Here is a 57,671-nt window from a genome sequence, read left to right as displayed (position 1 = left end):
GGTGGCGTTGTTGTCCAGAAGGTTCTGGACGAAACCCCGTATGTACCAGCGGTCGTTCGCGCCGTTCAGCTGCAGCTGGGCGTTGATCTGCGCGTAGCCAGACACCTTGTTGACTGGGCCATTGAAGATATTGCCGTAGCTGTCGCCCGTGTAGGTCAGGTCGACGCGGGGGACGAGCGACATGCCGTTGTCGAAGTCCGCCGTATACTGGGCGCCCACCGAGAACTTGTAGTTCGGCGCCTGTGGCAGCTTATTGCCCTTGATGTTGACGGGGATGCCCGCGCTTTCGACCGTGAAGTTGGCGCCCGCATTGGCGGCGAGCACCGAGCAGATGCTGAACGCACCCGTTGCGGAGAGGCCGCTATTGGGACCGAACGACGTTGGGCCGGCAAGACCGAGGCCCGCGTTCACCGCGGAGACGAAGCCGTTAACAGCGGCGACGTTGCCTGCGACATTCGGCACGACCGCGCAGTTCGAACCGTTCGAGATGTCCTTGATGATCACCGCATCGGAGCGTCCGCCCGAAGGATCGCGCGGGTTCGAGAGGAACTTGTCGCTCGAAACCTTGGTGTGCAGGTAGCTGAACCCGATGTTGAACAGCAGGCCCCGCGTCGGGCTCAGGATGGCGTCGCCCTCGATGCCGTAGATGTCGGCATCGACGTTGTCGTTCACCGAGGTCCGCGCCACGATGCGGCTGAGCTGCAGGGCCTTGTACTTGTAGTAGAAGGCCGTGAGGTTCAACTGCAGCGTGCCGTCGAGGAAGCTGTTCTTGGAGCCGATTTCGAACGAGTCGATGAACTCCGGCTCGAAGCTGTCCGAAACCTCGAAGATCGGCGACAGCGGTGGGTTGATGCCGCCCGACTTGTAGCCGCGCGAGTAGGACGCATAGATGAGATTGTCGTCGGTGATCTTGAAATCGAAAACCGCGCGGCCCGTCCACTCGCTGAACGAGACTTTGCGGTTCTGGAAGAGCTGGTTGCCCGCCAGGCCCGGATCGGCATCGAACAAGCCGACGAACGGCGAGTCGTAGGCGTTGTCGAGGCCGTGCGGCACGAGGAAGTTGGCAAGCGTCGTGCGTGCCCGCACGGTCTTCTTGTCGCTGTTGTAGCGCAGGCCCACCGTCAGCTTCGCGCGGTCGCTGAACTCGTAATAGGCCTCACCGAAGATGCCGTAGGATTTCAGACGGAAATAGTCGGTGTTGTTGCGGTACGACGGCGTCGCGAGATAGCTCGGCGGCAAACCGTTCGCATAGGCGTTGAACGCGCCGAGGATGCCGGTCGCGTAGTCGAGGCCGAAGGCGTTCACGTAGTAGCTGTTTTCGGAGAGCTTGAGGTCGGCGTATATGCCGCCGACGAGGAAGTTGAGCGGCCCGTCGAAGTTGCTGGTGAGAATACCTTCGATCGACCAGTCCTTGCTGGTCTGCACGGAGCGGTCGAAGTCCTGTGGGGTCGCCGCGCAGGTCGAATGGCCGCCGTAGCTGCCGGTTCCCGTGGGTTCGGCGTTCGACGTGCAGAGCACGCCGCCCGGACCATCCGGGATGAGCGCGGCGGCAACAGGCGCGAGATAGGCCTGAAGTCCCGGCGGCAGCGGAATCAGGCCGTTCGCACCGGCGTAAAGCGCCGTCAGGCCCGGCGTGAAGCCGGCGCGGTTCTGAACGGACAGGTTGTAGTCCTGCATCGAATCGACCGTGCTCTTGTGATAGAGACCGGTCAGCTGCGCGGTGAACGCGCCGATGTCCTGCGTGATGCGCGCCTGATACTGTTCCTCGTCGGTGAAGTAGGTCGGCGTGAAATCGGTGTTCACCTTGCGCACGTCGGCCGGGTTGGTGAAGCCGGCATAGACGTCGGGGCCATAGATGCTGCCGAGGCCAAAGCTGGACGGGATGCCCTGCACGGTCAGCAGCTCGCGCGAGGTCAGCAGCGAGGCGATCGTCGCGTTGCCATTCAGCGTTTCGAACTTCAGGCTGTCGGGCAGACAGCCGAGCACACCGGTCGGGTCGCGGTGGCACATCTGCTTCTGGATGCGGGCGCGGTTGTCGTCCTCGCGGAAGTAGTACGCCATCAGGTCGATGGTCGTGGAATCGGTCGGCTCCCAGCGCAGCGAGCCGCGGATCGCGTACATGTCGCGGTCGTCGATGTCGCTGCCGTCGTAAAGGTTCTCGGTGTAGCCGTCGCGCTTCAGATAGAAGCCGGCCAGCCGAATGCCGAGCGTGTCGCCGAGCGGCACGTTGACCATGCCCTTCAGCTTGTAGGCGTTGAAATTGCCGTACTCGGCATCGCCCGCCGCACTGAAAGCCGTAAGGTCGGGCTTGGCGGTCACGATGTTGACCACGCCCGAGGTCGCGTTGCGGCCGAAGAGCGTTCCCTGCGGGCCGCGCAGCACTTCGATGCGCTCCATGTCGAAGAATTCGGTCTCGAACAGTCGGGTCTGCAGCAGGGGCGTATCGTTGACGTGGATCGCGGTCGCGGAGTCGCAGGTCACGCCCACGCAGAGGTCCCCGATGCCGCGGATCGTGAAGCTGGATGCGGTGAAGTTGCCCTTGCTGAACGAAACGTTCGGTAGCGTGAGCTGGAGGTCGCTCGAATTCTCGATCTGCTGGCGTTCCATCGCCTGAGAGGAGAAGGCGCTGACCGCGATCGGCACATCCTGCAGCGATTCCGCCTGGCGCTGGGCGGTGACGATGATGGTTTCGATGCCGGAGTCGTCCTGTTCGGTCACCTGCGCGAGCGCGGGCGAGGCGATGAGGACGGCAAGCGCCGAAGCGCTGGAAACGAAGACACTACGGGCGCGGAAACGTGACTGCATGACGAGTACCCTCCCAAGGTTACCGTTGCATCCGCGCGCCTGTTTTTGTTTGGCGCGTCGGACCGCGGAGGGAGGCCCAGCTCATCACAGCGATAGCCTCCCCTATACCGCTCGAACGGCATAGAAACCCGGATTCAAGGGCTTGTCCAGCGATGCCGCGTCACCCCCCGGTTTTGGACAGGTATACTGACACCGCTGACAGTGAAGCGTTGCCCGAATGCAACGCTTGTGGCGTGGCGGACTATCGGTTTTTGCAGGGTGCATTCCGCAAAACGTTGCAGCTTCCGTAGGGCCGCAGTTTCCCTTAAAGCGGGCGCCGCCATGGCGACCCAACCCGAAACCACCGTCCTCGACCTCTTTCGTGATGCTGCCGGACCCGGCGGCTGGTCCGACGATCCCGATCGTCTCGCCCCCAAGCTCACTGATTGGCGCGACCAGAAGACGGGCGTGTCCCCCCTGCTCCTCCTGCCGCGCGACACGCAGACGCTGGCGCGCATCGTGAAGATCGCGAACGAGACCGGCACGCCGCTGGTTCCGCAGGGCGGCAACACCGGTCTCGTCGGCGCGGGCGTTCCAGAGGCGGACGGCCGCGCCGTGCTCGTCTCTATGGAGCGCATGAACCGCATTCGCGCGCTCGATGCGCCGGGCTTCACCGTCGTTGCCGAGGCCGGCGTGATCCTGGAGACGCTGCACAAGGCCGCCGAGGATGCGGACTGCATGTTCCCGCTCTCGCTCGGCGCCAAGGGGTCCGCGACGGTTGGCGGTCTTATCTCCACGAACGCCGGCGGCACGCAGGTGCTGCGCTACGGCAACATGCGCGCGCAGGTCATCGGCCTCGAAGCCGTGCTGCCCGACGGCAGCATCCTCGATCAGCTCACGCCGCTCCGCAAGGACAACACCGGCTACGACATCAAGCAGCTGCTGATCGGGGCCGAAGGTACGCTCGGCTTCGTCACCGCGGCGTCGCTCAGGCTGGTGCCCGCGCCGCGCGAGGTGGCGACCGCCTTCGTCGCACTCGCCGATCCGCACGCGGCGCTCACGCTGCTCGCCCGTCTCAAGGCGGCGACCGGCGACAATGTCGATTCCTTCGAGCTGATTCCCCGCCACGGCCTCGATCTCGTGCTGCAGCATATCCCCGGCGCGCGCGATCCGCTGTCGGACGTCTATCCGTGGTACGTGCTTGTCGAGGCGACCTCGGCGATGGCCGGCGAAACGCAGCGCCAGGCCCTTGAAACCGCGCTTGCCGCTGCGTTCGAGGACGGGCTTCTGCTCGATGCCGCGCTTGCCGAGAATCGCACGCAGGCCTTCGACTTCTGGCGTCTGCGCGAGGAGCTGCCCGAGGCCGAACGACTCGACGGGCCTTCGGTGAAGCACGACGTCTCCGTGCCCGTCTCCGACATGCCGCGTTTCATGGACGAGGCGACACGCATCATCGAGGCCGCTTGGCCCGGCACGCAGGTGATGGCGTTCGGCCACCTCGGCGACGGCAACGTCCACTACAACGTCAAGACGCCCGAACCCGGCCCGCGCACCGAACTCATGGCGCGCCGCTATGAGCTCAGCGAGCAGGTGTACGACATCGTCGCGCGGTACGGCGGCTCGATCAGCGCCGAGCACGGCATCGGCACGTCGAAGGCGAAGACGCTGGCGCGCCTCGGCAACCCCGCGAAGCTCGCCGCGATGCGCGCGGTGAAGGCCGCGCTGGACCCCAACGACATCATGAACCCGGGCAAGATCTTCGTCTGAAGGCTCAGGCAGGAACACCGAACAGGTCGGTCTCGTCGGCATCCTCGATGCGGACGCGTACGATATCGCCCGGCGCCGCATCGGCATCGCGCAGCAGAACCTGACCGTCGATCTCGGGCGCATCCCACTGCGAGCGCCCGGTGGCGCCCCCCTCGTCATCGGCCTCGTCGATGATCACGTCGATCTCGCGGCCCACGCGGCTTTGCAGGCGCGCAGCTGAAATCCGGGCCTGTGCCGCCATGAAGCGGTGCCAGCGTTCCTCCTTCACCTCTTCGGGAACGGCGCCATCGAACGCATTCGCCGCTGCACCTTCGACGGCCTCGTATTTGAAGCAGCCGGCACGATCGATGCCGGCCTCCTCCAGCCACTCCAGAAGATACTGGAAGTCCTCTTCGGTCTCGCCGGGAAAGCCGACGATGAAGGTGGACCGGATGGCAAGGTCGGGCACGATGGCGCGCCATTTGCCGATCCGCTCCAGCACCTTCGCCTCGTTCGCGGGCCGCGCCATGCGCTTCAGCACCGCCGGGCTCGCGTGCTGGAACGGAATGTCGAGATAGGGCAGCACCAGCCCCTCCGCCATCAGCGGCATCAGCTGATCGACGTGCGGGTAGGGATAGATGTAGTGCATCCGCACCCACGCCCCGAGCGAGCCGAGATCACGCGCCAGATCGGTGATGTGCGCGCGGTATTCGCGCCCCTCCCACTTCGACGCCGCGTGCCGGATGTCGACGCCGTAGGCGGACGTGTCCTGGCTGATGACGAGCAGTTCCTTCGTGCCCGCTTCCACCAGTTTTGCGGCTTCCCGTACCACCGCCGCTGCCGGCCGGCTGACGAGATCGCCGCGCAAGCTGGGGATAATGCAGAACTTGCAACGGTGGTTGCAGCCCTCTGAAATCTTCAGATACGAATAGTGGCGCGGCGTCAGCTTCAGCCCCGCTTCGGGCACCAGATCGACGAACGGCGAGGGCACCGGCGGCGCCGCCTCGTGCACGGCTTCGACGACCGCCTCATACTGATGCGCGCCCGTCACAGCGAGCACGCCCGGAAAACGCGCGCGGATAGTGTCGGCTTCGTTCCCCATGCACCCGGTCACGATCACGCGGCCGTTCTCGGCGATCGCCTCGCCGATCGCGGCAAGGCTCTCTTCCTTTGCACTGTCGAGGAACCCGCAGGTGTTCACCAGCACCACGTCCGCGCCCGCATAGTCCGGGCTCATCGCATAACCGTCCGAGCGTAGCTTGGTCAGAATCCGCTCGCTGTCGACCAGCGCCTTCGGGCAGCCGAGCGACACCATGCCGACCTTCGGCGGCGCGGGGAGCGTTTTCACGGTCATGAGACGCGCGCCAGTGAAGGAAGACGCGCCGAAAGGCAAGGGGGCGTTGCTAGCCCACTCCCGGCAGATGCGGCAGCGGGTCGACCGGTTTCTTGCCTTGACGGATCTCGAAGTGGAGTTGAGGCTCATCCACCGAGCCGGTCTTGCCCACGCGGGCGATGGGGTCGCCCTGGCGCACAGTGTCGCCGCGAATGACGAGCAGGTCTTCGGCGTGCGCATACGCCGTCACCCAGCCGCCGTCGTGTTTCAGCAGCACGAGGTTGCCGAAGCCCTCGACGGCGTTTCCGGCATAGACGACGACGCCGTTCGCCGCCGCGCGAATCGGCGCCCCGGCCGGTGCGCGGAGGTTGATGCCGTCGTTGTAGAGCCCGCCGGACTTCACGCCGAAGCGGCTGATGAGCTTGCCTTCCACCGGCACGACAAAACGTCCATTGAACGCCGGGGTCGGCGGCAGCGCGGCGACGGCCTGCGGCGGCGCCGTCTCGCCCGCCGGGTGTGCGGCGGCGGCGGCTTCGGTCGCGGCGGGTTCGCTGCCGGTGATCAGGTCGTCGATGTCGATGGTGAAGGCGGCGGCGCGCTCGGCGAGCGTCATTTCGCGCACCTGCGCCTTCGTCGGCAACCGTAGCCGCTGGCCGACGCGCAGCGTGTAGGGCGCTTTCAGCTCGTTGGTGGCGACAATCTGTTCCCAGTCCGCACCGTAAGCGCGCGCGATGGTGATGCCGGTCTCGCCCGCCTTCACCGTGTGATAGCGGCCGCCGGGGATGGTGAGCACCTGCCCCACCTCGATCGTGTAGGGCGGCGCGATCCTGTTCGCCTGTGCGATCGCCTGCACGGAAGAGCCGGTGCGCGTGCCGATGCCGGAGAGCGTGTCTCCCCGCACGACAGTGACCGTCTGCTGCGGCACATCGACCGCGTCCGCCACCACCTTCACGGGCTTCCAGGGTGCGCGCGTCGCTCTGGGCGCGGGTGTGGCCGTGCTTTCGATCGGCTTCTTCGGCGTCGGTATCGGAAATTGCGGGCGCGACGGGGCCGAACAGGCGGCAAGAAGCAGGATGATCGGAACGGCGAAGCGGAACATGGGGACGTCTCTAACCCGGCACGACGCGGATTTGAATCGCCGATCGTGTCTAGCCGAGGTGCTTCATCGCATCCTTCAGCGAATCCAGTGTCTCGTAGTGCGTGAGGTCGAGATGAAGCGGCGTCACCGAGATCAGCCCCTCGTGCGTGGCCTGCAAATCGGTGAGGTGCCCGGCTTCCGTCGCCTCGCGCCCCAGCCCGAACCAGTAATAGGTGAAGCCGCGCGGATCGACGCGTTCCTCGATGGCGGTGGCGCCGTAGTCGCGGAAGCCCTGTTCGGTCACGCGTACGCCCTTCACCGCGTCCGGCGCGACGGCGGGGAAGTTCACGTTCATCAGCACGCCCTTGGGCCATGTCTTCGCCGCGAGCGCGCGAACGACCGTGGCGCCCCACTTGGCTGCTGTCTCGAACGCCTGCGCCGCGCGCATCTGACCGAGGCACTGGCTGAGCGCGATGGCAGGCACGCCGTACAGCGTCGCCTCCATCGCCGCCGAGACGGTGCCCGAATAGGTGACGTCCTCGGCAAGGTTGGCGCCGCGGTTGACGCCCGAAAGCACGAGATCGGGCGGACTGTCCTTCATCAGGAGGCCAAGCGCCATCATCACGCTGTCGGTCGGCGTGCCGCGCACCGCAAAGCGCCGCTCGCCGTGCTTCTGCAGGCGAATGGGCTGCGTCAGCGTCAGCGAATGACCCGCGCCGGACTGTTCCTCGGCGGGCGCGACCACCCAGATGTCGTCGGTAAGTTCGCGGGCGATCGCCTCGAGCACCGCCATGCCGGGCGCGTGATAGCCGTCGTCGTTGGTGAGCAGGATCCTCACGGCCGCAGCGCCTCCAGCCCGCCCATATAAGGCCGCAGCACCTCGGGGATGGTCACCGACCCGTCCACCTGCTGATAGTTTTCGAGCACCGCGACGAGCGTGCGGCCGACTGCGAGGCCGGAACCGTTCAGCGTGTGGACAAACGCCGTGCCCTTCTCGCCCGCCGCGCGGTGGCGCGCGTTCATGCGCCGCGCCTGGAAGTCGCCGCAGTTGGAAACGCTCGAAATCTCGCGATAACAGCCCTGCCCCGGCAGCCAGACCTCGAGGTCGTGGGTCTTGCGCGAGGCAAAGCCCATGTCTCCAGCGCACAGCAGCATCACCCGGTAAGGAAGGCCGAGAGCCTGCAGAATGCCCTCGGCACATTCGGTCATGCGTGCGTGCTCGGCTTCGGACTGGTCCGCCGCCGCGATCACCACCATCTCCACTTTCTCGAACTGGTGCTGGCGGATCATGCCCTTGGTGTCCCGCCCCGCCGAACCCGCTTCGGCGCGGAAGCAGGGGGAGAGCGCGGTCAGCCGCAGCGGCAGGCTCGCGCTGTCGAGGATCTCGCCCGCCACGAGGTTCGTGAGGCTCACCTCGGCGGTCGGGATCAGCCAGCGGCCGTCGGTCGTCTGGAACAGGTCCTCGGCGAACTTCGGCAGCTGGCCGGTGCCGTACATCGCCTCGTCGCGTACCAGCAGCGGCACGGCGGTCTCGGTGAAGCCGTTCTCCACCTGCCGGTCGAGCATGAACTGTGCAAGCGCACGGTGCAGGCGGGCAACGCCGCCGCTCATCACCGCGAAGCGCGCGCCGGAAAGCTTCGCCGCGCGTTCGAAATCGAGCCCGAGCGGCGCGGCGACGGCATCGTGCTCCTTGGGCTGGAAATCAAAGGCGCGCGGCTCGCCCCACGTTTTCAGCACGACGTTCGCGGTTTCATCCGGCCCTTCCGGCACATCGGCGGCGGGAATGTTCGGGATGCCCGAAAGCCGGGCATTCAGCGCTTCCGAAAGTTCGCGCTCCTTCGCCTCAAGATCGGGGATGCGCGTCTTCAGCTCGGACACTTCGGCCATGAGCGCAGCGGCCGTCGCCTCGTCCTTCTGCGCCTTCGCGGCGCCGATCGCCTTCGACGCCTCGTTGCGCCGCGTCAGCGCGGCCTGCAGCGTCGTCACCGTCTCGCGCAGCGCGGCGTCTTCGCCAAGAATTTCCGCCGACAGGGGTGCAAGCCCCTTTCGAGCTAGACCCAGATCAAATTCGGCGGGGTTTTCCCGGATATAACGGATATCATGCATGGCGAAGGCTCTATGGAACGGGCGCGTTTGGCCCGCAACCGGTTTCGCCGTGCTTCGTTGAAGCTTCATACACAGGCAGAAAAGGGAGACCCCATGATCCTCCAGCACAAGACCGAGATTTGCGTCGCAGACGGGCGCAAGCTGCTTCTGCTCGTCAACGAAGGCGACACGAAGTTCCCCGATCTGCAGGTGATCCGCGAGGAAGAGCAGGACCTCCGCCCCGACCGCGAGCTGTCAAGCGACAAGCCCGGACGCAGCTTCCAGAGCGTTGGCGGCCGGCGCAGCAGCTACGAGGAAACCGATTTCAAGCAGCTCGCCGAGGATCGGTTCGCCGCCGAGGTCGCCGATATCCTGAAAAAGCGCGCGCTCGGCGGCAAGACCGACCGTCTCATCATCATCGCGCCGCCAGCGACGCTCGGCGAGATGCGCAAGCATTATCACAAGGAAGTGTCGGACCGGATCGTCGCCGAGATCGCCAAGGAAGCGACGAATTTGCCGCCTGACGCCATCGCCGCAATGGTGGAGGCCGCGTAAGTCCGCTTGGCGGGCATGGACGTCCGCGCTATGCGAGGCGTCCATGCAGCCCGCCATCGAAATCCGCGACCTCGAAAAAACCTATTCGGACGGCAAGCGCGCCCTGAAAGGCGTCAGCTTCGATGTGCCGCGCGGCCAGATCTTCGGGCTGCTCGGCCCCAATGGCGCGGGCAAGTCGACGCTGATCAACATCCTCGCGGGCCTTGTGAACAAGACCGGCGGCACCGCGCGCATCTGGGGCTTCGATATCGACGAAGACCGGCGGAACGCGAAGCGCGCGATCGGCATCGTGCCGCAGGAAATCCTGTTCGACGCCTTCTTCACCCCGTTCGAGACACTCGAAATCCACGCCGGGCTCTACGCCGTGCCGAAGGCCGAGCGGCGCACGATGGAAATCCTCCGCGCGGTCCGGCTCGAGGACAAGGCGCATGCCTACGCGCGCACGCTTTCGGGCGGCATGAAGCGGCGGCTCCTTATCGGCAAGGCGCTCGTGCACAATCCGCCGATCCTGATTCTCGACGAGCCCACCGCGGGCGTCGACATCGAGCTTCGCCAGCAGCTTTGGTCCTACGTGCGCGAGCTTCATGCGGCGGGCACCACGGTCGTGCTCACCACGCACTATCTCGAAGAGGCCGAGGAACTTTGCGACCGCATCGCCATCATCAACCACGGCGAGGTGGTGGCGAACGACGAGACGCACGCGCTCCTCGCCAGCGCGCAGGAAAAGTGCCTGATCGTCACGGTGGACCGCGATCTCGATAACCCGCCCGCCGGTCTCCCCGCCGAGAAGGTGGAAATGAAGGGCACCCGCCAGCTCATTCTCACCTACAATCGCAGTGTGCTCACCGCGGGCGATCTTCTGCAGGCGATCAGCGCGACCGGCCTCGGCGTCGTCGATGTCTCGACGCGCGAAGCGGATCTCGAGGACGTGTTCCTGCATCTCACCCAGCAAGTCGCCGCCTGATGCAGTTCGATGTCCTCGTCATCGGCTCTGGCGCCGCGGGGCTCACCTGCGCGCTCAACCTCGCGCAGCATTTCCGTGTCGGGGTGCTGTCGAAGGCGGACCTGTCCGCCGGGTCGACGTCATGGGCGCAGGGCGGCATCGCCGCGGTGCTGGAGCCGGGCGACACGTTCGAAAGCCACATCGAGGATACGATGGTGGCGGGCGCGGGGCTCAACCACCGCGACATCGTCGAGTTCGTCGTTGAAAACGCCCCCGCGGCGATCGAGCGGCTCGCCGAGATCGGCGTGCCCTTCAACGCCGGCGGCACGGAGCGCTGGCACCTGACGCGCGAAGGTGGGCACAGCCACCGCCGCATCGTGCACGTCGACGACGCAACCGGCTGGGCGGTGCAGCAGGCGCTCGAAAAGGCCGCCGCCGCCAGCCCCAACATCACGCTGCTGCCGGACAGGGTCGGCATCGATCTCGTCACCAGCCGACACGGCGAGCGCTACTCGGGCGACGGTCACGTCTGGGGTGTCTACGCGCTCGACCGCGCCACCGGCCGCGTCGAGACGCTGACGGCACGTGCCACCGTGCTCGCCACCGGCGGGGCGGGCCGCACCTATCTGTTCTCCACGGCGCCGCGCGGCGCGACCGGAGACGGCATCGCGATGGCGTGGCGCGCCGGCTGCCGCGTCGCCAACATGGAATTCATGCAGTTCCACCCGACCTGCCTCTACAATCTGGAGGTCAAGAACTTCCTCATCACCGAAGCCGTGCGCGGCGAGGGCGGCCACCTCAAATTGCCCCCCGGCGTCCCCGGCGGCGGCGAGCGTTTCATGCCGCGCTTCGATCCGCGCGCCGAGCTTGCCCCCCGCGACATCGTCGCCCGCGCCATCGACCACGAGATCAAGCGCCTCGGCCTCGATTACGTGCACCTCGATATCAGCCACATGGGGCCTGAGTTCGTGAAGCACCACTTCCCGAACATCTACGAGAAGCTGCTTTCGCTCGGCATTGACATGACCAAGGACCCGATCCCGGTCGTCCCCGCGCAGCACTACACGTGCGGCGGCGTCGTCATCGACCGCGACGGCCGCACCGACCTCCCCGGTCTTTACGCGGCGGGCGAGGTCAGCCACTCCGGCCTCCACGGCGCCAACCGCCTTGCCTCAAACTCGCTCCTCGAATGCTTCGTGTTCGGGGAGGCGGCGGCAAAGCATATCGCCGCGAACTGGGACGGGCTGGCGGCGCCGCCGCCGATCCGCGCGTGGGACGAAAGCCGCGTCACCGATTCGGACGAAGAGGTCGTCATCAAGCAGAACTGGACGGAAATCCGGCGTTTCATGTGGAACTATGTCGGCATCGTCCGCACCACGAAGCGGCTGGATCGCGCGCAGCACCGCATCAAACTCCTCACCGGCGAGGTCGAGGATTTCTACGGTCACTTCCGCGTCACGCCCGACCTCATCGAGCTGCGCAATCTTCTCACGGCCGCCGACCTCATCGTCCGCTCCGCCCTCCGCCGCCACGAAAGCCGAGGGCTGCATTACACGCTCGACTATCCGGAGCCGTCTCCGGTCGCGGAAGACACGGTGCTCATCCCTTAGCGGATCAACCGCACCTCCACGCCGGAGGCCTCCGCGATATCTGCCCACGCGCGGTCTGTCGTCACGGCCGGGACACTGAGCGCTTTTGCGAGGGCAAGGCAGCTTCGGTCGCCGAGCGAAAGCCCCGCCGCCCGCGTCGATGCGCGCAGCGCGCCGATGGATATCGCCATCGCCATGTCCACGTCGTGAATCTCAAGCTCGAGATCGGCGAGCGTGGCGACGACCGTATCCTGCGGTACGCCCTTGTCCGCCAGTTTGGTCGCGACTTCGGCGATATTGTTGGCTGAGATCGCTGCAGCGTCGGCAACCGCCGCGACCTTTTCGCCGCCCGGCTCTCCCCAAAGCATGGCCAGCACGGCAGACGAATCGAGGACGATATCAGCCACGCGGGCCGGTTTCGCTTTTGTCCTCGGCGCGGCGTTCGCGGACCAATTCGTCGGATATCCGCTCGCCGGTTTTGACGAAGGGCTTCAGGCGGCCACGCGCGCGTTCCAGCCGCTGGGCGAAGGTCATGATCCGCACGCCTTCGCTATCCTGTTCGAAGAAAACCTTGCCCGCCCCTTCAAGGCCGAGCGCGCGGCGTACGTCGGCGGGCAGGTTCATGCGTCCGTTCGCGCCTACCGGTACGGCGCGTCCAAACCCTTCGGGGTGTCGGGGTGAAGTGTTCATGATGGGAGAGTAATCGATCTAGGGAGAATTCGCAATTCTCATCTCACGCCCGCGCCGCTCGCCAACGCCGCACCCGCTTGCTAAACGCTCGTCCATGACCGACTCCCCCCAGCATCTCTACCTCGTCGACGGGTCGAGCTTCATCTTCCGCGCCTACCACCGCCTGCCGCCGCTTACCGATCCGGAAGGCACGCCCGTCAACGCCGTGTTCGGCTTCACGGCGATGCTCTGGAAGCTGATCGAGGAGCTGAACCGGGGCGAGGGGCCGACGCATCTTGCGGTCATCCTGGATGCCTCGAAGCACAGCTTCCGCATGGATATCTATCCCGAATACAAGGCGAACCGGCCTGAGCCGCCCGAGGACCTGATCCCGCAGTTTCCACTCATCCGCGATGCCGTGCGCGCCTTTTCGGTGCCGTGCATCGAAGAGATCGGCATCGAGGCCGACGACATCATCGCCGCCTATGCCGTGAAGGCGCGCGACGATGGCATGAAGGTCACCATCGTCTCTTCGGACAAGGACCTGATGCAGCTCGTCGGCGGCGGCATCGATATGCTCGATACGATGCGCGACCTCAGGATGGATGTTGCGCACGTCGAGGAAAAGTTCGGCGTGCCGCCCGAGAAGGTCGGCGACGTGCTGGCGCTGATGGGCGACGCGGTCGATAATATCCCAGGCGTGCGCGGCGTCGGGCCCAAGACGGCGACACAGCTCATCCAGCAGTTCGGCGACGTCGAGACGCTGATCGCCCGCGCCGGTGAGATCAAGCGCGACAAGCTCCGCGAGATGATCCAGTCGAGCGTCGATGCCATCCGTATGTCGCGCGTGCTCGTCACGCTGAAGACCGACTGGCCGCTGCCCGAGCCGATTTCCGAATTCGCGCTGAAGGACCCGCCGCACGAGCCGCTCGCCGCCTTCTTCAAGAAGCACGGCTTCCGCACGCTGCTGGCGAAGCTCGGCAAGCACACGGCGGAGGAAATGTCCGCCGGGCGCGGCGGCGCGGCGCTGCCGGCGCCCGACGCCTTCTCGCCGGCGCTGCTGCCCTTCGAGCACGACAAGTATGAAACGGTGACCACGCTCCAAGCGCTCGACATCTGGATCGCGGAAGCCTTCGCGGCGGGCACCGTGGCGATCGACACCGAAACCGACAGCCTCGATGCGATGCGCGCCAATCTCGTCGGCGTCAGCCTCGCCACAGCGCCCAATCGCGCCTGCTATATCCCGCTCGGCCATGTCGCCGTCGAAGGTCTGCTCGGCGAAACACCCGTGCAGCTGGACCGCGCGGAGGCGCTCGCCCGCCTGAAGCCGCTGCTTGAAGACCCGGCGACGCTCAAGGTCGGCCAGAACCTCAAGTACGACATGCTCGTGCTGTCGCGCCTCGGCATCACCATAGCGCCATTCGACGACACGATGCTGATCTCCTACGCGCTCGATTCGGGCAAGGCGCAGGAAAACGGCGGCCCCGCCGGGCACGGCATGGACGCGCTATCGGTGCGCACGCTCGGCCACACGCCGGTCGCCTTCAAGGCCGTCGCGGGCACTGGCAAGGCGCAGGTCACCTTCGACAAGGTACCGCTCGACGCCGCCACCAAATACGCTGCGGAGGATGCCGACTGTACGCTCCGTCTCTGGCAGCACCTGAAGCCGCGCCTGTGGCGGGAAAAGGTCACGCGCGTCTACGAAACCCTCGAACGCCCGCTCGTCCCCGTGCTGATGCGCATGGAAAGCCGGGGCATCAAGGTGGACCGCGCTGCGCTCGCGCGGCTTTCGGCGGATTACGCGCACGGCCTCGAACGGCTGGAGGGCGAGATTCATGCGCTCGCCGGCGGCCCCTTCAACGTCGCCTCGCCGCGTCAGCTCGGCGAGATCCTGTTCGAGCAGATGGGCCTGCAGGGCGGCAAGAAATCCGGCAAGACCGGCGCCTACTCCACCGACGTCGACGTGCTCGACCGCCTTGCCGGCGAAGGTGTTCCGATCGCGCAGAAGGTACTGGACTGGCGCCAGCTCGCCAAGCTGAAGTCCACCTACACCGATACGCTGCAGGAGCAGATCAACCCGCAGACGGGCCGCGTCCACACCAGCTACGCGCTCGCCTCCACCACCACCGGTCGGCTCTCGTCGACCGATCCGAACCTCCAGAACATCCCGATCCGCACCGAGGAGGGCCGCAAGATCCGCGACGCCTTCGTGCCGGAGGACGGCAATGTGCTACTTTCGGCGGACTACAGCCAGATCGAGCTGCGCCTGCTCGCCGAGATGGCCGAAATTCCGGCGCTCCGTCAGGCGTTCGCGGACGGACTCGACATCCATGCGATGACGGCGTCCGAAATGTTCGGCGTGCCCATCGAGGGCATGGACCCGTCGGTACGGCGACAGGCGAAGGCGATCAACTTCGGCATCATCTACGGCATCTCGGCATTCGGCCTTGCGCGCAACCTCGGCATCGATCGCGGCGTCGCCGGCGACTACATCAAGCGCTATTTCGAACGCTTCCCCGGCATCCGCGATTACATGGAGCGCACCAAGATGAGCGCCCGCGACCTCGGCTATGTCGAAACATTGTTCGGTCGCCGCATTCACACGCCGCTTATCAGATCGTCGAACCAGGCTGAGCGCGCTTTCGGCGAGCGCGCGGCGATCAACGCGCCGCTGCAGGGCACCGCCGCCGACATCATCCGGCGCGCAATGATCCGCATCGAGGAGGCGCTGGAGACGGAAGGGCTCACGGACGCGCGCATGCTGCTGCAGGTACACGACGAACTCGTCTTCGAGGTTCCCGTGGACAAGGCGGCAGCGGCAGGCGCGGTCATCAAGCGCGTGATGGAGCATGCCTGTGCGCCCATCGTCGAAATGACCGTCCCGCTCGTCGTCGAGGTCGGCACCGGCAAAAACTGGAACGCCGCCCACTAACGGACCTCCCCCTCCCCGCCGGTGAGAGGGGCAAACAAGAGCAGCTGTCACGTATCCGACATTTGTCTGTCACCAAATCGTCATCGAACACGCCTAGGGGCGGCGTCAGAAACAGGTCGTTCTTCCAGCGGAGACGGAATCCCATGCGCATCACCAGCCTTGCTCTTGCCGGTATCGGTCTCATGGCGCTCGCCGCCTGCGATTCGTCGCCCGCGCCCACACCGCCGCAGGGCGGCGACGCAGCTGCCACGGGCGGCGTCAACGTCTCCGGCCCGGCGCTCCGCATCGTCGGCTCGTCCACCGTCTATCCGTTCACCACCGCGGTCGCTGAAAACTTCCGCCGCAAGTACCCGGCGGCGGCTGCGCCGATCGTCGAATCGACCGGCACCGGCGGCGGCATCAAGCTGTTCTGCGGCGGCGTCGGCACGCAGCACCCGGACATCGCCAACGCCTCGCGCCGCATCAAGAAGAGCGAGGTCGAACTTTGCAACGCGAACGGCGTCAAGCAGATCGTCGAGGTCCAGGTCGGGCTCGATGGTCTGGCGCTGGCCCAGGCGAAGTCGGATGAGGATCTGGCGCTCACCACCCGCCACGTATTCCTGGCGCTTGCCGCGACCAAGCCGGATGGCTCGAAGAACACGGTGAAGACCTGGAACGAGGTCGATCCCAAGCTGCCGAACCGCAAGATCGAAGTGCTCGGCCCCCCGCCGACGTCGGGAACGCGCGATTCGTTCAACGAACTCATCATGGAGGCGGGCTGCAGCACGTTCCCCGAACTCAAGGCGCTCAAGGAATCCAACGAGGAAGAATACAAGTCCCGCTGCACGCGTCTGCGCGAGGACGGCGTCTATGTCGAGGCCGGTGAAAACGACAACCTCATCGTTCAGAAGCTCGTCGCCAATCCGCTCGCGCTAGGCGCGTTCGGCTATTCCTATCTCGAGGAGAATCTGGACAAGCTGAAGGGCGTCACGCTCGATGGCGTCGCACCCGAATACGACGCGATCGCGAACGGCAGCTATCCGGCCTCGCGCGCGATGTTCATCTATGTGAAGGGCGAGCATGCCCGCGCGAAGCCTGCGCTGGCCGCGTTCCTGCAGGAATACACGAGCGATGCGGCATGGGGCCCCACCGGCTATCTCAAGGCGCGCGGTCTCATCGCATCGCCGGACGCTGTCCGCAGCGCGACCGCAGCGGCAGCCGCCGCGATGACGCCGCTCGACATCGCTGCTCTCAAGTAGGCGTCAGTTCAGCCGCAGCTCGCGGTCGACAAACCTGTATTCGGCGGGGCGGATCAGCGCGTCGTGCATGATCCGCACCGAATGCAGCATGCCCTCGATGCTGTGCGACCAGAAGTCGAGAAACCCGATCAGCCGCGGAAAGCGCGGCGGCACGTCCAGCGTCTGCCATGTGAAGCTCTGCAGCACATGCGGGTGATCGGGCATGTGGTAGAGGACCTCGGCGGTCAGCATCCGCCAGTCCTGCAGCCGCCGGGTGAAATCGTCATCAACGCCGCGCGTTACATCATCATGCATCACAAGCCCCTCTCCTCTGGAACCAGACACAGGGGATCATGCTATCACACGGCTGTAAATATCCTTGACGGGAATAGGGGGACATTGCTGGTGCCACGGCCGGAGTCCAATAAACGTGACTTTGTGAATGTTTTCAAATTGATGAGAGTAGGGTGTCAGTTCTGATACCGTCAAATGTACCTTCAAATTTGGCCTTTCCAGTTCGATTCCCAAACCATGTACTTTTTTGCCCTGTTATGTTCAGACCGACAGACGAGGGTAACATCTGAGCCTTCGATCGCGCGGAGCAGTGCGCCTACCTTGGCGGGTTCGACGATGGCCGCGCGGTGCGTGACCTTGGGGGCAATGAGCGCACCGCGAAGGTCGACCGTCACATCCCGCTTGGCGCGGCCCGTGGCAATCGCATAGCGGAGCACGCTGCCGAAGGTGCTTCTTAGCCGCCGGGCCGTTTCATACCGGCCGCGCACCTCGACAGTCCGCAGCACCGTCAAAAAGTCAGGCGCGGTGAGCTTTCCAATCGGGCACGTCCCGATCAGCGGTTCTGCAAAGCTGAGAAGCCAGCGCAGCTTCTCCATAGTCGCCGTCGCGCGTCCTTCCGCCTCGATCTTCGCGAGCCACTCATCGGCCACCGCCTTGAACGAATCACCGCCCTCAAGCGAAGCGATACCACTGGTCAGCTTCTTGTAGGCGGACGGGTTCAGCCCCTTGTCGAGCATCTTGCCCGCATTCGCGCGCTTTTCCCTCGCTTCTTTAAGGGAGACCTCAGGATAGATGCCCAGCGCCAAGGTGCCCCGCTTGCCCGCATGACGGTAATCGAAACGCCAGTAGCGCGCACCGTTGGGATGCATCAGCAGGTACAGCCCGTACATGTCGGCGACCTTGTAGGGCTTGTCGCGACACCTCAGTCTGCGGATGACGGCATCAGTCAGCATGACGGTACATTTCCCAAAAAATGTACCGTCAATGTACCGTCAGCATCAAAAATTGACAACAAACTGGGACGATCACGGCCGGACGATGTACCGTCAAAACGCGCAGAATTCTGCCCTTTTTTGGACGGCTGCGGATGTCGGTGGAAGAGGCGATGGTGCCCGGGGACGGAGTCGAACCGCCGACACTGCGATTTTCAGTCGCATGCTCTACCAACTGAGCTACCCGGGCACATTCCAGCGAATGCGGAATGAAGCGCGCCTCTTAATGGCCTGCGCAGGGCTTGTCCAGCACCCGCGCATCAATCCTCGGCGGGGGTTTCCTCGTCGGAATGCACGGGCACGCGATAGCGTTCGTCGAGCCAGGAGATGAGGTCGCGGTCGCGGCAGAGCTGCGAGCAGAAGGGCTTGTGCACCGGCGTTTCGGGCTTGCCGCAGATCGGGCAGCGACCGAGGCGCGAGTCAGCTTTGGACGGCATGGACATGGCCGCCTTGTAGCGCGAGCGCGGCATCTTCGGCCAGCACGACCTGCGCACCGATGCGGCGTTCGAGTTCGGTGACGAACGGCGCGTGTGCGCGCAGCCATGTGACGACGCGCGGCGACGCCGTGAGCGTGCGCGGCCCCGCCCCCGGCGTCCGCGCGGCAAGGTGCAGGAGCGCAAGCGCGGCGGTTTCCACCGGTGCGTTCTGAACACGCTCGATGATCGAAGCGCGCGGGCGCGGGCGGACGATCTGCAAGAACCCGAAGCCATTCACCGCTGTGCGCTCGAAGGGCTGCGGGAGCAGGCTGTCGACAAGATCGCCCGCAGCCTGGCGTGCGGCCTTGTCGCGCAGCGTCGGCAGGTCGATGCCGATGGAGCCGCCGATGTCGAACCGTCGGATCGCAGCGACGGCGGCACGAACCCCGGCCATCGCGAGGTCCACGGCGGGGAGATCGCCATCGATGTCGATGGTCGTCATCGCCGGGGTCGGCACGAGCGCGAGGCTGCCGCCGGCAAATGCGACATGGCCGCTTTCCGCCTCCGCAATCGCCTCCCCCCAGCCATAGTCATCCAGCGCTTCGCCGTGGCCGAGTGCACGCGCGCCGGGAGGATCGAACGCGGGCGCCGTGATCAGCCCTGGCACCGCGCCCGCAGCGCCTTCCGCCCGCACCTTCGCAAGCCGCGAACGGCCGCGCTCCGGGATCGGCTCGCGCAGCACGACCACGCGCACGAGCCCGCCTTCGGCAAGATCGGCGGGAACAGGTTCAAGCAGCGCCTCGTGATCGCCCAGCAGCACGATGCCGCGCCGTGCGCCCAGCTTCGCCGTCAGCCGCGCATCCCATATCTCGCCCGCGCGAGGGCCGACGCCTTCGCGCACGATCCGCATTTCGGCGATCGCGCCGGCTTCGATGAGCGCAGCGCGGGTTTCGCCGATGCCGCGCTCGATCAGCCATTCAGCCATCGGAGGGGACAACGCCGGACGCGGCGAGAAGCGCCGACGCCTCGTAGAGCGGCAAGCCGACGACACCCGAATAGCTGCCGGAGAGGAAGCGCACGAAGGCGGCGGCGCGGCCCTGGATCGCATAGCCCCCCGCCTTGCCACGCCCTTCGCCCGCGCGGACATAGGCATCGATCTCGGCATCCGAGAGCCGCTTGAAGGTGACGATGGTTTCGGCAACGCGCTGGCGCAGGCGCCCCTCCGCATCGATGACGGCGACGGCGCTGTAGACGCGGTGCCGCCGCCCCGAAAGCAGCGTGAGGCAGTGCCGGACGATCTCGTCGGTGTCGGCGGGCGGCAGGATACGGCGGCCTGCGGCGACCGTGGTGTCGCCCGCGATCACCACTTCGCCCGGCGCGCGCGGGACGGCAGCGGCCTTTTCGGCGGCAAGGCGCACCGCATAGTCGCGGGGCAGCTCGCCGCGCCGGGGCGTTTCGTCGATGTCAGGCGAAAGCGTGCGCGCCGGAACGATGCCGATCTGTTCGAGAAGGGCGCGGCGGCGCGGGCTCGATGAGGCAAGGACCAGCGCCGGCACAGACGGTTCCGTTACTTGAAGCGGTAGGTGATGCGGCCCTTGGTGAGGTCGTAGGGCGTCAGTTCGACGAGCACCTCGTCGCCGACGAGCACACGGATGCGGTTCTTGCGCATCTTGCCGGCAGTGTGACCCAAAATCTCGTGATCATTTTCGAGCTGCACACGGAACATTGCGTTGGGAAGCAGTTCGGTGACCGTCCCCCGCATTTCCAGAAGTTCTTCCTTCGCCATTCAGTCTCCTTGCGCGGGCAAGCGTGCCCGCAAATGCTGCCTGCCCTTGGCGGAAAAGGCGCAGAAACGCAAGGTTGCTGTTGGCCCGTGCTGCAGTCGCCTCAGCGGCGGCGAAGGCGCCGTGCATTCGAGGTAACACGCGCATGCACGGGGGCAAGCGCGTTTTCCGCCGCCTCGATGGGATCGCGCGCGCGCGCTGCACCCATCATGCTGCGCGTGAAAGCATCCATCTTTTCAGGCACCATGCGGCCGAATTCCTGCACGTCCCGCGCCGTCGGGAACATCGCCGCGTTTCCCATCATCGCGCTGCGCTCCGCAATGACTACCATCGAAGCCGACCAGGTTTCCATCGACATGCGCCAGAGCCGGACCATTTGCGGACCCGAAGACCACCAGTCCACCATATACAAACTCCCCGCCTGTGCTTTTGTCCGTTCGGCAGATCGCCGAGTCCGTTGCAGCGCAGCACCGCCTTCTTTACAGGCAAACGCGATGAAAACGGAACTGGTCTTTGCAATCCCTAAGGGACGCATCCTTGAGGAAGCGTTGCCGCTGCTCGCGCGCGCTGGAATCGCGCCCGAACCTGCGTTCGCCGACGAGAGCAGCCGCGCGCTGCAGTTCGCCACGAACGTGCCCGGGCTTTCGCTGATCCGCGTGCGCGCGTTCGACGTGGCGACCTTCGTGGCGCACGGCGCGGCGGACCTCGGCATCGCAGGGAACGACGTGCTGATGGAGTTCGCGTACTCCGAGATTTACGCGCCGGTCGATCTCGGCATCGGGCGCTGCCGGCTTTCGGTGGCGGAGCCCGCCGAGATGGCGGCGGGGGACGACCCGAGGAGCTGGAGCCACGTGCGGGTCGCGACCAAGTACCCGAACCTGACGAGCCAGCACTTCGCGGCGCGGGGCGTGCAGGCGGAGTGCGTGAAGCTGAACGGCGCGATGGAGCTGGCGCCGCGGCTCGGCCTCACGCAGCGCATCGTCGACCTTGTGTCGAGCGGGCGGACGCTGAAAGAGAACGGGCTCGTCGAGGTGGAGAAGATCGCAGAGGTCACGAGCCGCCTCATCGTCAACCGCGCGGCCTTCAAGACCAAGGCGGCAACGATCGCGCCGTGGATCGAGCGGTTTCGGGAGGCTGCCGGTGCCGCTTGAACTTTCCACCTCCGACGCGGATTTCGCGGGGCGCTTCGCGGACTTCGTGGACGCCGGGCGGGAGACGGCGACCGATGTTTCGGCGGCGGTTTCCGGGATCATCGCCGACGTGCGCGCGCGCGGCGACGCGGCGGTGCTGGAACTGACCGCGCGCTTCGACCGGCTCGACACGACGACGCTGCGCTTCACCGACGCTGAAATCAGCGCCTCGAAAGAGAAGATCGCTCCCGACCTCCGCGCCGCACTGGAGCTTGCAGCGGAGCGCATCCGCGCGTTTCACGTCGGGCAGCTTCCCGCCGACCATGACGCGGTGGACGCTGCGGGCGTGCGTGCGGGGTGGCGCTGGTCCGCGATCGACGACGTTGGCATCTACGTGCCGGGCGGGCTAGCGAGCTATCCTTCGACGGTGCTGATGAACGCGATCCCCGCAAAGGTCGCGGGCGTACGCCGGCTGGTGATGACGACGCCGACGCCGGGCGGCGAAGTCAATCCGCTGGTGCTTTATGCCGCCAGCCTGGCGGGCGTCGACGAGATCTACCGCGTCGGCGGCGCGCAGGCGATTGCCGCGCTCACCTTCGGGACGGACACCATTCGCGCCGTCGACAAGATCACCGGCCCGGGCAACGCCTATGTCGCCGAAGCCAAGCGGCAGCTTTACGGGCGCGTCGGCATCGACATGGTCGCGGGGCCTTCGGAAATCCTTGTGGTGGCGGACAGCGCCGCGAACCCGGACTGGCTCGCCGCCGACCTGCTGAGCCAGGCCGAGCACGACCGCACGGCGCAGGCGATCCTCATCACCGACGATGCGGGCCTTGCCGCGCGCACGGCGAAGGCTGTGGACGCCGCGCTCGACGAACTCGGCGGCGAGGTGGCCCGCGAAAGCTGGGCGCGCTTCGGCGCCATAATCACGGTCCGCAACCTCGACGAAGCGCCGCCGCTGATCGACGCGCTCGCGCCCGAGCATCTCGCGCTCAGCATCGCGGACCCGCAGGCCATGTTCGCGCGCGTGCGCCACGCGGGATCGGTGTTCATGGGCTATCGCACGCCCGAGGCGATCGGCGATTATCTCGGCGGGCCGAACCACACGCTGCCCACGGGACGCCGCGCGCGCTTCTCCTCCGGGCTTTCGGTCGCGGATTTCATGAAGCGCACGACCTTCCTCGATTGTTCGGCCGAAGGCTTCGCCGCCGTCGGCCCTGCTGCCGCACGCCTCGCCGAAGCCGAGGGCCTGCCCGCGCACGCGCTTTCGGTGACGCGCCGCCTCGGCTGATGGTGCGACACCCTATCCCCGCGACAATACCGCCCCGCTGCGGCTAGGGGGTAGGCCGTGAACACGATGCACACGATCCTCCTGCGCTACCGGTGGCTTGCCGTCTGGCTCGCCGCCGCCGCGCTGCTCGTGAAAGTGCTGGTGCCCACCGGATTCATGCCCGCCGTTGTCGACGGCGTGATGGTTGTTGAACTCTGCACGGGCGAGGGGCTGAAGTCGGTTGCCGTCGCCGTGCCCTCGAACGAGGGACACAAGAGCAGCAACGACATGCCCTGCGCCTTCGGCGGACTGTCCGCGCCCGCGCTCGGCGCGGCCGATCCGGCGCTTCTGGCCCTCGCGATCGTTTTCATCATTGCTGCTGCGCTGCATATGCCGCAGCGCGCCCCGCGCACGGCCCTGCTGCGATTGAGGCCGCCGCTGCGCGGACCGCCGGGCCTTCGCGTCCGTAGCTAGGCCTTTCCGGCACCCCTTTTTCTGCGGACGCATCTCCACCGCCTGCCGGGCCATTCGCGCCCGGCCATTGCCCCACAGCACAGGATGGAGTTTCCATGTCCCGTACCTCTTTTGCCGCGCTTGCGGCCGCGCTTGCCGTTGCCACACCCGCCGCCGCGCAAGCGCCGACCGCGCTTCCCGATATCGATGTCGATTCCAGCATCGCCCCCGCCTCCGCCGAAACGCTGTCGAAAGACGACCTCGGCGCCACGCGCAGCAGCGACACTGGCGCGCTGCTTTCCCGCATTCCCGGCGTTTCCGCCTATGGCGCGGGCGGGTTTTCGAGCCTGCCGACGATCCGCGGCCTGAACGGCCCGCGCCTTTCCATCCGCGTCGACGGCGCGCCGATCGACAGCGCCTGCCCCAACGACATGAACCCGCCGCTGTCGTACACCGACCCGCAGACGATCGACGCGGTGAGCGTGATCACCGGCGTGTCGCCGGTTTCGATGGGCGGCGACAGCATCGGCGGCGTCATCTCCGTGGAAACCGCGACGCCGCGCTTCGCGGCGGCGGGCCAGACGCTGGTGACGGGCGAGGTTTCGACCTTCTATCGCAGCAACGGCGACGGCTTCGGCGGCGCCGCATCGCTGACGATCGCGGGCGACAAGACGAGCTTCACCTACGATGGATCCTTCACCCAGAGCGACAATTACAAGGGCGGCGGCAAAGACGGCACGGTGCGATCCACCGAATACAAGAAGACCGACCATGCGCTGAGCTTCGCGGCGGACACGGACGCCGGGCTGTTCACGCTGAAGGGCGGCTACCACTTCTCGCCCTACGAAGGCTTTCCGAACCAGTACATGGACATGACATCGAACCGGTCATGGTTCCTGAACGGCGGCTGGAAAGGCACGTTCGACTGGGGCGACATCGACCTTCGCGCCTATTGGCGCGACACCGACCACCGCATGAACTTCCTGGCCGACAAGGGCGGCACGGCAAGCGGCGGGATGCCGATGAACACCGAGGTGCACACGATCGGCTACACGCTGAAGACGGAGCTGCCGCTGAATGCGCGCGACACGCTGCGCGTGGGCAGCGAATTTCACCACCAGTGGCTCGACGATTACTGGCCGCCGGTTGCGGGCAGCATGATGATGGGGCCGAACACCTATATCAACGTGAACGCCTCCAAACGCGATCGGCTCGGCAGCTTCGCCGAATGGGAAGCGAAATGGTCGCCCGCATTCACGACCACGATCGGCGTGAGGAACGACCAGGTGTGGATGAACACGGGCGAGGTGCAGGCCTATTCGACATCCATGATGAACATGGCGGACGCGATGGCGGCCATGGCGTTCAACGCGGCGGACCACAAGCGCCATGACAGCAACTGGGGCTGGAGCGCGATCGCACGCTATGCGGCGAGCGACCGCGCGGCGCTGGAGATCGGATACGCGCGCAAGGTGCGATCGCCCAACGTCTACGAGCGCTATTCGTGGGGGCGCGGTTCGATGTCGAGCCGGATGATCGGCTGGTACGGCGACGGCAACGGCTATGTCGGCAATCTGGCGCTGAAGCCCGAGACGGCCGACACGCTGAGCGCGGCGCTGAACCTGAAGGGCGAAGGCGCCGCGAGCTGGTCGCTGAAGATCGCGCCGCATTACACGCGCGTCGACGATTATATCGACGCGGTGAAGCTGCAGGACTTCACCGACATGATGGGGATGCCGACCCCGTTCGCGCAGCTGCAGTTCGTGAACCAGGACGCCGAATTCTATGGCATCGACGTGTCGGGCGAACTACCGCTTTGGGCGAGCAGCGCGGCAGGCAAGGCGAAGCTGACGGCGAGCGCGAGCTGGTTGCGCGGCAAGAACCGGGACGACGGCGGTTCGCTCTATCACCAGATGCCGCTGAATGCGCGGATCGGCATCGAACATACGCTCGGCGGCTGGGAAAGCCTGATCGAGGTGGAACTGGTCGACGACAAGACGCGTGTCGATGCGACGCGCAACGAGCCCGTGACGGACGGCTATGCGCTGGTGAATATCTCCACCGGCTATCGCTTCGGCAGCTACCGCATCAGCCTGGATGTGCAGAACCTGTTCGACACGGGCTATGCCTTGCCGCTCGGCGGCAAGTCGCTTGGCGACTATGACGCGACCGGCGTGCTGCGGGCCGTGCCGGGGCGCGGACGATCGGTAAACGTCGGGCTTTCGGCGGCGTTCTGAACCTATGGGCGGGCGCGGTTCCGGCGGGCAAGCGGGCGGCGCGAGGATCACTGCGATCCTCGTGTCGGCCGCGCTGCACCTTGCCGTTGCCGCGTTCGTGTTCGGCGGACGGGCGGACACGCCGCCCGTGCCCGTGCTGCACACGGCGGCGATCACGCTGTTGCCGCCGGTTGCGGAACCCGACGAGGTGGTGACGCCCGCGCCCGCATCGCGGACCACTCCGCCGGCACGCAGCACGGCACCACCGACGGCCGCGCCTGAGATTGCGGTGCCTTCGCCGCCCGCGATCCTGCCCCCCGCCGCGCCCGCCGTGCAGACGATCACGCCGCCGCCGCGACCCGAGATGCCCCCGCCTTCGAACGCCGATGCCGTCCGCGACGATTATGCCCGGCAGTTGTGGCGGTGGATCGCGGCGCGGCGGCCGCAGGGGCTGCGGCTTGATGGCGAGGCGGTGGTGGCGTTCAGCGTGACGCGGGGTGGCGGGCTTTCCGATATTCAGCTCGTGCAGCCGAGCGGCAGCACGTCGCTCGACCGGCTGGCGCTGCGGACCGTGCGACTTTCAGCGCCTGTCCCCCCACCGCCCGAAGCCCTTCCCGACGACGCGCTGCGCTTCACGCTGACGTTTCATTTTCGCTGACCCTGCGGTTTCAGCTTGGCATAGTCCGCGCCGGTTCCCTACACGCGCTGCAATGCGACGCGATCCCGCAGCCATTCTTCACGAGGTTTTCGGCTTTCCCGCCTTTCGGGGCGTGCAGGAGACGGTCGTTTCGCGCGTGCTTGCCGGGCAGCATACGCTCGCCATCATGCCGACGGGCGCAGGGAAGTCGCTGTGCTACCAGCTTCCCGCCGTCGCGATGGACGGCTGCTGCGTCGTCATCTCGCCGCTGATTGCGCTGATGCACGACCAGCTGCGCGCGGCAGAGGCCGTGGGCATCCGCGCGGCGAGCCTGACATCGGTGGATACTGACCGCTGGGAGACGCAGCGGCGGCTGTGCGCGGGCGAACTCGATCTGCTCTACGTCGCGCCCGAGCGCGCGAGCGGCGACGGCTTCCGGCAGCTTCTGGACGAGGCGCGCATTTCGATGTTCGCGATCGACGAGGCGCACTGCGTTTCCGAATGGGGCCACGATTTCCGGCCGGACTACCGCCTGCTGCGGCCGCTGCTCGACGACTTCGCGCACGTGCCGCGCCTTGCGCTGACCGCCACCGCCGACGCGCATACGCGAATAGACGTGCTTGCGGCGCTCGGCATTCCCGAAGAGGGCATGATCGTCGCCGGGTTCGACCGGCCGAACATCCGCTACACCGTGCATCCGCGAAACGGCCTGACGCGGCAGATCGGCGAGCTGCTCGCGGCGAACCCCGGCCCCGGCATCGTTTACGCGCAGACGCGCGCGGCGACCGAGAGCCTGGCGGAGACGCTGTCGCGCGGCGGGCGGCGCGTGCTGCCCTATCATGCGGGGCTGCCTGCGGAGGTGCGCGCGGCGAACCAGTCCGCCTTCATCGCCAGCGAAGACATGGTGATGGTCGCGACGGTCGCGTTCGGCATGGGCATCGACAAGCCCGACGTGCGTTTCGTGGCGCACGCGGGCCTGCCGAAATCGATCGAGGGCTATTACCAGGAAAGCGGGCGCGCGGGACGCGACGGCGAGCCTGCCGAAGCGCATCTGTTCTGGGGCGCGGAGGATTTCGCGCGCGCGCGGATGCGCGTCAGCGAGGTGGAAGAGGCGCGGCAGGCGGGCGAGCGGGCGCGTATCTCCGCACTCGGCGCGCTTGTGGAAACCGGCGGGTGCCGCCGCGCGGTGCTGCTGAAACACTTCGGCGAAAGCCCGCCGCAGACGTGCGGCAACTGCGACAACTGCCTCAATCCGCCCGCAAGCATCGACGCCACGGAGACGGCGCGGAAGTTCCTTTCCGCCGTGTACCGCACGGGCCAAAGCTACGGCATCGGGCATCTGGAAGAGGTGCTGACCGGCAAGGCGAGCGACAAGGTCCGCGCACGCGGGCACGACAGCCTCACCGTGTTCGGCATCGTTTCGGCCGAGGAGGCGCCGCTGCTGAAACCGGTGTCGCGCGCGCTGCTGGTGCATGAGGCAGTGACGCCGACCGAACACGGCGGGCTTGCACTCGGACCCGGGGCGCGGGCGATCCTGCGCGGCGAGGAAAGCGTCACGCTGGTGCTGCCACCGCGCCGCGAGCGCACGGGGCGCAGGAAACAGCAGGCGGACAATCCCGTCGGCGATCCGCTGTTCGAGGCGCTGCGCGCCTGCCGCCGCGCGCTTGCCGAAGAGGCGGGCGTGCCGCCTTACGTGATCTTCCACGACAGCACGCTGCGCGAGATGGCAGCAGCGCGGCCGACCTCGCGCGCGGGGCTTTCGGAGATTTCCGGCGTTGGTGCGCGGAAGCTCGATGCCTATGGCGACCGGTTCATCGAGACGATCCGCGCGTTCGGCGACTAAACCGCCGTGTAGCCGCCATCGATGACGAGTTCGGAGCCGGTCATGAAGCTCGATTCGTCCGACGCGAGGAAGACGACGCCGTTCGCGATCTCGTGCGGCTGGCCGACGCGGCCGATCGGGTGCAGCGAGGCGAAGGCGGCGACCGCGCCTTCCTCGTCGAGCCCCGTCGCCATGCGTGTCACCTCGACGCCCGCGGCGGTGCGGATGAGGCCGGGGTGGACGCTGTTCACGCGGATGCCGTAGCCGCGCTGGCCGGCGTGCGCCGCGACGCATTTGGTGAGCAGCCGCACACCCCCCTTCGCCGCCGAATAGGCCGGAAGCGCCGCCGTGCCGATGAGGCCGCCGACCGACGAGATGTTGATGATCGAGCCGCCGCGGCCCTTCATCGCGGCGATGCCGTATTTGCACCCGAGAAACGCGGTATCGAGGTTGAGCGCGATCATGCGCTTGTAGTGCGCGAAATCCATGCTCTCGATATCCATGTCGAGCCCGCCGCCGGCGTTGTTCACGAGGACGTCGATGCGGCCTTCTTTCGCGAGCACGTCCGCCGTCAGACGCTCCCATTCCTCGGGCACGGTCGCGTCTTGGCGGACGAAGCGGGCGCGGATGCCGCTCGCTGCGAGAGACTTCGCCGAGGCTTCGCCGCGCGCGGCGTCGATGTCGGTAAGGACGACGACCGCGCCTTCGCGGCCGAGCGCTTCGGCCATCGCGAGGCCGAGGCCTCCTGCGGCACCGGTGATGACCGCGACCTTGTCCTGAACCCGTCCTGTCATGCTGCAACGCCCTCCCCGTGTGCGGCATGGGCCGCGATGAAATCGATGATGGTTTTCTGCATCCCGTCGCTGTCGAGCATGTCGACGTGCACGGCGCCCGGAACCTCATGCGCGGCCGCGCGCGGATTGCGCGCCGCCATCTCGGCGAGTTCGGCTGCGCTCAGCACGTTCGAACGCTCGCCGCGCATGATGAGCGCCGGGCAGGCAACGCGGTCCCACCACGGCCAGAGCGCGAAGTCTTCCGGGTTGTTGCGGAACTGGTTGGAGAGCGCCGGATCGTAGTGATAGCCGACGCCGCCGTCGTCGAGGCGGCGCGACCAGCCGATGGTGATCTCGTCGAGGCGATCGGATGAGAGGCTGGCGCCAGCGCGCTCGAAAAAACGCCCGACGTGGTCGCGGAACGCGCTCATGCCGGGAAAGCGCGGCGGACCGCCGAGCCGTTCGCCGAGCACGCTGCGCATCGCATCGGGAAGCGTGGTGCCGACATCGTAGAGCACGAGGCTGGCGATGCGCTCCGGCGTTTCCCCGGCGATGCGGATGCCGAGCGCGCCGCCCTTGGAGGCACCCACCCAGTGCACGGGGCCGTCCGCCACGACATCGAGGAAACGGCGCACGATGACCGCCATCGCGCCGAGGCCGTAGCCGTTTTCGGGATCGGGCGACGGATCGGACCGCCCGCAGCCCAGCGCATCGGGCGCGATCACGCGAAAGCCCCGCGCCCTCAGATTGCGGGCCAGCGGCGTATGATCGGCGCTGGTGCCCGTGACGCCGTGCGCGATCATCACCGTGGGACCGTCCGCATCCCAGATGCGCACATGCATACGCTCGGCACCGATGGGGATCAGCCGAGAATAGGCGCCATCCATGCTTTCAACTCCCCCGATGGAAACAACCGATCCGTTGTCGGATCATAAATAGACCGATCGGTCGATCGTTTTCCTCAATCAGAATATACGCGGCGGCACGCGATGCTCAATAATTATTTTTATCGTTATCGAACAAGCATATATGCAAAATTCGAGTGCCGCGTGTTCGTCTCTTGACAAATCTCCGACCGATCGTCCAATTATAGAACGATCGTTCTATCCGAGTTGATTCGAGACCGTGATAGAACAGACAAGATCCGCGATTCGGCGGACGCGATTGGGGAGAGGGTATGGCGCGCGTCGTGAGCCTGAAGAATTCGTCCGCAGCCCGTGAGGCCCGAGGCCGCGAGGAACTCGTGGAGGTCGCGGTGGAGCTGTTCGCCCGCAACGGCTTCGCGGGAACCTCGATCCGCGACATCGCCGACGCGGTGGGACGCAGCGTTTCGAACGTCTACCACTATTTCGAGAATAAGGAGGCGCTCTGGCTCGCCATCCTCGAACGCTCGGTGAAAGCGCTTCCTGCCCGCCTGCGCGGCGCGCTCGAAGGCGTTTCGGAGCCGCGCGCGCGCATCGCCGCGCTGGTGCGCGAACATCTCGACGTCTCGGAACAATACCGACGGGAATCGCGCATCTTCTTCATCGACGAGGAGCGCCTCTCGGCGAGCGGCAACAAGGCCAACAAGCGCATCCAGCGCGAAATCCTGACCATCTACGTCGCCGAACTCGAAGGTCTGCGTGCCGCCGGCCTCCTCGTGGACGGCGACGTGCGTGTCACCGCGTTCAACATGCTCGGCGTCATCAACTGGTATCTGCGCTGGTCGAAACCCTCCGCGGGTCAGGCGAAGCGCGAGCAGACCGTCGATCAGGTGCTCGCTTTCATCCTGCGCGGCGCCACCGGTTCATAACGAGACAGGGACAACGAAGACCTCATGGGCATCACCATCGACATCGACACCGGCGGCACCTTCACCGACGGCTTCATCGTGCGGGGCGGCGACGTGCGCACCGTGAAAGTGCCGACGACGCCGCACGACCTCACCGCCTGTTTCCTCGACTGCATCAGCGCGGGCGCGGGCGCATTCGACTGCAGCGTTGAGGATTTCCTGAACGAGACGAACATCATCCGTTTTTCGAACACCATCGGCACGAACACGATCATCCAGCGCAACGGATCGAAGATCGGGCTGATCGTGACGGCAGGGTCGGAAGCGCTGGCGCCGACGCATGACGAGGAGGGCAAGTCGCCGCTCGTCGCGCCGGACATGGTGATCGGCATCGCCGAAGGCGTCGCAGGCGACGGCACCGTGAAGGCGTCGCCGGACGCCGCCGCCATTCTCGATGCGGCACAGACGCTGATCGACCGGGGCGCGCGGGGCATCGTCGTCGCGCTTGCGAACTCCGATCTCAACCCGGCGAACGAGCGCCGCGTGCGCGCCGTCATCAAGGCCGAGTATCCGCGCGATTACCTCGGCTCGGTGCCCACCTTCCTCGCTTCGGACATTTCGGCGCGGCCGGGCACACGCGAGCGCATCAACGCCGCCGTGCTCAACGCCTATATCCACGGCAAGCTCGCGCGCCTGCTCTACAAGGCGGGCGAGGAGCTTCGCCTGCGCGGCTATCGCGGTACGCTGTTCATCGGCCACAACAATGGCGCGGTGGCACGCGTTGCCAAGACGCGCGCGATCAACACCTACAACAGCGGGCCGACGGGCGGGCTTTACGGCGCCCGCGCGATCGGCGCGCTCTACGGCGCCGACACGCTGATCGCCACCGACATGGGCGGCACTTCGTTCGATATTTCCTACGTGGAGGGCGGACAGGCGAGCTACGCGCTGCAGCCCGAGGTCGAAGGCTTCGCGTGCAACCTGCCGATGATGGCGATCGACGCGCTCGGCGCGGGTGGCGGCTCGATCGCCGAGGTCGAAGACGGCGTGCTGAAGGTGGGACCGCAATCCGCGGGCGCGCTTCCCGGCCCGGCCTGCTTCGGACTCGGCGGCACGAAGGCGACGGTGACGGACGCGAACCTCGTGCTCGGCATTCTCGATCCCGCGCGCTTCCTCGGCGGCGGCATGACGCTCGACTTGGGTAAAGCGCGCGCCGCGATCGACGCTGCCGTCGCGCAGCCCCTGGGGCTCAGCATCGAAGACGCCGCGCTCGCCATCCGCCGCAATGTGGAAGCCGCGATGGGCAAGGCGGTCGGCGCGGTCGCCGAGCGGCTCGGGCGCCCGGACGGCCTTCCCGTCATCGCCTACGGCGGCGCGGGCGCGATCCATGCCGCCGACATCGCCGCGAACGCAGGCATCGGCCGCGTCGTCATCACGCCCTTCTCCGCCGTCTCCTCGGCATTCGGCTCCTCGCTGATGGACGTGGGCCACATCTATTACCGCCGCGCGGACATCCTTGTGGAAAGCGCAACCGACCTGCTCTCCGCCGGCGCGCTCGTGGCGGACATGGCGACCGAAGCCGCGCGCGACATGCGCGGCGAGGGCTTCGATCCGGCGGACGCCGAGGCGCGGCTGCAGCTGTTCTGGACCGGAGCGGGCGGCGAACCCGAAATCCTCGTGGGCGCCGAAACCGCTGCGATCTCCGAGCCCGATGCCGCCGCCGCAGCGCTCGTCGCCGCGCGCGATGCGCTGGGCACGGCGGGTCCGCTCCGCCTCGACAGCATCGCATATAGCGCGTCGGCGCGCGTGCCGCATTTCGAATGGCGGCAGGGGCAGACGGCAGCATCCGATCTTGCGGCTGCACGCCTTGCCGACCGGCAGGTGTGGTTCGGCGGACCGGAGCGCATCGCCACGCCGGTTTACGACCGCGCGCGCATGGGGCCCGGCCACGCGCTTTCCGGCCCGGCAATCGTGGAATCGAACCAGACGACGATCCTGGTGCCCGAAGGCTGGAGCCTCGCCATCGACGCCTACGACAACGCGCTTCTCGAACGGAATTAAGCGATGAGCAAAGTCCGCATCACCGAGTATCTCGACATCGACCTGCAAGCGGAAACATGGTGCTGCAACCGCTGCGGCCACGACCTCGGCTCCGCGCACGGCAATTACAAGGAAGGCTGCCTGGTTGCCGAGCAGCCGCTCGAGGAGGTGCATCCGCCGCTCGTTGCCGAAGGCAATTACAGCTTCACGCCGGACAGCCAATATTGCCGGCTCGTGGAATTCTACTGCCCCGGCTGCGCGACGATGCTGGAGAACGAATATCTGCCGCCGGGCCACCCGATCACGCACGAGATCGAACTCGACATCGCCGCGCTGAAGCGGCGCCACGGCGTCGCCGCATGACGAACCGGCTGGCCTCTGTTCTTGGCGGCGACGTGGGCGCGGCGGTTTTGCCGCGCCTGTCGGCGGCGGCCGCAGCGGTGTGCGGTCAGCCGTGGAGCATGTTTGCCGCCGACGCGGGGCAGATCGTGCAGGCGGCGAAGCGCATCGCCGCACTGTTCGGAAGCGACGCCATCGTCATCGAAATCGATCCGGCGGACGGCGAAAGCACGGTCGAAGCGGTTCGCCGTCTCGCCGCCGAAGGCGGGCGCCCGGTCGTCCCTGTTCTACCCGGCCCGGTGACGCTTGCCGCTGCGAGCGACGCCGACAGCGCAAAGGATGTGCTGACCGCCATCGTCGAGGCGATCGGCGAGGCGCGCCCGGCGCTGCTGCTGTTCGATGAAAGCGGGGTCGCCGCATCGGACCTTGCCGGGATGAGCGCGCGCAAGCTGTTCAACACGCTGCGCAACGTCACCTCTTATTTCGACGTGCCGCTCGGCATCATCATGGCGATCCCGGACGAAGATGCCGCCGACGCTGCATTGCGGCTGAAGCCCGATGCGGTGATCGCGGCGGGCACGGCGGACGCAGACTTTCTGGACCGTATCGCAGCGGAAGGCCCCGCCATCGGGATCGCGCTTTCCGTGGACGGCCCGGCTGCGGCCGCAGCAGCGCTCGCGGCAACGCGGCCGCTCATCATCACGACGCTCGGCGGCGGACCCGATCCGCTGCCGGTCGAGACCATGCACGCATTCATGGGCGCCTTCAGCGGCGCCCGCCAACCTTGAGGACGAGGGCGTTTCGATGAGTTACACGGTAGGCATCGATGTCGGCGGCACGTTCACCGATTTCTATTGCGCCCACGAGGGCGGCGGCTTCCACACGGCGAAAACCCCGACGACGCACTACGATCTTTCGGTCGGCTTCATGCGCGGCATGGGGCTGCTCGCCAAGGGGCTGAAGCTGAAGCTGCCGGACTTCCTCGGCGGCCTTTCGAGCGTGCGCTATTCGACGACGGTGGGCACCAACGCGCTCATCGAGCGCACCGGCCCCAAGCTCGGCCTCATCACCACGGCAGGCTTCGAGGACACGATCTTCATCGGCCGCGGCCGCAGCTGGGCGGACGGGCTCGGCTGGCAGCAGGGCCGCGACCTCGCGCGCATCGAAAAGCCGGTGCCGCTGATCAGCCCGGACATGGTCGTCGGGGTGCGCGAGCGCATCGACTACGCGGGCAAGATCATCGCGCCGCTTTCACGCGAGGAGGTTCTGGAAAAGCTGCAGGCGCTCGTCGATCGCGGCGCGCAGGGTTTCGTCGTCTCGCTGCTCTGGTCGTTCGTGAACCCCGAGCACGAACAGTTCATCAAGCAGGTGATCGAAGAGGAATATCCCGAAGATTATCTCGGCTCGATGCCGGTGATCCTGTCGTCGGAAATCTCGCCCAAGGCCGGCGAATACACGCGCACGATGACGGCGGTCGTCAACGCCTACATCCACGGCCTGATGGCCGACGAACTCAACAAGCTCGGCAACGAATTGCGCGACGGCGGCTATAAAAAGCCGCTGACGCTGGTCCACAACACCGGCGGCACCAAGAAAGCCTCGCGCACGCGCGCCGTGCTGACCCACAATGCCGGGCCGGTCGCGGGGCTGCACGGCGCGGCCGCGCTCGGCGGGCTTTCGGCGGACGGCAACATCGTGTTCACCGACATGGGCGGCACCTCGTTCGACATCGGCCTCATCGAGGGCGGCGCGATCAAGGCGCATGATTTCATCCCGGTGATCGACCGCTGGCGCACCAACATCCCGGCGATCGAGGTGAAGTCGATCGGCGCGGGCGGCGGCTCGATCGCGTGGATCAACACGACGCTCGGCAACACGCTCGAAGTCGGGCCGCAGTCGGCCGGATCGATGCCGGGGCCGGCCTGCTACGACAAGGGCGGCAAGGAGCCGACCGTGACCGATGCCGACCTCGTGCTCGGCCTCTACAATGCCGAGAATTATCTCGGCGGCGAGATGCTGCTCGACATTGATCTCGCGAAGAAGGCGATCGGCGAAAAGATCGCGCAGCCGCTCGGCATACCGGTGGAGGAAGCCGCGTGGCGCATCCGCCGCATGATCGATGCGCGCATGGGGCAGGAGGTGTTCAACGAGGTGGCGCTGAAGGGCCACGACCCGCGCACCTTCGTGCTCTACGCCTGCGGTGGCGCGGGCGGCGCGCACGCGGTGGGGTTCGCGCCGTTCATCGGCGTGCGCAAGATCGTCGTGCCGCTGCAATCCTCAGTGTTCGGCGCGTTCGGCGCTTCGACGATGGCGATCAAGGAGGTGTGGGAGCGCTCACGCTCGCTGAAACTCTTCAACTGGTCAGCGCAATCGTATCTTTCCGATCTCGCCCCGTTCAACGATCTCGTTTCCGAGCTTGTCGATCTCGCGACGCGCGACCTGAAGCTCGAAGGTTTCAACGCGCGCGACATGGCGTTCCGGCTCGAACTCGATATGCGCTACGGCAGCCAGTACAACATGACGCGCGTCACGGCGCCGAAGCTGCGGCTGGACGGCACGGACGACGTGAAGGCGCTCTGCGATGCCTTCACCGCACGCTACGGCGAAGTCTATTCGCCCGAGGCAACGTTCCCGGCGGGCGGCATCAACGTCGAGAGCTTCTTCCTCACCGCATCGGTTGCGCAGGAGGCGTTCGCGCTGCCGGCCGAAACGCTCGCACCGGTCGAACCCGATGCAAGCGCGAAGACCGAGACGCGCCCCGTCTACTGGGACCCGGCGGACGGCTTCGTCGATACGCCGATCTACGATGCGCGCCGCCTGAAGCCGGGCAACCGCATCAGCGGACCCGCCGTCATCGAAAGCCCCGACACCACGCATGTGGTCGCGCCGGGCTGGACCTTCCACATCGACGCCTGGCGAAACGGCGTCCTCGAACGCAGCGCCTGAGGGAGACAAGAACATGACCGGCATTGCCTACGCCCGCGACCATGAGGTGGTCCAGCGCCTGCGCCCCGAACCGATGACCGAAGCCGAGATCGCCGCACAGGCGGGCATCGATCCGGTGGAGTTCGATATCTTCAAGCACAAGATGCACATGATCGCGCTTGAGGGCAAAGAGACGACGATGAAGCTCGGCGCCTCCACCGCGATGCGCTGGGGCGACGTGGCCTTCGGCATTTTCACGCGGCAGGGCGACCTCAGCGTCTGCGCGACGGGCATCTATCACCACGCCGTGCTCGGCCAGCTGCCGCTGAAGTACGTGGTGAAGCACTGGGTCGACGAGCCTTCGGTGGGCGTGAAGGACGGCGACAGCTTCTTCTACAACGATCCCTTCTACGCGGGCGTGCACAACGCCGACATGGGGCTCGCCGTGCCCGTGTTCTACAAGGGCGAGCTGATGTGCTTCATCGCCGCCGCCGTGCACACCGGCGAGGCGGGCGGCACCGAGCCCGGCGGCACCTGCAACACCGCGAAGACCAAGTACGACGAAGGCCTTCTCGTGCCGCCGATCAAGATCGGCGAGAACTACCAGCTGCGCGAGGATATCCTCAACATGCTGGCGGCGATGACGCGCGACCCGCGCACCATGATCCTCGACATCAAGGCACGCCTCGCCGCCGCGCGCATCGCGCAGCGCCGCGTGCTCGAGGTGATCGAGGAGAAGGGGCCCGAGTTCTTCATCGGCGGCCTGCGCCGTATCCTGACGCAAACGGGCGAGGCCGCGAAGCGGCGCGTCGCCGAACTCAACGACGGCATCTACCGCCAGCCGCGCTTCCTCGACACGGTGGGCACCGAATCCGGGCTCACCAAGATCAATCTCACCATGATCAAGCAGGGCGACCGCATCATCATGGATTTCGAGAATACCTCGCCGCTCGTGGAAGGGCGGCCGATCAACAGCTTCTTCCAGGGCATCCTCGGCCTCTCCTGCGTCTATTACTGCGGCTGGCTGTTCCATGATCTGCCCGCGAACAACGGCCTTCTGGAGGCGATCGACTGGCGCTTCCCCGAAGACGCGATGGTGAACGCCAAGGGCGACGCCTCCACATCGCTCGCGCCGCTGGTGCAGACCTGCTTCACGCAGGGCATTTTCCTCACCGGCGCGCGGATGACGTACAGCTACGATTCCTCGCGCGCGGTGGCGGCGTGGTTCTCCGGCTTCGCGATCCCGACTTTCGGCGGCATCAACCAGTTCGGCGAGGGCATCGCGGACATCACGCCCGAGATCAACGCCACCGGATGCGGCGCACGGCCGGACATGGACGGGGTGGAAGCGGCAGGCGCGTTCTTCGCGACGATGAGCGACTGCTCAGACGTCGAGGCGACCGAAAGCGACCGACCGTTCCTCTATACGTTCCGCAACCTCTTCAACAACAGCTACGGGCACGGCAAGCAGCGCGGGGGCTGCGGCGTCGGCTTCGGCCTCATCGTCCATGATACCAACCGCTTCATGCTCGGCTCGATGGGCGGCGGCTCGCGCTTCCCGACGACGCTCGGCCTGTTCGGCGGCTATGCCGTGCCGCCGGTGTTCGTGCAGACCGTGCACGACAGTAACATCAAGACGCTGCTCGCCGACGGCCACACGCCGCTGCCACATGACCTTTCCGAGGTGTTCACGGCGGACAATCCCGAGGCAGGCGTCAAGGAAACGCTCGACGTCAACATGGTGGTGCGGCCCTTCAACGACGGCGACACCTACTATGTCGCAGTCGGCGGCGGCGGCGGCTACGGCGATCCGCTTGAGCGCGACCCTGTGAGCGTGCTCGCCGACCTGCGCAACAACCGCGTGTCGCACTGGGCCGCGGCGAACATCTACAAGATCGCCTACGACCCCGAGACCCTGCGCTTCGATGCCGAGGGCACCGAGGCGCTTCGCAAGGCCGCGCGGGCGAAGCGGCTCGCGCGGGCAAAACCCTACGGCGCGTTCGTGAAGGACTGGTCGAAACTGTCGCCGTCGGCAGATGCGCTGCGCTATTACGGTACCTGGCCGAACCCGCGCGACGGGATGCAGCCGATCGTACAGCTTCGCGCCGCCTGAGATGGCCGTGGATTATCTCGCGGACCTCACCGAACGGACCGTTCACGGCCTGCTGAAACAGCGCGCCGCCGAACGCCCGGACGACCTGTTCCTGCATTTCGAGGCCCAGGATTTCACGTTCGGCGCGCTGCAGGAAGCGGCGACGCGCATTGCGGGCGGGCTTGCCGCGCTCGGTGTCGGACGCGGCGACAAGGTCGCGATCATGATGGGGAACCGCCCGGAGTTCCTCCTCTGCTGGTTCGCGCTGTCGCAGCTCGGCGCGATCGAGGTGCCGATCAACACGGCGCATCGGGGCACGCTTCTCCACTACATGCTCGATCAGGCGGAGTGTTCGCTGCTGATCCTCGAAGGCGCGTTTCAGGATCGGCTGGCTGACATCGCCGCCGATCTGCCGAAGCTGCGCACCGTGGCGCTGCTCGATGGTACGGAGCCAGGCGGTATTCCGCAGCAGCTTGTCGATTTCCGCACGCTGGAAAGCGCCGCGCCGCTCGGTGATGCGCTGGCGATCGGGCCCGCCGATCCGGTTGCGGTGATGTTCACCTCCGGCACCACCGGCCCCTCCAAGGGCGCGGTGCTGCCGCAGAACTATGTGCTGATGCAGGCCGCGATCATCGCGGAAGCCTGCCGCTATACGCCCGATGATTGCCTCTACAACGCGCTGCCGCTGTTCCACGGCAATGCGCAGTTCCTCTCGACGATCCCGGCACTGCTTTCGGGCGCGCGCATGGTGCTCGCGCGGCGCTTTTCGGCTTCGGCGTTCTGGGACGAGGTGCGCGCGCACGGCTGCACGGCATTCAATTACATCGGCGGCATCCTGCCGATCCTCTGGAAGGCCCCGCCATCGCCCGATGACGCGAACAATAGCCTTCGCCTGATGATGGGCGCGGGCGCACCCAAGGATCTGTTCGAAGCGTTCGAGCAGCGTTTCGGTGTGCGGCTCGTCGAGGGCTACGGGATGAGCGAGATCGGGATTCCGCTCAACAACAGCATCGAACACCGCCGCCCCGGATGCTGCGGCCAGCCGCTGCCGCAATATGAGGTGCGGCTGGTCGACGACGACGGCGCCGACGTGCCCGACGATACGCCGGGCGAGTTGCTGATCCGGCCGAAGACGATGAACAGCATGATGCTGGAATATTACCGGATGCCGGAAAAGACCGTGGAGGCATGGCGCGACCTCTGGTTCCACACCGGCGACTATCTGAAGCGCGACGCGGACGGCTATTATTATTTCGTCGACCGCAAGAAGGACGCACTGCGCCGGCGCGGCGAGAATATTTCGAGCTATGAGGTGGAGCGCGGCGTCAACGCGCACCCCGCCGTGCTCGAATCCGCTGCGGTCGCCGTCGCTTCCGAACTCGGTGAGGACGAGGTGATGATCTGCCTGACACTGCGTCCCGGCGAGACACTGGAGCCCATCGCACTGATGCGGCATTGCCTGCGCCAGATGGCGCGCTTCATGGTGCCGCGCTACGTCCGCATCCTCGCGAGCCTGCCCAAGACGCCGACCGAACGCGTGCAGAAATACGCGCTGCGCGCCGAGGGGGTCACCGCCGACACCTACGACCGTGAAGCCGACCCCGCGTGGCACGCACTGCTGAAGGATGCGGCGGCATGAGCGGCGACACGCTCCCGCCCTTCGCCGAGGGGATTTTCACGGGCGATGGCGCGCTTACCAAACTCGTCGGCAGCCGCTGTGCCCTCTGTGGCGCGCAGCATTTTCCGGCACGCACGCACTGCCCGGACGACATGACCGAAACCGAAACCGTGAGCCTCGGCAGCAGCGGCACGCTCTACAGCGCCACAGTGATCCGCACCAAGCCGCCGTTCGGCCTGCCCGCGCCTTATGCCGTCGGCTACGTCGATCTCGATGCGCACCCCCTGCGCATCTTCATGCTGCTTGATCCCGCGCACACGGAGGATTTTCGTATCGGTATGCCGCTTGACCTGAGAAGCGGTCCGCTTGGCGTCGGGCTCGGCGGCGAACCCTGCATCCGCCCCTATTTCACGCCTGCACTGAAAGACTGATCCCCGCATGGTCGCGATCCTCGGTGTCGGCACGACACGCTTCACGCAGAAACTAGAACGAACGATCGTTTCACTCGGTGTCGAAGCGGCGCGCGGCGCGCTTTCCGATGCCGGTCTCGCACCCGCCCGCATCGACGGGGCGTTCGTGGCGAACGCGCTCGGCGGAATGCTGTTCGGCGACACGACGATCGGCCAGACACTGCTTCGGGACGTCGGCCTGCGCCGCCTTCCCGTCGTGAATGTCGAGAACGCCTGCACGTCGGGATCGAGCGCGCTGTGGCTCGCGTGGAATGCCGTGCACGCCGGGCAGATGGAAGCCGCGCTCGTGCTCGGCGTCGAGCGCATGTGCGTGCCGTCGCTCGGCCTCATCAATTCCGGGCGCACCGAGATCGACACGCTGCTCGGCCTCGTCACGCCCGCGAGCTTTGCGCTGCGTGCGCAGCGGCACATGCACGAATTCGGCACCACGCGCGAACAGATGGCTGCAGTCGTCGAAAAAAGCCGCCGCCACGGCGCGCTCAATCCGAATGCACTGTTTCAACGCGCCGAAACCGTGGCCGATGTTCTGGCCGGCCCGGCGGTCGCCGATCCGCTCACACGCTCCGAATGCTGCCCGATCGCGGACGGCGCCTCCGCGATTGTCATCGGTTCCGATCGCCTGGCGCGCGAACTCGGCGCGGGCGTTCGCATCGACAGCGTCGTGCTCGCAAGCGGCGGCTACGAGAACCCGGCCGATCTCGCGCGCTGGGATACGGACAGCAAAACCGCCGCCGCCGCCTATGCGCGCGCCGGCATAGGCCCGGACGATCTCGATCTCGTCGAGTGCCACGACGCCTTTTCGATCGCCGAGATCCTGCACTGCGAAGCGCTTGGCCTGTGCGCCCCCGGCGAGGGTGGGCCGCTCGCCGCGAGCGGCGCCACCGCGCTCGGCGGGCGCATTCCCGTCAACGTCTCCGGCGGGCTCCTGAGCCGTGGCCATCCGGTCGCGGCGACGGGCGTCGCCCAGATCGCCGAAATCGCCGCGCACCTGCGCGGCACTGCGGGCGCGCGCCAGGTGGAAGGCGCGAAGGTCGGCCTCGCCCAGTGCATGGGCGGCGACCTCGCCGGCGACACGAAATCCTGCACCGTGGCGATCCTTTCGCGATGAGGCAGAGACCACCAGAAAAAGGGAGGATTGCACCATGGTTCGAAGATCTGTTTCCAGCTGCGTAAAGGCTGGCATTTCCGTGTCCGCATTGTTGGCGGGTTTTATCGCCGCGCCGGCCGCCGCGCAGGACACCAATGAAACCGGCATCGCCGAAATCATTGTCACCGCGCAGAAGCGCGAGCAGAGCCTGCAGGATACGCCGCTCTCCGTTTCCGCCTTCGGCGCGGCGCAGATGAACGCGCGCGACGTCACCAACATCGGCAATGTCGCGGCCTATGTGCCGAACGTCGAAATCAATTCGGGCAAGGGCGACGGCGGCAGCACCAACGCGGCGATCTTTATTCGCGGCGTCGGCCAGAACGACTTCATCTTCCCGACCGATCCCGGCGTCGGCGTCTACGTCGACGGCGTCTATATCGCGCGCTCGATTGGCGCGATGATGGACCTGTCCGACATCGAGCGCATCGAGGTGCTGCGCGGCCCGCAGGGCACGCTCTATGGCAAGAACACGATCGGCGGCGCGATCAACATCATCTCCTCCCGCCCCGGCAACGAACTTTCCGGGCAGGTGCGCACGACGGTCGGCGCGCGCGACCGCATCGACGTGGAAGGCCGCATTTCGGTACCACTGATTCCCGATGTCCTTGCGATCAAGATCGCTGCCGCCAGCAAGAACCAGGACGGCTACGTGATCCGCCCGGACGGCACCGACCTTGGCGACATCAATGTCGATGCGGGGCGCTTCGCGATCGCGTGGAACCCGTCCGAGGACTGGACGGTCGACCTGTCGTTCGATGCCTCGCGCATCCGCCAGAACGGATCGCCGCAGCGCCTTTCGGACACGTTCTCGTTCCCCGGTGGTCTTTACGATCTCTACAATGCCATCGCCGCGCCGCTCGTTACCGCGCGGGACGGTCTCCCGGCAGGCTCGCTGTTCGACGACCGCTGGGTCTCGTCCGACCGGCGCGTCAGCAACGGCACGGGGCCGACGCGCGACAAGGCGGATGTGTGGGGCACGAACCTCACGATCGCGTGGGAGGCAAGCCCGGCGCTCACCGTGAAGTCGATCACCGGCTACCGCGAGATGGATGCGGAAATCCAGGTCGACATGGACCAGTCGCCGTTCCCGATCATCCACACCGACGAGGTGCAGAGCGAGAACCAGTTCAGCCAGGAATTGCAGCTGAGCGGCGCGACCGATGACAAGCGCCTCCACTGGCTGGTCGGCGGCTATTATTTCCGCGAACGCGCGCATGACCTGAACCAGACACTGCTCGCGTCGGGGCTCTATGATGCGCTCGAACTGCTGCCCGATGCGCTGATTCCGCTGGTTCCCGGCGTGCCCTGCCCGCCGCCGGTTGCAGGCCTGCCGTGTGCGGGCGGCGCGGGCAATCCGTTCAACGCGCTGCTCGATCTCGACGTGCGGCCGCAGACCGCGCTCACGACGAACAACTGGGCGGTGTTCGGTCAGGCGAGTTACGAGGTGGTGCCCGCGCTGACGCTCACCGTCGGCGGGCGCTACAGCTGGGAACGCAAGCGCTACTTCATCGATTCGATCTATCCGAATTCGGGCCGCATCGCGACGCCGCCGACGCACGACGAGCGCACGTGGAAGAATTTCGCGCCGAAGATCGGCATCGATTACCGCGCGAGCGACGATGTGCTGCTCTATGCGTCGTGGTCGAAGGGCTTCAAGAGCGGCGGCTGGAACCCGCGCCCGCTGACGCCCGAGGAGTTCAAGTCGTACGATCCCGAGAAGCTGACGGCCTATGAGGCGGGCCTGAAGTCGCGTCTGCTGGACGGGCTGATGACCTTCAACCTTGCCGGCTTCTACAGCCAGTACAAGGATCTGCAGCTGCAGACCAACAGCGTCTCGCCGACGACGGGCGGCCTCATTCTGACGGTCGACAACGCGGGCAGCGTCGATCTCTACGGGTTCGAGGCGGAGATTCTCGCCGCGCCGCTTCCCGGTCTCGATTTCAACGCAAGCGTCGGCTACCTGCACAATGAATATCAATCGCTGGCGGCAGGTACGGGCTATCCCATCACCAACAAGCTGCCGAAAGCGCCCGCATGGACGGTCGCGCTCGGCGCGCAGTATCGCTTCGATCTGCCGGGAACGATGGGCGGGCTCACGGTGCGTGGCGATCTCAGCCACCGCAGCAAGACCTACCACGACCCGGCCAATTCGCTCTCGATCGTGCAGCCGGCCTATACGCTTGTTGACGCGCGTCTCGCCTGGACATCATCAAGCGAGGCATTCGAGGTTGCCATTTTCGGCAAGAATCTGACGAAGGAAGACTATTTCACCGCCGCCGAATTCGTGCCCGCGTTCGGCGTGCAGAACATGGTGGTCGGCCGTCCCCGCGAATGGGGGCTGCAACTCACCGCGCGTTTTTGACAATCCTTTTGCGATTGTCGGTATCGGCCGGAGGCAGCGCCCTGCCTCCGGCCGTTTTCACGTCTAGAAGTTGTACCGAACCTGCGCACCGAACCAGCGCGGCTGCGTGTAGGTATCGTAGGCACCGCCGAGCGGCGGGGCCGAAACGTCGAACGAGAAGATCTTGCGGGCCTTGTCGAACACGTTGTTCGCAAACACCGACACTTCGAGCTTGTTCTCCATCGTCTTCAGCGAGATGCGCGCGTTGGCGAGCCAGCCGCCCGGAACCTTCGTCACTGCCGCATTGGTGAGCTGCGAATAGAAGTCCGCAGTGTAGACGGCGTTGAACGTCGTGCTCAGCTCGCCGAAGCCGAGATCGAAATCCTTCGTCGCGGCGAGGTTGATCGTGTGGCCCGGCGACTGCGGCGCCTTGCGGTCGACAAGACGCGTGCCGATCGGAATATCCTCGACGTTCGTGTGCAAGAGCGCGAGGCCGGCATCGAAGCGGAAGCCCATGCCCGGGTGCACCGAAAGCTCGAAGTCGGCGCCGTAGATCTCCGCACCAGTGTTGAACAGCGTGAAGTTGAAGCCGCGCTGATCGAACGCCTGATAGTCCGAATAATCATAATAGAAAGTCGCGGCGTTGAAGCGCACACGGCGATCGAGGAATTCGAACTTGCCGCCGATTTCATACGCCATCAGGTCTTCGCCCTTGAAGCGGAAACCCGAAAGCGGCGCCTGACCGACGAACCCGGCGTTGTAGTTGAACGCCTTGTAGCCACGATTGATGCTTGCATAGAGCAGCGTCGCATCGCTCGGCTTCCAATCAAGCGCAAGGCGGCCGGAGAAGCCCGTTTCGCCGTGCTTGTCGGTGGTGACGCCGTTCGCCGCGAGCGAACCCGGTGCGATGAACAACGGACAGAGCGGACCGTCGCAGACTTCGGAGTAGTAATAGTCCTTCTCGTCGCGCGTCACGCGGATGCCCGCCGACAGCTTGAGCTGGTCGGAAAGATCATATTCCGCTTGCGCGAAGCCCGAGTAGGACTTGGTGTCGACCCGGTAATCCGCGCGCGGATAAGTGGCGAAGCCCGAGAGATTGAAGCCCTGGAAATAGTCGCCGTTGATGTTGAGGTAATAGAGGCCCGCGGTCCAGCGGAACGCGCCGTCATCCTCGATCAGGCGGATTTCCTGCGTGAAGTGCTTCGCCTTCGCATCCTGTTCGAATACGCCGATATCGACCGGCGAGAAATCATTGTCGGCAGCATAGGTGCTGTCGAGGTTCTGATAGCTGGTGACAGTTGCGAGCGAATAACCGCCGCCGAGATCGTAATTGATCTTGCCGCCGATCGTCCACGTCTCGCGCGCGAAATTGCCGGGGAAATTGAAGGCGCCGGTGTAGGGATCGCCGTCCGCGTCGGCATAGCCGAAGCCCGTGGGAGAGCCCTTCGGCAGCGGCACGCCGAGGCCGTCCGCATCCTGCGTCGCGCCGGTGATCATCGCGCCGCCGGTCGCAACGGGCCGTGTCTTGTACCAGTCGGCGAAGAGGTTGATGGTGAGCGCCTCGGTCGGCTCCAGACGCAGCTGGAAACGCCCGGCGATGGTGTCGTCAGCGAGCAGATCCGGGCCGATCGCGTTCTTCACATAGCCGTCGTGCTTGTCCTTCATGAACGACAGACGCGCGGAAACGCCTTCCGCAATCGGGCCGCCGACGGCGCCCTCGACGCGGAACTGGTCGTAGCTGCCGTAGGTGAGATCGATATAGCCGTCGAGTTCGTCGCCCGGCTGGTTGGTGATGATGTGGACAAGGCCGCCCGTCGCATTGCGTCCGAAGAGCGTGCCCTGCGGGCCTTTGAGGACCTCGACGCGGCCCACGTCGAACAGCTGCTGCACGCTGGTGCCGCTCGATGGCTGATAGACTTCGTCGATGTAGAAGGCGTTGGCCGGCTCGATGTGGCCGGCGAAATCGTTCTGCGACACGCCGCGGATCGAGATGAGACCGGCAACCGGCGGGCCGCCCGGCGAGACGAACTGCAGACCCGGCGTCATCGCGGCAAGATCGGTCGTGTCGCGCAGGCCGAGCTCGAGCAGCCGGTCGCCGCCATGCGCCGTCACCGCGATGCCGATATCCTGCACGTTCGCTGCGCGGCGCGTGGCCGTGACGACGATTTCTTCGATCGTGTCGCTGCCGCTGGTCGCGGCGTCCTGCGCCGCGGCGCTGCCTGCTGAAAGCGCGATCGCAAGTGCGAGAATGCCGGCGCCCGTGTTGAAGCCGCTGGTCCGTTTCATGATTCTGGTACCTCCCCCGAATGGCCGGTCGCGCCCAACGGCGGCCGGCGATCTTGCTTGTCCGGTGACTTCATGCCGCTTTCGTCGCGGGCCGCCTATAACGGGAAACACTCATGACACGAGTGACACGAAAGCCGTGAATATCCGGCACTTTCCCTGCGGTCTGTTTTCTGATTGAATGCGTATGGCAGGGGCAGTAGATTAATTGTACGATCGGTCGATCTATACGCAGCGCCCGTGAAGAGCGCGCTCGACCGAGGTGATCAGGGGAGGCGGAGGTGCCCAGCGCGAATTTCGGCGAAGACCCCTCGGCGGGTATCTTCGAGAAGATCCTGTCGTGTGAAACGGCTGACGCGGTCAGCGAAACGCTGCTCGAACCGCTGGTCGATGCGCTTGGCGCGACGAGCGGCGTTTTCATGCAGATCTTTTCCTCGCCCTATGGCGATCGGCATTTCGGCGCGCGCAGCTATGTCGGCAGCAAGCCCACGTCGGTGGATGTCTATGTCGATGGGCTTTATGCGCTCGACCCGGTGATCCGTCCGGTGATGGACTGGCTGGACGACGAGCGCGGCCCGGCCCCGAGCCTGCTGACGGGCTCGTTCGAACGCGATCTGGAGGAAGACCCGCAATACCGCGATACGTTCCTGCGCCCCTACGACATCGGCCACGTCGTTGCGGTCGCCATGCCGATGCGAACGGGGCTGGAAACGCAGCTCGCCTGCGTCGGCTTTCATCGCCGCCACGGTGACATCGCCTTCCTGCCCGAACAGCTTTCGTGGTTCCAGCGTCTCGTGCCGGCAATCCGTTCGGTGCTTTATGCGCTCGCTTGCAAGGAAGCGTTGGCGCTTTCCGAAACGATCGCCATCGCCGCGCGCGAGGCCGGGACCGAAATGGGCTTCCTGATCCTCGACGAGGATCTCGTGGTGCGCAACGGCAACGCGAAGGGCATGGAAGATCTAGGCCTGACCGTTGCTGCGCCGGGCGGGTCGTCGGTGCTCGGCGAGATCAAGGCGCGGTTGCTGGCTGCGAATCGTGCACCGGGCGTTTCGTTCAGCTTCAAGGCGAGCGGCCTGCGGACATTCGATATCGAGGTGCGCAACTTCGAGACTGCCGACGGGCGCAACTTCCACCTCGTCGTCACCAGCGGCGGCGGCCCTCGCCATGCGATCAGCGACGCGTGCCGCCGGTTCGGTCTCACCGAGCGCGAGACGGAGATCGCGCGGCAGATCGCTTCGGGCAAATGCAATGCCTCGCTCAGCCATGAGCTCGGCATCTCGCTGCGCACCGGCGAAAACCACCTTCGCTCGATCTACCGCAAGGTGGGCGTCAGCAGCCGGACGCAGCTCGTCTCGCGCTTGCTGCACATCCAGTAGCTGGAGTAGCGTTTCGGCGATGGCCGAACTCCCGCTCCTCGATCCCGAGATCGGCGCCGCGCTCGTCGAGGCGGCGGGCACGCCCGTGTTCGGCGCGCTGATGCTGGACGCCGCGCAGCGCGTGGCAGGGGTGGACGAGATCTTCGCCTATCACGTCCGCGACGGCGAACGCCCGGTCGCGCTCTCCTCGATCAGCGAGCGCGGCGACCACGACCGGCGTGCGCGCCACTATGCCGAGCGCTTCTACCATCACGATCCCGTCGTCCGCGCCCGCCAGCGCACCGCTGCTGGACGCGGCTTCGTCGCCTGCGTGCGCGCCGGGGAAATCGGCCTGCGCGATTACCGCGCGATCTGCTTCGAACAGCCGCGCTTCGCCGACAAGCTCTGTTTCGGCTGGCGCGGCGCGGGACGCGCGATCGTGCTGAGTTTCTATCGGCGCGACGACGGCGGTGACGGGTCCACAGCGCTTGCCGCGCTCGCAAACGTCGGCCTGACTGCGCTGGCCCGGCAGAGCATTGCGACGCCCGATCCGGAAGCGCGCCTCGTCGAACGCCTCGAAGCCCGCATCGCGCGTGCCTTTCCGGTGCTCACCCTGCGCGAACGGCAGGTCGCCGCGCGCACCGTCGCGGGCTGGACCGCCGAACGCACGGCAGGCGCGCTCGACATCCGCCCGAGCAGCGTCCTCACCTACCGCCAGCGTGCCTATCAGCGGCTGGGGTTCTCAGGCGCGGCGGATTTTCTTCCGGCAATCCTCGACTAGGGTTTGTTGCGATTTCCGGTCAGGCCGGAGCGAAAATGGTGGCTTTCGAGAACCGGCGCGCAGCGGACTTTGTGTCCGTGAGCACCGGAAGCGCAGAAAGCCGCCGTTTGCAGCCCGGCATCACCGGAAAGCGCGACAAACCTAAACGGCGTTCATCGTGAGCAGGTCGTAGGTCGCGCAGAGCTCGTCGTCCTGGTTGGTGACGCGCACCGCCCAGCGCACCTCGCCCATTTCGGGCGAGCGCTGCGACTTCGACTTCACGGTGAGCGAGACCTTCATCGAATCGCCCGGCTTCATCGGCTTCACGAAGCGCAGGTGCTCGAGGCCATAGTTCGCCAGCACCGGCCCCGGAGGCGCATCGACGAAGAGCCCCGCCGCGAACGACAGGATCAGATAGCCGTGCGCCACGCGCCCGCCGAAGATCGGGCTGGCCTTCGCGGCCTCTTCGTCCATGTGTGCGTAGAAGTTGTCGCCGGTGAAGTCCGCGAAATGCTCGATATCCTCGAGCGTGATCGTGCGCGAACCCGTCTTCAGCGTGTAGCCCGGCTCCAGCTCGCCGAGGCGCAGGCGGAACGGGTGCACCGTGCCCTCGTTCATCGGCGCGCCGGGCAGATACTCGCCGAGCGCCTTTGAAAGCAGCCCCGGATCGCCCTGCAGCGCGGTGCGCTGCATATAGTGCTTCACGCCGCGAATGCCGCCCATCTCCTCGCCGCCGCCCGCGCGGCCGGGGCCACCGTGGACGAGCACCGGAAGCGGCGAGCCGTGACCCGTGGAGGTCTTCGCGGACTCGCGATTGAGGAACGCCATGCGGCCATGGAACGCGCCCGATTCGAGCACGAGCTCGCGCGCGGTCGCGCCATCATGCGTGAACACGGAAATCGCGAGCGAGCCCTTGCCGTGGTTGGCGAGCGCCGCCGCATCGGCGAGATCGGCATAGGGCATCAGCGTCGAAACCGGGCCAAACGCCTCAACCTCGTGAATGGCCTCCGCCTTCCACGGATCGTCGGTGCGCATCAGCACGGGCGCGAAGAACGCGCCCTTCCCGTCGTCCGCCCCGTTCGGGTCGCCGTAGACCACCGGCGCGACCGCCGAAAGCTCTGCGATCTTCGCGCGAACATCGGCAAGCTGGCCGCGGCTGACGAGCGCGCCCATCGTGACGCCTTCCCTGCGCGGATCACCGACGACCGTCTTCGCGAGGCGCGCGGAGAGCGCTTCCTGCACCGCATCTATGAGGTTCGCAGGGACGAGCGCGCGGCGGATCGCGGTGCACTTCTGCCCCGCCTTCACCGTCATCTCGCGCGCAACTTCCTTCACGAACAGGTCGAACTCGGGCGTGCCCGGCACCGCATCGGGCGCGAGGATCGAGGCGTTGAGCGAATCGCGCTCCGCCGTGAAGCGCACGGCTTCGCGCGCGATCACGGGGATCTGCTGCAGCTTCGCCGCGGTCGCCGCCGATCCGGTGAACGCCACCGAATCCTGGCCTGTCAGGTGATCGAACAGGTCGCCCGGCATCCCGGCGATGAACTGCAGCGCGCCTTCGGGCAGCACGCCGCTTTCGATCATGATGCGGAACGCGGCTTCGGCCACATAGGCGGTCGCCGACGCTGGCTTCACGATCGCCGGCACCCCCGCGAGCAGCGTCGGCCCCAGCTTTTCGAGCATCCCCCACACGGGGAAGTTGAACGCGTTGATGTGGAGCGCGAGGCCCTGCATCGATGTATAGACGTGCTGGCCGATGAAGGTGCCGTCGCGCGCCAGCACCTCTGTGTCGCCGTCGAGCAGGATGCGGTCGTTGGGCAACTCGCGGCGCCCCTTGGAGGCGTAGGAGAAGAGCGTGCCCGCGCCGCCTTCGATGTCGATCCAGCTGTCCGTGCGCGTCGCGCCCGTGTCCCACGACATGTCGTAGAGCTCTTCCTTGCGCTCCATGATCGCCTGGCCGAGCGCCTTCAGCATCAGCGCGCGCTCGTGGAAGGTCATGGCGCGCAGCGCCTTGCCGCCCTTCTTCCGCGCGAAATTCGCCATGCCGCCGAAATCGAGGCCGTCGCTGCCGGTTTCGGCGACGACATCGCCGGTGAGCGCGGAATGGATGGGCGCAAGCCCGCCCGCACTCCTTACCCAGCGGCCCTCGGCGTAGTTTTCAAGAATCTTGGTCATGCGGGAATGGCTCCGAAAATCGGCGGGGGAGGAATCGGCTCAGGCGCCGGTAAACTTGGGTTTGCGCTTTTCCATGAAGGCGGCGACACCTTCCTTGTAGTCGGCGGAGAAGCCGAGGCGGCGCATCAGGTCGCGCTCGTTCTCAAGCTCCTCATCGAGCGTGTTCGCCCACGCGCCGCGAATGGCGGCACGTGTCGCGGCGAGGCCCTGCGTCGGCCCGGCGGCAAGGCGGACGGCGAGCGCGCGGGCTTCCCCGGCAAGCGCCTCGTCGTCGATGCATTTCCAGATGAGGCCCCATTCCTCGGCGCGTTCCGCGGAAAGCGGCTCGCCGGTGATGGCAAGGCCGAGCGCGCGCGCCTGACCGATGAGGCGCGGCAGCACCCACGTGCCGCCGCTGTCGGGGATGAGGCCGATGGCGGCAAACGATTGAATGAATTTGGCGCTTTTCGCCGCAAGAACGATATCGCAGGCGAGCGCGATATTGGCGCCCGCACCCGCCGCGACACCGTTCACGGCGCAGATGACGGGTATGGCAATCGTGTTCAGGCGGCGGATCAGCGGATTGTAGAAGCGCTCGACCGAATCGCCGAGATCGACGGCACTGCCCCCCGGCGCGACGGCGCGGTCGGAAAGGTCCTGCCCCGCGCAGAAGCCGCGTCCCGCGCCCGTCAGCAGCAGCGCCCGCGCGCCTTCCTTCTCGGTGCGGTCGAGCGCCTCGGCGACCTCACCGTGCATCTGCACGGTGAAGCTGTTGAGCCTGTCCGGCCGGTTCAGCGTCAGCGTGGCGACGCCCTCGCTGATGTCGAACATGATCGTTTCGAAAGACACGAGAAGACTCCCCATCCGCAATCGTTAATGATAGAATGAACGGTCGAACTATTATTGGCAAGCGCGAAATCGTCGGCTATCTGCGTCACCATGCCTGAATCAGACACGCCGAAACCGGCCCACTCCGTGCCATCCGCCGCCAATGATACGGCGCTCCGCATCGCGCTTGCAATGGCGTCGAAGGAAGGCACGACGCCTGCGCTGGGGCTGGAGATCGAAGCGGCCGGCGAAGGCTATGCGCGCGTCGCCATGCGGCTGTCGCCCGCCACGCTGAACGGCTTCGGCATGGCGCATGGCGGTATGGTCTTCCTGCTTGCCGACACGGCCTTCGCCTACGCGTGCAATTCGCGCAACGTGCAGACGGTTGCGCAGCACGCCAGCATCAGCTTCATCGATGCCGGGCGCGCGGGCGAGCGAATCGTCGCCGAGGCGCAGGAGCGTGCCGTGAAGGGCCGCACAGGGGTTTATGCCGTCAGCGTCTTCGGCGAAGACGGCCGCATCATCGCTGAATTCCAGGGGCTGAGCCGCACCATCGGCGGCCCCGTGATCGAAGAGGAACGGGAATGACCGACGCTTTCATCTGCGACGCCGCGCGCACGGCCATCGGACGCTACGGCGGATCGCTCGCCGAGGTTCGGCCGGACGATCTCGCCGAGGTGCCGCTGCGGGCGCTCGCCGCGCGCAACCCCGGCATCGATTGGGGCGCGCTCGATGACGTCATCATGGGCTGCGCCAACCAGGCGGGCGAAGACAACCGCAACGTCGCGCGCATGGCCGCGCTGCTCGCCGGGCTCGGCGAGACGGCGCCGGGCACGACGCTGAATCGCCTGTGCGGCTCCGGCCTCGACGCGGTGGCGATGGCAGCGCGCGCGATTCGCAGCGGAGACGCCGATTTCATCGTGGCAGGCGGCGTTGAAAGCATGACACGCGCACCGTTCGTGATGCCGAAGGCGGACAGCGCGTTTTCGCGCAGCAATGCCGTTTACGACACCACGATCGGCTGGCGCTTCGTGAACCCGGCGATGAAAGCGGGCTTCGGTGTCGATTCGATGCCGGAGACGGCGGAGAATGTCGCTGACGACTTCGGCATCTCGCGCGAGGACCAGGACCGGTTCGCGGTCGAAAGTCAGCGCCGCGCTTCCGCCGCGCAGGCCAGCGGACGCTTCGCGCAGGAAATCGTGCCGGTCACGATCGCGCGCAAGAAGGGCGGCCCGGTGGTCGTGGACCGCGACGAGCATCCGCGTGAAACGACGATGGAGACGCTGGCGAAACTGCGCCCGATCGTCCGCCCGGACGGCACCGTCACCGCGGGCAATGCGAGCGGCGTCAACGACGGCGCCGCGGCACTGCTGATCGCGAGCGAGGCCGCCGCGGCCAAGCACGGCCTTAAGCCTATCGCGCGCATCGTCGGCGGTGCCGTCGCGGGTGTGCCGCCCCGCATCATGGGCATCGGCCCCGCTCCCGCCACGAAGAAGCTGCTCGCGCGCACCGGCGTTTCGATCGGCGACATCGACGTCGTCGAACTGAACGAAGCCTTCGCCGCGCAGGGCCTTGCCGTGCTCCGCCAGCTCGGGCTTCCCGACAGCGCCGAGCATGTGAACCCGAACGGCGGCGCCATCGCACTCGGCCACCCGCTCGGCATGTCGGGCGCGCGGCTCGCGATGACCGCGGCGATCGAACTCAGGAATCGCGGCGGGCGTTATGGTCTTGCAACGATGTGCATCGGCGTGGGGCAAGGCATTGCCCTGCTGATCGAGCGCGTTTGACGGATCACAAATAATAATTGATCGATCGGTCGATTTATTATAGGACTCGCAGGGAGGAAGGAGCGCCCCCGTGTATACCACTGAACTTCAGAAGGTTGATCCGCAGCAGGCCCCGACGCGGGAGCCGCAGGAACTCATTGATGCGTTCGAGGCGCGGGTCGCCGACGATGCCTTCATCGAACCCAAGGACTGGATGCCGGAGGCGTACCGCCGCACGCTGATCCGCCAGATTTCGCAGCACGCGCACAGCGAGATCGTGGGAATGCTCCCCGAGGGCAACTGGATCACGCGCGCGCCGTCGCTGAAGCGCAAGGCGATCCTGCTCGCGAAGGTGCAGGACGAGGGCGGCCACGGCCTCTACCTCTATTCCGCCGCCGAGACGCTGGGCGCTTCGCGCGAGGAGATGATCGACGCGCTGCACAGCGGCAAGGCAAAATACTCGACGATCTTCAACTACCCCACCCTGACCTGGGCCGACATCGGCGCCATCGGCTGGCTGGTGGACGGCGCCGCGATCATGAACCAGGTGCCGCTGCAGCGCACCTCTTATGGCCCCTACGCCCGCGCAATGGTCCGCGTCTGCAAGGAAGAGAGCTTCCATCAGCGCCAGGGGTATGACGCCCTCCTCGTGATGGCGAATGGCACCGACGAGCAGAAGGCGATGGTGCAGGACGCGATCGACCGCTGGTGGTGGCCCGCGATCATGATGTTCGGCCCTTCCGACGACAATTCGCCGAACTCGGCGCAGTCGATCCGCTGGCGCATCAAGCGCGAGACGAACGACGAGCTGCGCCAGAAGTTCATCGACGCCACCGTGCCGCAGGTGTTGCTGCTCGGGATGAAGGTGCCGGACGCCGATCTCAAGTGGAACGAGGAGCGCGGCCACTACGATTACGGCGCGATCGACTGGGAGGAATTCTACGCCGTCGTGCGGGGCGAGGGCCCGACCGCGAAGGAACGCATGGAAGCCCGCCGCAAGGCATGGGACGACGGTGCCTGGGTGCGCGAAGCCGCGGATGCCCATGAAGCCCGGCGCCGCATCAAGGCTGCAGCCTGAAGGAAAGACGAAACATGAAGACCGATTGGCCTCTCTGGGAAGTGTTTGTGCGCGCACGCGGCGGGCTTTCGCACCGCCACGCCGGGTCGGTGCACGCGCCCGACGCGACGATCGCGCTCCGCCACGCGCGGGATACCTACACGCGCCGCATGGAAGGCGTCAGCCTGTGGGTGGTGCGCTCGTCGGACATCGCGGCGTCTGACCCCGAACAGGCCGGGCCGATGTTCGAACCGGCGGAGACGAAGATTTATCGTCATCCGACGTTTTACGAACTCCCCGACGCCGTGAAGCACATGTGATGGAAAACGCGCTTTTCACATACGCGCTGCGTCTCGGCGACGACAGCCTCGTGCTCGGGCAGCGGCTTTCCGAATGGTGCGGCCACGCGCCGACCATCGAGGTCGACCTCTCGCTCGCCAACGTCGCGCTCGATCTCGTCGGGCAGGCGCAGCTGTTCCTCGGTTACGCCGGCGAGGTCGAGGGCAAGGGCCGCGATGCGGATCGCCTCGCCTTCCACCGCGACGTGCTGGCATGGACCAACTGCCTGATGGTCGAGCAGCCGAACGGCGACTTCGGACGCACCATCGCGCGGCAGTTCCTGTTCTCGACGTGGCAGAAGGCACTGTTCGACAAGCTCGCGCTTTCGAAAGACGCACGCCTCGCCGAAATCGCCGCCAAGGCCGTGAAGGAGGTCGCCTATCACGCCGATCTCGCGGCGGAGTGGGTGATCCGTCTCGGCGACGGCACCGAAGAGAGCCGGACGCGCATGATCGACGGGCTCGACTGGCACTGGCGCTTCGTCGATGAGCTGTTCCAGACCGATGCCGTCACCGACGCGCTCGTCGCGGAAGGTGTCGCAGTCGACCCGGCGTCGCTGCGTCCAGTGTTCGAAGCCCGCGTCGCGGCGGTGCTCGCCGAGGCGGGCCTGCCTGAAATGAAGCTGCCGCGTCCCATCGTCGGCGGCCGCAAGGGCCATCATTCGGAACATCTCGGGCACATGCTCGCGGTGATGCAGCATATCCCGCGCACCTACCCGGAAGCCGTCTGGTGAACGACGCACGCGCCATCATGGCCGTGCTTGCCTCCGTGCCCGATCCCGAGATTCCGGCGGTCTCGCTCGTCGATCTCGGCATCGTGCGCGATGTGCTCACCGATGCCGAGCCGGCGCGTGTGCTGATCACGCCGACATACACGGGCTGCCCGGCGACCGCTTACATCCAGCTCGCCGTGCGCGAGGCGCTGGACGCGGCAGGGATGCAGGATGTCGCCATCGAAACCCGGCTTTCGCCGCCGTGGACGACGGCGTGGATTACCGAAGACGGCCGCGAGAAACTGCGCGCCTACGGGATCGATCCACCGCCTGCGAGCACCGCGCTCAACAGCCACCCGGCCACCTGCCCCCGCTGCGGATCGAAACAGACGCACGAGGTCAGTCGGTTCGGCTCCACCCCCTGCAAGGCGCTCTGGCAGTGCGACAGCTGCCGGGAACCCTTCGACCGTTTCAAATGCCATTGAGGCCCTGAATGTCCACACATTTCCACACGCTGAAAATCGCCGAAGTCCGCCGCGAAACGCCGAGCGCCGTCTCGATCCTGTTCGACGTGCCCGAGGCCGAGCGTGACGCGTTCGCATTCCGCGCCGGCCAGCACATCACGCTGCGCGCGGACATCAATGGCGAGGATCTGCGCCGCAACTATTCGCTCTGCGTCGCCCCGCACGAGGGGCAGCTTCGCGTCGCGATCAAGGCGATTTCCGACGGGCGTTTTTCGCGCTGGGCGAACACCGCGCTCGCCGCTGGCGACACGATCGAGGTGATGCCGCCGCATGGTAGCTTCTCGTGGGATTTCGACGCGAACGCGCAGAAGCATTACGTTGGCTTCGCGGGCGGATCGGGCATCACGCCGGTGCTGTCGCTGCTGAAGACCACGCTTCTTGAAGAGCCGAAGAGCCGCTTCACCTTGTTCTACGGCAACCGCGCCAGCAACGAAATCATGTTCCTCGAGGAAATCGCCGCGCTCAAGGACCGCTTCCTCGACCGTCTCGAGGCCTACCACTTCCTTGAAGACGAAGACGACGAGGACATCGCGCTTTTCAACGGACGCCTCGATTCGGCAAAGCTCACCGAACTCCTCGGCGGCCTCATCGATGCCGATGACGTCGATGCCGCCTTCATCTGCGGCCCCGGGCCGATGATGGACGCCGTGGAAACCGCGCTCACCGCCGCGGGCGTTCCCGCCGACCGCATCAAGGTGGAACGCTTCACGATCGACCGCCCGACCGCCGAGCAGGCCGCCGTCGAGCGCGAGCTTGAGCGCGAAGCCGAAGGCCGCAAGGTCGAGGTGACGCTGGAAGGCCGCCGCCGCCGCATCACCTTCGACAGCGCGCAGGGCAGCATCCTGGAAAACGCCCGCGCCGCCGGCCTGCCGACGCCCTACGCCTGCAAGGCGGGCGTCTGCGCGACCTGCCGCGCAAAGCTGATCGACGGCAAGGTGCATATGAAGGCAAACTACGGCCTCTCACCCGAAGAGGTCGCGCAGGGCTACATCCTCACCTGCCAGGCCGTGCCGCTGACCGACAACGTGGCGGTCGACTACGACGCGTGATTGGCGGCAACGACTCCCCTCGCGGCATCGCTGCCGGGCACGGCCTAAAATCGAATCGTTGCCGTAATACTTGATTAACCATAACTTCTTCTTCGAACAGGGGAGATTGTTATGCGTGTACTGTCGTGCGCGGCCATTGTTGTATGCGTTGCCTCGCCTGCATTTGCCGGAGTTCTTACGCCGGCCAAGCAGGGCGTCGCCGTCAGCTATTATGACGGCTACGAGTTAGGCGAAATCACGGAGACGGGAGACAAGTGCCTGCTCGGGCCCAAAGATCCAAGCGCGTGGGAAGCATCTCATGAACTCGCCTTCGGTGACCTAAGCGGGGAATCAGTCGTTCCCGAAAAGCGTGCGATTTACGAGTTCGGGCATGGCCTGCACAAAAAAATCCGCAGAGCGACGCTCAAATTCAAAGTAGAGAGTTTTGACGGCGGCACTTCGTCAATCTGTGTCAATGCCTTCTCAGGTGACGGGGTAATTTCGCCGGACGATTACCTGCCTGCCGGCATTGATACGTTCGCAATCCTCGATGATTGGGCCTATGGCGACGACGGCATATCCTTGACGGCCAAGCTCGACATCACCGATCTTCTGAACGACCTGATTCTTGCGGGCCTGCCCTTCCTGGGGCTGCAATTCGCGGCTGGTGACAATTTCGATTCCGAATATGGGCTGGAACACATCTCCATCGCGTTCTCCGTGCCGGAACCCGCGACGCTCGCACTTTTCGGCTTTGGCCTGTCGGGTGTATTGCTGCGACGGCGAAGGAAGCGCTGAACGACGAAAAACGACCGGGGGCCTGCCGCCTCAGGCAGCCGCTTCGTCGAGGCAGTTCAAATAGCGCGAGCGCAGCGCTTTCTTGTCGATCTTCCCCGTCGCTGTCAGCGGCACGGTGTCAAAGACGATACGATCCGGCATCCACCATTTCGCGATGGCGGGCGCGAGGTGCGCGCGTATTGCCTCTTCGGTCACCTCAGCATCGTCGTAGAGATCGAGGACGAGGACGGGGCGCTCTTCCCATTTGGGGTGATGCACGCCGATGACCGCCGCGACCTTCACGCCCGGAAAGCCGACGGCGATATTCTCGATGTCGATCGAGCTGATCCACTCGCCGCCCGACTTGATCACGTCCTTCGCGCGGTCGGTGATGCGCATGAAGCCGTAGTCGTCGATCGTCGCGATGTCGCCTGTGTCGAACCAGCCGTCTTCGTCGAGCGCGTCGGCATCCGCGCGGTAGTAGCGGGCGATCGTCCACGGGCCGCGCACCTTGAGCGCGCCCGAGGTCTCGCCGTCGTGCGGGAGGACGCGGTTCTCCTCGTCGGTGATGCGCAGCTCGACGCCGAACTGCATCCGGCCCTGCCGGGTCCAGATGATGTCGTCGAC

The 57,671-nt window shown here is 66.2% G+C and carries 51 protein-coding genes, 1 tRNA gene and 1 pseudogene (1 of these 53 running past the window's edge); 32 read left to right on the top strand and 21 right to left on the bottom strand.

Annotated elements, in window-relative coordinates; all coding sequences use genetic code 11:
- On the bottom strand, positions 1-2,805 hold the 5' portion of the coding sequence (locus H2052_RS12905) for a TonB-dependent receptor (protein ID WP_293782307.1). It extends 99 nt beyond the left edge of the window; only the first 2,805 of its 2,904 coding nucleotides appear in the window; the start codon lies at positions 2,803-2,805; its stop codon lies beyond the left edge, outside the window.
- Between the two features lie 321 nt (positions 2,806-3,126).
- Here H2052_RS12905 and H2052_RS12900 point away from each other — a divergent pair, with 321 nt between their 5' ends.
- On the top strand, positions 3,127-4,551 hold the full coding sequence (locus H2052_RS12900) for an FAD-binding oxidoreductase (protein WP_293782305.1): 1,425 nt from the start codon (positions 3,127-3,129) through the stop codon (positions 4,549-4,551).
- 4 nt (positions 4,552-4,555) lie between these two features.
- Here the strand turns inward: H2052_RS12900 and rimO are convergent, their stop codons facing one another.
- The 4 genes from rimO to serS are packed head-to-tail and all read right to left on the bottom strand — an operon-like array spanning position 4,556 to position 9,047.
- Positions 4,556-5,884 carry a 30S ribosomal protein S12 methylthiotransferase RimO gene (gene rimO, locus H2052_RS12895; protein ID WP_293782303.1) on the bottom strand — a complete coding sequence of 443 codons (1,329 nt, stop codon included), beginning with the start codon at positions 5,882-5,884 and terminating at the stop codon, positions 4,556-4,558.
- 49 nt (positions 5,885-5,933) lie between these two features.
- Positions 5,934-6,962, bottom strand: a complete 1,029-nt coding sequence (locus H2052_RS12890; protein WP_293782301.1) for a peptidoglycan DD-metalloendopeptidase family protein — start codon at positions 6,960-6,962, stop codon at positions 5,934-5,936.
- 49 nt (positions 6,963-7,011) lie between these two features.
- Complete coding sequence (surE, locus tag H2052_RS12885; protein WP_293782299.1) at positions 7,012-7,779, bottom strand: 5'/3'-nucleotidase SurE; 768 nt, start codon at positions 7,777-7,779, stop codon at positions 7,012-7,014.
- Positions 7,776-9,047, bottom strand: coding sequence for a serine--tRNA ligase (serS, locus tag H2052_RS12880; RefSeq protein WP_293782297.1), 1,272 nt, complete (start codon positions 9,045-9,047; stop codon positions 7,776-7,778). The genes surE and serS overlap by 4 nt, the downstream gene beginning before the upstream one ends.
- Positions 9,048-9,140: 93 nt before the next feature.
- Here serS and H2052_RS12875 point away from each other — a divergent pair, with 93 nt between their 5' ends.
- The 3 genes from H2052_RS12875 to nadB are packed head-to-tail and all read left to right on the top strand — an operon-like array spanning position 9,141 to position 12,134.
- Positions 9,141-9,581, top strand: a complete 441-nt coding sequence (locus H2052_RS12875; RefSeq protein WP_293782295.1) for a host attachment family protein — start codon at positions 9,141-9,143, stop codon at positions 9,579-9,581.
- A gap of 43 nt (positions 9,582-9,624) precedes the next feature.
- Positions 9,625-10,545: an ABC transporter ATP-binding protein gene (locus H2052_RS12870; protein ID WP_293782293.1), complete on the top strand. Its 921-nt coding sequence runs from the start codon at positions 9,625-9,627 to the stop codon at positions 10,543-10,545.
- Positions 10,545-12,134, top strand: coding sequence for an L-aspartate oxidase (nadB, locus tag H2052_RS12865; RefSeq protein ID WP_293782291.1), 1,590 nt, complete (start codon positions 10,545-10,547; stop codon positions 12,132-12,134). The genes H2052_RS12870 and nadB overlap by 1 nt, the downstream gene beginning before the upstream one ends.
- Here the strand turns inward: nadB and H2052_RS12860 are convergent.
- Together H2052_RS12860 and H2052_RS12855 are read right to left on the bottom strand one after the other, a co-directional pair.
- Positions 12,131-12,520 (bottom strand): type II toxin-antitoxin system VapC family toxin, encoded by a 390-nt coding sequence (locus H2052_RS12860; RefSeq protein WP_293782289.1) that lies wholly within the window; start codon positions 12,518-12,520, stop codon positions 12,131-12,133. The genes nadB and H2052_RS12860 overlap by 4 nt on opposite strands.
- Complete coding sequence (locus tag H2052_RS12855) at positions 12,513-12,737, bottom strand: hypothetical protein (protein WP_293782287.1); 225 nt, start codon at positions 12,735-12,737, stop codon at positions 12,513-12,515. Before H2052_RS12855 ends, H2052_RS12860 begins: the two co-directional genes overlap by 8 nt.
- Positions 12,738-12,897: 160 nt before the next feature.
- Between H2052_RS12855 and polA the strand changes: the two genes are divergently transcribed.
- Together polA and H2052_RS12845 are read left to right on the top strand one after the other, a co-directional pair.
- Entirely contained in the window at positions 12,898-15,714 is a 2,817-nt protein-coding gene (gene polA, locus H2052_RS12850; RefSeq protein ID WP_293782285.1) for a DNA polymerase I, read from the top strand.
- A gap of 143 nt (positions 15,715-15,857) precedes the next feature.
- Positions 15,858-16,952, top strand: a complete 1,095-nt coding sequence (locus H2052_RS12845; protein ID WP_293782283.1) for a PstS family phosphate ABC transporter substrate-binding protein — start codon at positions 15,858-15,860, stop codon at positions 16,950-16,952.
- 3 nt (positions 16,953-16,955) lie between these two features.
- Here the strand turns inward: H2052_RS12845 and H2052_RS12840 are convergent, their stop codons facing one another.
- The 8 genes from H2052_RS12840 to H2052_RS12805 all read right to left on the bottom strand — a co-directional run bounded on the left by H2052_RS12840 (position 16,956) and on the right by H2052_RS12805 (position 20,823).
- The gene (locus H2052_RS12840; RefSeq protein ID WP_293782281.1) at positions 16,956-17,246 is read right to left on the bottom strand and encodes a protein usg; all 291 of its coding nucleotides are present in this window, start codon (positions 17,244-17,246) and stop codon (positions 16,956-16,958) included.
- A 182-nt stretch (positions 17,247-17,428) separates the two neighbouring features.
- Positions 17,429-18,178: an integrase arm-type DNA-binding domain-containing protein gene (locus H2052_RS12835; protein WP_293782279.1), complete on the bottom strand. Its 750-nt coding sequence runs from the start codon at positions 18,176-18,178 to the stop codon at positions 17,429-17,431.
- Between the two features lie 153 nt (positions 18,179-18,331).
- Positions 18,332-18,407, bottom strand: a tRNA-Phe gene (locus tag H2052_RS12830).
- Between the two features lie 70 nt (positions 18,408-18,477).
- Entirely contained in the window at positions 18,478-18,654 is a 177-nt protein-coding gene (gene yacG / locus H2052_RS12825) for a DNA gyrase inhibitor YacG (RefSeq protein WP_293782277.1), read from the bottom strand.
- Complete coding sequence (locus H2052_RS12820) at positions 18,638-19,618, bottom strand: ribonuclease (RefSeq protein ID WP_293782275.1); 981 nt, start codon at positions 19,616-19,618, stop codon at positions 18,638-18,640. Before H2052_RS12820 ends, yacG begins: the two co-directional genes overlap by 17 nt.
- Complete coding sequence (locus tag H2052_RS12815) at positions 19,611-20,189, bottom strand: nucleoside triphosphate pyrophosphatase (RefSeq protein WP_293782273.1); 579 nt, start codon at positions 20,187-20,189, stop codon at positions 19,611-19,613. The genes H2052_RS12820 and H2052_RS12815 overlap by 8 nt, the downstream gene beginning before the upstream one ends.
- An 11-nt stretch (positions 20,190-20,200) precedes the next feature.
- The gene (infA, locus tag H2052_RS12810; RefSeq protein WP_293782271.1) at positions 20,201-20,419 is read right to left on the bottom strand and encodes a translation initiation factor IF-1; all 219 of its coding nucleotides are present in this window, start codon (positions 20,417-20,419) and stop codon (positions 20,201-20,203) included.
- Positions 20,420-20,520: 101 nt separating this feature from the next.
- Positions 20,521-20,823, bottom strand: coding sequence for a hypothetical protein (locus tag H2052_RS12805; protein WP_293782269.1), 303 nt, complete (start codon positions 20,821-20,823; stop codon positions 20,521-20,523).
- An 88-nt stretch (positions 20,824-20,911) separates the two neighbouring features.
- Here H2052_RS12805 and hisG point away from each other — a divergent pair, with 88 nt between their 5' ends.
- The 6 genes from hisG to recQ all read left to right on the top strand — a co-directional run bounded on the left by hisG (position 20,912) and on the right by recQ (position 27,966).
- A complete protein-coding gene (hisG, locus tag H2052_RS12800; protein WP_293782267.1) occupies positions 20,912-21,568 on the top strand; it encodes an ATP phosphoribosyltransferase in 657 nt (218 codons plus the stop codon).
- The gene (hisD, locus tag H2052_RS12795; RefSeq protein ID WP_293782265.1) at positions 21,558-22,838 is read left to right on the top strand and encodes a histidinol dehydrogenase; all 1,281 of its coding nucleotides are present in this window, start codon (positions 21,558-21,560) and stop codon (positions 22,836-22,838) included. The genes hisG and hisD overlap by 11 nt, the downstream gene beginning before the upstream one ends.
- 66 nt (positions 22,839-22,904) lie before the next feature.
- On the top strand, positions 22,905-23,291 hold the full coding sequence (locus tag H2052_RS12790; protein WP_293782361.1) for a DUF2946 family protein: 387 nt from the start codon (positions 22,905-22,907) through the stop codon (positions 23,289-23,291).
- Positions 23,292-23,386: 95 nt separating this feature from the next.
- Positions 23,387-25,507: a TonB-dependent receptor gene (locus H2052_RS12785; RefSeq protein WP_293782263.1), complete on the top strand. Its 2,121-nt coding sequence runs from the start codon at positions 23,387-23,389 to the stop codon at positions 25,505-25,507.
- 4 nt (positions 25,508-25,511) lie between these two features.
- A complete protein-coding gene (locus H2052_RS12780) occupies positions 25,512-26,144 on the top strand; it encodes an energy transducer TonB (RefSeq protein ID WP_293782261.1) in 633 nt (210 codons plus the stop codon).
- 52 nt (positions 26,145-26,196) lie between these two features.
- The gene (gene recQ / locus H2052_RS12775) at positions 26,197-27,966 is read left to right on the top strand and encodes a DNA helicase RecQ (protein ID WP_293782259.1); all 1,770 of its coding nucleotides are present in this window, start codon (positions 26,197-26,199) and stop codon (positions 27,964-27,966) included.
- Here the strand turns inward: recQ and H2052_RS12770 are convergent.
- The gene (locus H2052_RS12770) at positions 27,963-28,739 is read right to left on the bottom strand and encodes an SDR family oxidoreductase (protein ID WP_293782257.1); all 777 of its coding nucleotides are present in this window, start codon (positions 28,737-28,739) and stop codon (positions 27,963-27,965) included. The genes recQ and H2052_RS12770 overlap by 4 nt on opposite strands.
- Positions 28,736-29,605 (bottom strand): alpha/beta hydrolase, encoded by an 870-nt coding sequence (locus H2052_RS12765; RefSeq protein WP_293782255.1) that lies wholly within the window; start codon positions 29,603-29,605, stop codon positions 28,736-28,738. Before H2052_RS12765 ends, H2052_RS12770 begins: the two co-directional genes overlap by 4 nt.
- Positions 29,606-29,895: 290 nt before the next feature.
- On the opposite strand from H2052_RS12765, the gene H2052_RS12760 reads away from it, so the two are divergent.
- From H2052_RS12760 to H2052_RS12715, 10 genes are all read left to right on the top strand, one after another.
- Complete coding sequence (locus H2052_RS12760) at positions 29,896-30,510, top strand: TetR/AcrR family transcriptional regulator (RefSeq protein WP_293782253.1); 615 nt, start codon at positions 29,896-29,898, stop codon at positions 30,508-30,510.
- Positions 30,511-30,534: 24 nt separating this feature from the next.
- The gene (locus H2052_RS12755; RefSeq protein ID WP_293782251.1) at positions 30,535-32,550 is read left to right on the top strand and encodes a hydantoinase/oxoprolinase family protein; all 2,016 of its coding nucleotides are present in this window, start codon (positions 30,535-30,537) and stop codon (positions 32,548-32,550) included.
- Positions 32,551-32,553: 3 nt separating this feature from the next.
- Positions 32,554-32,892, top strand: a complete 339-nt coding sequence (locus tag H2052_RS12750) for an acetone carboxylase subunit gamma (protein ID WP_293782249.1) — start codon at positions 32,554-32,556, stop codon at positions 32,890-32,892.
- Entirely contained in the window at positions 32,889-33,656 is a 768-nt protein-coding gene (locus H2052_RS12745) for a hypothetical protein (RefSeq protein WP_293782247.1), read from the top strand. Before H2052_RS12750 ends, H2052_RS12745 begins: the two co-directional genes overlap by 4 nt.
- 16 nt (positions 33,657-33,672) lie before the next feature.
- Positions 33,673-35,814, top strand: a complete 2,142-nt coding sequence (locus H2052_RS12740) for a hydantoinase/oxoprolinase family protein (protein ID WP_293782245.1) — start codon at positions 33,673-33,675, stop codon at positions 35,812-35,814.
- A 13-nt stretch (positions 35,815-35,827) separates the two neighbouring features.
- Positions 35,828-37,906 carry a hydantoinase B/oxoprolinase family protein gene (locus H2052_RS12735; RefSeq protein ID WP_293782243.1) on the top strand — a complete coding sequence of 693 codons (2,079 nt, stop codon included), beginning with the start codon at positions 35,828-35,830 and terminating at the stop codon, positions 37,904-37,906.
- Between the two features lie 7 nt (positions 37,907-37,913).
- Positions 37,914-39,524: an AMP-binding protein gene (locus tag H2052_RS12730; RefSeq protein WP_293782241.1), complete on the top strand. Its 1,611-nt coding sequence runs from the start codon at positions 37,914-37,916 to the stop codon at positions 39,522-39,524.
- Positions 39,521-39,934, top strand: coding sequence for an OB-fold domain-containing protein (locus tag H2052_RS12725; protein WP_293782239.1), 414 nt, complete (start codon positions 39,521-39,523; stop codon positions 39,932-39,934). Before H2052_RS12730 ends, H2052_RS12725 begins: the two co-directional genes overlap by 4 nt.
- 7 nt (positions 39,935-39,941) lie before the next feature.
- The gene (locus H2052_RS12720; RefSeq protein ID WP_293782237.1) at positions 39,942-41,081 is read left to right on the top strand and encodes a thiolase family protein; all 1,140 of its coding nucleotides are present in this window, start codon (positions 39,942-39,944) and stop codon (positions 41,079-41,081) included.
- Positions 41,082-41,160: 79 nt separating this feature from the next.
- The gene (locus H2052_RS12715) at positions 41,161-43,482 is read left to right on the top strand and encodes a TonB-dependent receptor (RefSeq protein WP_293782235.1); all 2,322 of its coding nucleotides are present in this window, start codon (positions 41,161-41,163) and stop codon (positions 43,480-43,482) included.
- Between the two features lie 63 nt (positions 43,483-43,545).
- Here H2052_RS12715 and H2052_RS12710 read toward each other — a convergent pair whose 3' ends face one another.
- Positions 43,546-45,747 carry a TonB-dependent receptor gene (locus H2052_RS12710; RefSeq protein ID WP_293782233.1) on the bottom strand — a complete coding sequence of 734 codons (2,202 nt, stop codon included), beginning with the start codon at positions 45,745-45,747 and terminating at the stop codon, positions 43,546-43,548.
- Positions 45,748-46,025: 278 nt separating this feature from the next.
- On the opposite strand from H2052_RS12710, the gene H2052_RS12705 reads away from it, so the two are divergent.
- Together H2052_RS12705 and H2052_RS12700 are read left to right on the top strand one after the other, a co-directional pair.
- Positions 46,026-47,120, top strand: coding sequence for a helix-turn-helix transcriptional regulator (locus H2052_RS12705; protein WP_293782231.1), 1,095 nt, complete (start codon positions 46,026-46,028; stop codon positions 47,118-47,120).
- Between the two features lie 19 nt (positions 47,121-47,139).
- Positions 47,140-47,880 carry a LuxR C-terminal-related transcriptional regulator gene (locus H2052_RS12700; RefSeq protein ID WP_293782229.1) on the top strand — a complete coding sequence of 247 codons (741 nt, stop codon included), beginning with the start codon at positions 47,140-47,142 and terminating at the stop codon, positions 47,878-47,880.
- Between the two features lie 141 nt (positions 47,881-48,021).
- On the opposite strand, the gene paaZ is transcribed toward H2052_RS12700, so the two are convergent.
- Both paaZ and paaG read right to left on the bottom strand, forming a co-directional pair.
- A complete protein-coding gene (gene paaZ, locus H2052_RS12695; RefSeq protein ID WP_293782227.1) occupies positions 48,022-50,034 on the bottom strand; it encodes a phenylacetic acid degradation bifunctional protein PaaZ in 2,013 nt (670 codons plus the stop codon).
- Between the two features lie 39 nt (positions 50,035-50,073).
- Positions 50,074-50,862, bottom strand: a complete 789-nt coding sequence (gene paaG / locus H2052_RS12690) for a 2-(1,2-epoxy-1,2-dihydrophenyl)acetyl-CoA isomerase PaaG (RefSeq protein ID WP_293782225.1) — start codon at positions 50,860-50,862, stop codon at positions 50,074-50,076.
- 90 nt (positions 50,863-50,952) lie between these two features.
- Here paaG and paaI point away from each other — a divergent pair, with 90 nt between their 5' ends.
- The 8 genes from paaI (at position 50,953) to H2052_RS12650 (ending at position 57,065) form a co-directional block, all read left to right on the top strand.
- Complete coding sequence (gene paaI, locus H2052_RS12685) at positions 50,953-51,429, top strand: hydroxyphenylacetyl-CoA thioesterase PaaI (protein ID WP_293782223.1); 477 nt, start codon at positions 50,953-50,955, stop codon at positions 51,427-51,429.
- The gene (gene pcaF / locus H2052_RS12680) at positions 51,426-52,628 is read left to right on the top strand and encodes a 3-oxoadipyl-CoA thiolase (RefSeq protein ID WP_293782221.1); all 1,203 of its coding nucleotides are present in this window, start codon (positions 51,426-51,428) and stop codon (positions 52,626-52,628) included. The genes paaI and pcaF overlap by 4 nt, the downstream gene beginning before the upstream one ends.
- 70 nt (positions 52,629-52,698) lie before the next feature.
- On the top strand, positions 52,699-53,685 hold the full coding sequence (paaA, locus tag H2052_RS12675; RefSeq protein WP_293782219.1) for a 1,2-phenylacetyl-CoA epoxidase subunit PaaA: 987 nt from the start codon (positions 52,699-52,701) through the stop codon (positions 53,683-53,685).
- Positions 53,686-53,699: 14 nt separating this feature from the next.
- Positions 53,700-53,984 (top strand): 1,2-phenylacetyl-CoA epoxidase subunit PaaB, encoded by a 285-nt coding sequence (gene paaB, locus H2052_RS12670; RefSeq protein ID WP_121053320.1) that lies wholly within the window; start codon positions 53,700-53,702, stop codon positions 53,982-53,984.
- The gene (paaC, locus tag H2052_RS12665) at positions 53,984-54,736 is read left to right on the top strand and encodes a 1,2-phenylacetyl-CoA epoxidase subunit PaaC (protein WP_293782214.1); all 753 of its coding nucleotides are present in this window, start codon (positions 53,984-53,986) and stop codon (positions 54,734-54,736) included. Before paaB ends, paaC begins: the two co-directional genes overlap by 1 nt.
- Positions 54,733-55,200 (top strand): 1,2-phenylacetyl-CoA epoxidase subunit PaaD, encoded by a 468-nt coding sequence (gene paaD, locus H2052_RS12660; protein ID WP_293782212.1) that lies wholly within the window; start codon positions 54,733-54,735, stop codon positions 55,198-55,200. Before paaC ends, paaD begins: the two co-directional genes overlap by 4 nt.
- A gap of 8 nt (positions 55,201-55,208) precedes the next feature.
- On the top strand, positions 55,209-56,288 hold the full coding sequence (gene paaE / locus H2052_RS12655; protein WP_293782210.1) for a 1,2-phenylacetyl-CoA epoxidase subunit PaaE: 1,080 nt from the start codon (positions 55,209-55,211) through the stop codon (positions 56,286-56,288).
- A gap of 111 nt (positions 56,289-56,399) precedes the next feature.
- Positions 56,400-57,065 (top strand): PEP-CTERM sorting domain-containing protein, encoded by a 666-nt coding sequence (locus tag H2052_RS12650; protein WP_293782208.1) that lies wholly within the window; start codon positions 56,400-56,402, stop codon positions 57,063-57,065.
- A 30-nt stretch (positions 57,066-57,095) separates the two neighbouring features.
- Here the strand turns inward: H2052_RS12650 and H2052_RS12645 are convergent.
- Positions 57,096-57,671: pseudogene (locus H2052_RS12645) on the bottom strand (AMP-binding protein); the annotation flags it as partial.

The sequence above is a fragment of the Sphingosinicella sp. genome (assembly GCF_013911755.1).
Classification (GTDB): domain Bacteria; phylum Pseudomonadota; class Alphaproteobacteria; order Sphingomonadales; family Sphingomonadaceae; genus Sphingosinicella.
This window is presented reverse-complemented; position numbering and strand designations above follow the sequence as displayed.

Coding starts and splice junctions, on each gene's coding strand:
- H2052_RS12900 (WP_293782305.1), top strand. CDS start 3,127: ATGGCGACCCAACCCGAAACCACCGTCCTCGACCTCTTTCGTGATGCT.
- rimO (WP_293782303.1), bottom strand. CDS start 5,884: ATGACCGTGAAAACGCTCCCCGCGCCGCCGAAGGTCGGCATGGTGTCG.
- H2052_RS12890 (WP_293782301.1), bottom strand. CDS start 6,962: ATGTTCCGCTTCGCCGTTCCGATCATCCTGCTTCTTGCCGCCTGTTCG.
- serS (WP_293782297.1), bottom strand. CDS start 9,047: ATGCATGATATCCGTTATATCCGGGAAAACCCCGCCGAATTTGATCTG.
- H2052_RS12875 (WP_293782295.1), top strand. CDS start 9,141: ATGATCCTCCAGCACAAGACCGAGATTTGCGTCGCAGACGGGCGCAAG.
- H2052_RS12870 (WP_293782293.1), top strand. CDS start 9,625: ATGCAGCCCGCCATCGAAATCCGCGACCTCGAAAAAACCTATTCGGAC.
- nadB (WP_293782291.1), top strand. CDS start 10,545: ATGCAGTTCGATGTCCTCGTCATCGGCTCTGGCGCCGCGGGGCTCACC.
- H2052_RS12855 (WP_293782287.1), bottom strand. CDS start 12,737: ATGAACCTGCCCGCCGACGTACGCCGCGCGCTCGGCCTTGAAGGGGCG.
- polA (WP_293782285.1), top strand. CDS start 12,898: ATGACCGACTCCCCCCAGCATCTCTACCTCGTCGACGGGTCGAGCTTC.
- H2052_RS12845 (WP_293782283.1), top strand. CDS start 15,858: ATGCGCATCACCAGCCTTGCTCTTGCCGGTATCGGTCTCATGGCGCTC.
- H2052_RS12840 (WP_293782281.1), bottom strand. CDS start 17,246: ATGCATGATGATGTAACGCGCGGCGTTGATGACGATTTCACCCGGCGG.
- H2052_RS12835 (WP_293782279.1), bottom strand. CDS start 18,178: ATGCTGACTGATGCCGTCATCCGCAGACTGAGGTGTCGCGACAAGCCC.
- yacG (WP_293782277.1), bottom strand. CDS start 18,654: ATGCCGTCCAAAGCTGACTCGCGCCTCGGTCGCTGCCCGATCTGCGGC.
- H2052_RS12820 (WP_293782275.1), bottom strand. CDS start 19,618: ATGGCTGAATGGCTGATCGAGCGCGGCATCGGCGAAACCCGCGCTGCG.
- infA (WP_293782271.1), bottom strand. CDS start 20,419: ATGGCGAAGGAAGAACTTCTGGAAATGCGGGGGACGGTCACCGAACTG.
- H2052_RS12805 (WP_293782269.1), bottom strand. CDS start 20,823: ATGGTGGACTGGTGGTCTTCGGGTCCGCAAATGGTCCGGCTCTGGCGC.
- hisG (WP_293782267.1), top strand. CDS start 20,912: ATGAAAACGGAACTGGTCTTTGCAATCCCTAAGGGACGCATCCTTGAG.
- H2052_RS12790 (WP_293782361.1), top strand. CDS start 22,905: ATGCACACGATCCTCCTGCGCTACCGGTGGCTTGCCGTCTGGCTCGCC.
- H2052_RS12785 (WP_293782263.1), top strand. CDS start 23,387: ATGTCCCGTACCTCTTTTGCCGCGCTTGCGGCCGCGCTTGCCGTTGCC.
- H2052_RS12780 (WP_293782261.1), top strand. CDS start 25,512: ATGGGCGGGCGCGGTTCCGGCGGGCAAGCGGGCGGCGCGAGGATCACT.
- recQ (WP_293782259.1), top strand. CDS start 26,197: ATGCGACGCGATCCCGCAGCCATTCTTCACGAGGTTTTCGGCTTTCCC.
- H2052_RS12770 (WP_293782257.1), bottom strand. CDS start 28,739: ATGACAGGACGGGTTCAGGACAAGGTCGCGGTCATCACCGGTGCCGCA.
- H2052_RS12765 (WP_293782255.1), bottom strand. CDS start 29,605: ATGGATGGCGCCTATTCTCGGCTGATCCCCATCGGTGCCGAGCGTATG.
- H2052_RS12760 (WP_293782253.1), top strand. CDS start 29,896: ATGGCGCGCGTCGTGAGCCTGAAGAATTCGTCCGCAGCCCGTGAGGCC.
- H2052_RS12755 (WP_293782251.1), top strand. CDS start 30,535: ATGGGCATCACCATCGACATCGACACCGGCGGCACCTTCACCGACGGC.
- H2052_RS12750 (WP_293782249.1), top strand. CDS start 32,554: ATGAGCAAAGTCCGCATCACCGAGTATCTCGACATCGACCTGCAAGCG.
- H2052_RS12745 (WP_293782247.1), top strand. CDS start 32,889: ATGACGAACCGGCTGGCCTCTGTTCTTGGCGGCGACGTGGGCGCGGCG.
- H2052_RS12740 (WP_293782245.1), top strand. CDS start 33,673: ATGAGTTACACGGTAGGCATCGATGTCGGCGGCACGTTCACCGATTTC.
- H2052_RS12735 (WP_293782243.1), top strand. CDS start 35,828: ATGACCGGCATTGCCTACGCCCGCGACCATGAGGTGGTCCAGCGCCTG.
- H2052_RS12725 (WP_293782239.1), top strand. CDS start 39,521: ATGAGCGGCGACACGCTCCCGCCCTTCGCCGAGGGGATTTTCACGGGC.
- H2052_RS12720 (WP_293782237.1), top strand. CDS start 39,942: ATGGTCGCGATCCTCGGTGTCGGCACGACACGCTTCACGCAGAAACTA.
- H2052_RS12710 (WP_293782233.1), bottom strand. CDS start 45,747: ATGAAACGGACCAGCGGCTTCAACACGGGCGCCGGCATTCTCGCACTT.
- H2052_RS12700 (WP_293782229.1), top strand. CDS start 47,140: ATGGCCGAACTCCCGCTCCTCGATCCCGAGATCGGCGCCGCGCTCGTC.
- paaZ (WP_293782227.1), bottom strand. CDS start 50,034: ATGACCAAGATTCTTGAAAACTACGCCGAGGGCCGCTGGGTAAGGAGT.
- paaI (WP_293782223.1), top strand. CDS start 50,953: ATGCCTGAATCAGACACGCCGAAACCGGCCCACTCCGTGCCATCCGCC.
- pcaF (WP_293782221.1), top strand. CDS start 51,426: ATGACCGACGCTTTCATCTGCGACGCCGCGCGCACGGCCATCGGACGC.
- paaB (WP_121053320.1), top strand. CDS start 53,700: ATGAAGACCGATTGGCCTCTCTGGGAAGTGTTTGTGCGCGCACGCGGC.
- paaC (WP_293782214.1), top strand. CDS start 53,984: ATGGAAAACGCGCTTTTCACATACGCGCTGCGTCTCGGCGACGACAGC.
- paaE (WP_293782210.1), top strand. CDS start 55,209: ATGTCCACACATTTCCACACGCTGAAAATCGCCGAAGTCCGCCGCGAA.
- H2052_RS12650 (WP_293782208.1), top strand. CDS start 56,400: ATGCGTGTACTGTCGTGCGCGGCCATTGTTGTATGCGTTGCCTCGCCT.